The sequence below is a fragment of the Aeromonas taiwanensis genome (assembly GCF_000820165.1).
In the GTDB taxonomy this organism is placed as follows: domain Bacteria; phylum Pseudomonadota; class Gammaproteobacteria; order Enterobacterales; family Aeromonadaceae; genus Aeromonas; species Aeromonas taiwanensis.
In genome coordinates this window covers 57,056-111,858 of record NZ_CDDD01000015.1, presented here as the reverse complement: position 1 = coordinate 111,858, position 54,803 = coordinate 57,056, and the positions used below count along the sequence as shown (strand labels likewise).

Annotated in this window: 62 protein-coding genes (2 of these 62 running past the window's edge); 19 read left to right on the top strand and 43 right to left on the bottom strand. The window is 61.2% G+C overall.

Annotation, left to right across the window (positions count from 1 at the left end; translation table 11 throughout):
• From secY to rpsJ, 22 genes are all read right to left on the bottom strand, one after another.
• A protein-coding gene (gene secY, locus BN1136_RS03415; protein WP_042652867.1) for a preprotein translocase subunit SecY crosses the window boundary here: on the bottom strand, window positions 1-24 show its 5' end (the start). Its footprint begins 1,305 nt before the window's first position; only the first 24 of its 1,329 coding nucleotides appear in the window; its start codon is at window positions 22-24; the stop codon falls past the left edge of the window.
• An 8-nt stretch (window positions 25-32) separates the two neighbouring features.
• Window positions 33-470, bottom strand: a complete 438-nt coding sequence (rplO, locus tag BN1136_RS03410) for a 50S ribosomal protein L15 (protein ID WP_005307987.1) — start codon at window positions 468-470, stop codon at window positions 33-35.
• 2 nt (window positions 471-472) lie between these two features.
• The gene (rpmD, locus tag BN1136_RS19620) at window positions 473-652 is read right to left on the bottom strand and encodes a 50S ribosomal protein L30 (protein ID WP_005307985.1); all 180 of its coding nucleotides are present in this window, start codon (window positions 650-652) and stop codon (window positions 473-475) included.
• Between the two features lie 6 nt (window positions 653-658).
• Window positions 659-1,159, bottom strand: a complete 501-nt coding sequence (rpsE, locus tag BN1136_RS03405; protein WP_043763317.1) for a 30S ribosomal protein S5 — start codon at window positions 1,157-1,159, stop codon at window positions 659-661.
• Between the two features lie 14 nt (window positions 1,160-1,173).
• Window positions 1,174-1,527, bottom strand: coding sequence for a 50S ribosomal protein L18 (gene rplR, locus BN1136_RS03400; RefSeq protein ID WP_010672566.1), 354 nt, complete (start codon window positions 1,525-1,527; stop codon window positions 1,174-1,176).
• A gap of 9 nt (window positions 1,528-1,536) precedes the next feature.
• Complete coding sequence (gene rplF / locus BN1136_RS03395; RefSeq protein ID WP_010672565.1) at window positions 1,537-2,070, bottom strand: 50S ribosomal protein L6; 534 nt, start codon at window positions 2,068-2,070, stop codon at window positions 1,537-1,539.
• A 13-nt stretch (window positions 2,071-2,083) separates the two neighbouring features.
• On the bottom strand, window positions 2,084-2,476 hold the full coding sequence (gene rpsH / locus BN1136_RS03390) for a 30S ribosomal protein S8 (RefSeq protein ID WP_033115584.1): 393 nt from the start codon (window positions 2,474-2,476) through the stop codon (window positions 2,084-2,086).
• Window positions 2,477-2,495: 19 nt separating this feature from the next.
• Window positions 2,496-2,801, bottom strand: a complete 306-nt coding sequence (gene rpsN, locus BN1136_RS03385) for a 30S ribosomal protein S14 (RefSeq protein WP_005331161.1) — start codon at window positions 2,799-2,801, stop codon at window positions 2,496-2,498.
• 10 nt (window positions 2,802-2,811) lie between these two features.
• Window positions 2,812-3,351 (bottom strand): 50S ribosomal protein L5, encoded by a 540-nt coding sequence (gene rplE, locus BN1136_RS03380; RefSeq protein ID WP_005307978.1) that lies wholly within the window; start codon window positions 3,349-3,351, stop codon window positions 2,812-2,814.
• 13 nt (window positions 3,352-3,364) lie between these two features.
• On the bottom strand, window positions 3,365-3,682 hold the full coding sequence (rplX, locus tag BN1136_RS03375; RefSeq protein WP_005307977.1) for a 50S ribosomal protein L24: 318 nt from the start codon (window positions 3,680-3,682) through the stop codon (window positions 3,365-3,367).
• An 11-nt stretch (window positions 3,683-3,693) separates the two neighbouring features.
• Window positions 3,694-4,062, bottom strand: coding sequence for a 50S ribosomal protein L14 (gene rplN, locus BN1136_RS03370; protein WP_005307975.1), 369 nt, complete (start codon window positions 4,060-4,062; stop codon window positions 3,694-3,696).
• Window positions 4,063-4,210: 148 nt separating this feature from the next.
• Window positions 4,211-4,459, bottom strand: a complete 249-nt coding sequence (gene rpsQ / locus BN1136_RS03365; RefSeq protein ID WP_005307966.1) for a 30S ribosomal protein S17 — start codon at window positions 4,457-4,459, stop codon at window positions 4,211-4,213.
• On the bottom strand, window positions 4,459-4,650 hold the full coding sequence (rpmC, locus tag BN1136_RS03360) for a 50S ribosomal protein L29 (protein WP_005307965.1): 192 nt from the start codon (window positions 4,648-4,650) through the stop codon (window positions 4,459-4,461). Before rpmC ends, rpsQ begins: the two co-directional genes overlap by 1 nt.
• On the bottom strand, window positions 4,650-5,063 hold the full coding sequence (gene rplP, locus BN1136_RS03355; protein ID WP_010672562.1) for a 50S ribosomal protein L16: 414 nt from the start codon (window positions 5,061-5,063) through the stop codon (window positions 4,650-4,652). The genes rpmC and rplP overlap by 1 nt, the downstream gene beginning before the upstream one ends.
• Window positions 5,064-5,076: 13 nt before the next feature.
• Window positions 5,077-5,790, bottom strand: coding sequence for a 30S ribosomal protein S3 (gene rpsC, locus BN1136_RS03350; protein WP_005331168.1), 714 nt, complete (start codon window positions 5,788-5,790; stop codon window positions 5,077-5,079).
• A gap of 3 nt (window positions 5,791-5,793) precedes the next feature.
• The gene (gene rplV, locus BN1136_RS03345; RefSeq protein WP_010672561.1) at window positions 5,794-6,138 is read right to left on the bottom strand and encodes a 50S ribosomal protein L22; all 345 of its coding nucleotides are present in this window, start codon (window positions 6,136-6,138) and stop codon (window positions 5,794-5,796) included.
• Between the two features lie 10 nt (window positions 6,139-6,148).
• Window positions 6,149-6,427 carry a 30S ribosomal protein S19 gene (gene rpsS, locus BN1136_RS03340; RefSeq protein WP_005307960.1) on the bottom strand — a complete coding sequence of 93 codons (279 nt, stop codon included), beginning with the start codon at window positions 6,425-6,427 and terminating at the stop codon, window positions 6,149-6,151.
• Window positions 6,428-6,449: 22 nt separating this feature from the next.
• Window positions 6,450-7,271: a 50S ribosomal protein L2 gene (gene rplB / locus BN1136_RS03335; protein ID WP_010672560.1), complete on the bottom strand. Its 822-nt coding sequence runs from the start codon at window positions 7,269-7,271 to the stop codon at window positions 6,450-6,452.
• A 15-nt stretch (window positions 7,272-7,286) separates the two neighbouring features.
• The gene (gene rplW, locus BN1136_RS03330; RefSeq protein ID WP_005307955.1) at window positions 7,287-7,589 is read right to left on the bottom strand and encodes a 50S ribosomal protein L23; all 303 of its coding nucleotides are present in this window, start codon (window positions 7,587-7,589) and stop codon (window positions 7,287-7,289) included.
• On the bottom strand, window positions 7,586-8,191 hold the full coding sequence (gene rplD / locus BN1136_RS03325) for a 50S ribosomal protein L4 (RefSeq protein WP_025325386.1): 606 nt from the start codon (window positions 8,189-8,191) through the stop codon (window positions 7,586-7,588). The genes rplW and rplD overlap by 4 nt, the downstream gene beginning before the upstream one ends.
• A 17-nt stretch (window positions 8,192-8,208) precedes the next feature.
• Window positions 8,209-8,841 carry a 50S ribosomal protein L3 gene (rplC, locus tag BN1136_RS03320; RefSeq protein ID WP_005307947.1) on the bottom strand — a complete coding sequence of 211 codons (633 nt, stop codon included), beginning with the start codon at window positions 8,839-8,841 and terminating at the stop codon, window positions 8,209-8,211.
• A 22-nt stretch (window positions 8,842-8,863) separates the two neighbouring features.
• Entirely contained in the window at window positions 8,864-9,175 is a 312-nt protein-coding gene (rpsJ, locus tag BN1136_RS03315; protein ID WP_005307944.1) for a 30S ribosomal protein S10, read from the bottom strand.
• Window positions 9,176-9,531: 356 nt separating this feature from the next.
• Between rpsJ and BN1136_RS03310 the strand changes: the two genes are divergently transcribed.
• Window positions 9,532-10,446 carry a DMT family transporter gene (locus tag BN1136_RS03310; protein WP_043763328.1) on the top strand — a complete coding sequence of 305 codons (915 nt, stop codon included), beginning with the start codon at window positions 9,532-9,534 and terminating at the stop codon, window positions 10,444-10,446.
• A 34-nt stretch (window positions 10,447-10,480) separates the two neighbouring features.
• Here the strand turns inward: BN1136_RS03310 and envZ are convergent, their stop codons facing one another.
• On the bottom strand, window positions 10,481-11,791 hold the full coding sequence (gene envZ, locus BN1136_RS03305) for a two-component system sensor histidine kinase EnvZ (protein ID WP_043763330.1): 1,311 nt from the start codon (window positions 11,789-11,791) through the stop codon (window positions 10,481-10,483).
• Window positions 11,788-12,507 carry an osmolarity response regulator transcription factor OmpR gene (gene ompR, locus BN1136_RS03300; protein WP_043763331.1) on the bottom strand — a complete coding sequence of 240 codons (720 nt, stop codon included), beginning with the start codon at window positions 12,505-12,507 and terminating at the stop codon, window positions 11,788-11,790. Before ompR ends, envZ begins: the two co-directional genes overlap by 4 nt.
• A 215-nt stretch (window positions 12,508-12,722) precedes the next feature.
• Between ompR and greB the strand changes: the two genes are divergently transcribed.
• Both greB and BN1136_RS03290 read left to right on the top strand, forming a co-directional pair.
• On the top strand, window positions 12,723-13,196 hold the full coding sequence (greB, locus tag BN1136_RS03295; RefSeq protein WP_043763334.1) for a transcription elongation factor GreB: 474 nt from the start codon (window positions 12,723-12,725) through the stop codon (window positions 13,194-13,196).
• A gap of 276 nt (window positions 13,197-13,472) precedes the next feature.
• Window positions 13,473-15,779 carry a Tex family protein gene (locus BN1136_RS03290; protein ID WP_043763337.1) on the top strand — a complete coding sequence of 769 codons (2,307 nt, stop codon included), beginning with the start codon at window positions 13,473-13,475 and terminating at the stop codon, window positions 15,777-15,779.
• A 69-nt stretch (window positions 15,780-15,848) separates the two neighbouring features.
• Here BN1136_RS03290 and BN1136_RS03285 read toward each other — a convergent pair whose 3' ends face one another.
• The 3 genes from BN1136_RS03285 to bioH all read right to left on the bottom strand — a co-directional run bounded on the left by BN1136_RS03285 (window position 15,849) and on the right by bioH (window position 17,687).
• A complete protein-coding gene (locus BN1136_RS03285) occupies window positions 15,849-16,616 on the bottom strand; it encodes a putative metalloprotease CJM1_0395 family protein (RefSeq protein ID WP_043763340.1) in 768 nt (255 codons plus the stop codon).
• 1 nt (window position 16,617) lies between these two features.
• Entirely contained in the window at window positions 16,618-16,851 is a 234-nt protein-coding gene (locus BN1136_RS03280; protein WP_043763343.1) for a hypothetical protein, read from the bottom strand.
• A 71-nt stretch (window positions 16,852-16,922) separates the two neighbouring features.
• The gene (gene bioH / locus BN1136_RS03275) at window positions 16,923-17,687 is read right to left on the bottom strand and encodes a pimeloyl-ACP methyl ester esterase BioH (RefSeq protein WP_043763344.1); all 765 of its coding nucleotides are present in this window, start codon (window positions 17,685-17,687) and stop codon (window positions 16,923-16,925) included.
• Window positions 17,688-17,725: 38 nt separating this feature from the next.
• On the opposite strand from bioH, the gene BN1136_RS03270 reads away from it, so the two are divergent.
• Both BN1136_RS03270 and nfuA read left to right on the top strand, forming a co-directional pair.
• Complete coding sequence (locus tag BN1136_RS03270) at window positions 17,726-18,454, top strand: ComF family protein (protein WP_043763346.1); 729 nt, start codon at window positions 17,726-17,728, stop codon at window positions 18,452-18,454.
• A 148-nt stretch (window positions 18,455-18,602) separates the two neighbouring features.
• Window positions 18,603-19,181, top strand: a complete 579-nt coding sequence (gene nfuA, locus BN1136_RS03265; protein ID WP_010672549.1) for a Fe-S biogenesis protein NfuA — start codon at window positions 18,603-18,605, stop codon at window positions 19,179-19,181.
• Between the two features lie 83 nt (window positions 19,182-19,264).
• Here the strand turns inward: nfuA and gpsA are convergent, their stop codons facing one another.
• From gpsA to BN1136_RS03250, 3 genes are read right to left on the bottom strand one after another with little or no spacing between them, the layout of a single operon-like run.
• Window positions 19,265-20,269, bottom strand: a complete 1,005-nt coding sequence (gene gpsA, locus BN1136_RS03260) for an NAD(P)H-dependent glycerol-3-phosphate dehydrogenase (RefSeq protein WP_043763353.1) — start codon at window positions 20,267-20,269, stop codon at window positions 19,265-19,267.
• 2 nt (window positions 20,270-20,271) lie between these two features.
• On the bottom strand, window positions 20,272-20,742 hold the full coding sequence (secB, locus tag BN1136_RS03255) for a protein-export chaperone SecB (RefSeq protein ID WP_010672547.1): 471 nt from the start codon (window positions 20,740-20,742) through the stop codon (window positions 20,272-20,274).
• Window positions 20,743-20,789: 47 nt separating this feature from the next.
• Window positions 20,790-21,221 carry a rhodanese-like domain-containing protein gene (locus BN1136_RS03250; RefSeq protein WP_042078414.1) on the bottom strand — a complete coding sequence of 144 codons (432 nt, stop codon included), beginning with the start codon at window positions 21,219-21,221 and terminating at the stop codon, window positions 20,790-20,792.
• Window positions 21,222-21,569: 348 nt separating this feature from the next.
• Here BN1136_RS03250 and gpmM point away from each other — a divergent pair, with 348 nt between their 5' ends.
• Together gpmM and BN1136_RS03240 are read left to right on the top strand one after the other, a co-directional pair.
• The gene (gene gpmM, locus BN1136_RS03245; RefSeq protein ID WP_043763357.1) at window positions 21,570-23,099 is read left to right on the top strand and encodes a 2,3-bisphosphoglycerate-independent phosphoglycerate mutase; all 1,530 of its coding nucleotides are present in this window, start codon (window positions 21,570-21,572) and stop codon (window positions 23,097-23,099) included.
• An 8-nt stretch (window positions 23,100-23,107) separates the two neighbouring features.
• Window positions 23,108-24,502 (top strand): peptidoglycan DD-metalloendopeptidase family protein, encoded by a 1,395-nt coding sequence (locus BN1136_RS03240; RefSeq protein ID WP_043763359.1) that lies wholly within the window; start codon window positions 23,108-23,110, stop codon window positions 24,500-24,502.
• A 113-nt stretch (window positions 24,503-24,615) separates the two neighbouring features.
• Here the strand turns inward: BN1136_RS03240 and BN1136_RS03235 are convergent, their stop codons facing one another.
• Window positions 24,616-25,266, bottom strand: coding sequence for a Qnr family pentapeptide repeat protein (locus tag BN1136_RS03235; protein ID WP_043763362.1), 651 nt, complete (start codon window positions 25,264-25,266; stop codon window positions 24,616-24,618).
• An 85-nt stretch (window positions 25,267-25,351) separates the two neighbouring features.
• On the opposite strand from BN1136_RS03235, the gene BN1136_RS03230 reads away from it, so the two are divergent.
• Window positions 25,352-26,359 carry a substrate-binding domain-containing protein gene (locus BN1136_RS03230; protein WP_043763365.1) on the top strand — a complete coding sequence of 336 codons (1,008 nt, stop codon included), beginning with the start codon at window positions 25,352-25,354 and terminating at the stop codon, window positions 26,357-26,359.
• Window positions 26,360-26,428: 69 nt separating this feature from the next.
• Here the strand turns inward: BN1136_RS03230 and BN1136_RS03225 are convergent, their stop codons facing one another.
• Genes BN1136_RS03225 through BN1136_RS03215 form a run of 3 tightly spaced genes read right to left on the bottom strand, consistent with a single transcriptional unit; the run spans window position 26,429 to window position 29,446 of the window.
• Window positions 26,429-27,070, bottom strand: coding sequence for a bifunctional 4-hydroxy-2-oxoglutarate aldolase/2-dehydro-3-deoxy-phosphogluconate aldolase (locus BN1136_RS03225; RefSeq protein WP_043763368.1), 642 nt, complete (start codon window positions 27,068-27,070; stop codon window positions 26,429-26,431).
• Between the two features lie 9 nt (window positions 27,071-27,079).
• A complete protein-coding gene (gene edd / locus BN1136_RS03220) occupies window positions 27,080-28,876 on the bottom strand; it encodes a phosphogluconate dehydratase (RefSeq protein ID WP_043763371.1) in 1,797 nt (598 codons plus the stop codon).
• A 60-nt stretch (window positions 28,877-28,936) separates the two neighbouring features.
• Window positions 28,937-29,446, bottom strand: coding sequence for a gluconokinase (locus tag BN1136_RS03215; protein WP_043763373.1), 510 nt, complete (start codon window positions 29,444-29,446; stop codon window positions 28,937-28,939).
• Between the two features lie 165 nt (window positions 29,447-29,611).
• Here BN1136_RS03215 and BN1136_RS03210 point away from each other — a divergent pair, with 165 nt between their 5' ends.
• From BN1136_RS03210 to BN1136_RS03195, 4 genes are all read left to right on the top strand, one after another.
• Complete coding sequence (locus BN1136_RS03210; RefSeq protein WP_231557827.1) at window positions 29,612-30,973, top strand: GntP family permease; 1,362 nt, start codon at window positions 29,612-29,614, stop codon at window positions 30,971-30,973.
• Window positions 30,974-31,125: 152 nt separating this feature from the next.
• Window positions 31,126-32,475, top strand: a complete 1,350-nt coding sequence (pssA, locus tag BN1136_RS03205) for a CDP-diacylglycerol--serine O-phosphatidyltransferase (protein ID WP_043763376.1) — start codon at window positions 31,126-31,128, stop codon at window positions 32,473-32,475.
• A 250-nt stretch (window positions 32,476-32,725) separates the two neighbouring features.
• Complete coding sequence (recG, locus tag BN1136_RS03200; protein ID WP_043808033.1) at window positions 32,726-34,795, top strand: ATP-dependent DNA helicase RecG; 2,070 nt, start codon at window positions 32,726-32,728, stop codon at window positions 34,793-34,795.
• A gap of 57 nt (window positions 34,796-34,852) precedes the next feature.
• The gene (locus BN1136_RS03195; RefSeq protein ID WP_043763378.1) at window positions 34,853-36,931 is read left to right on the top strand and encodes an AsmA family protein; all 2,079 of its coding nucleotides are present in this window, start codon (window positions 34,853-34,855) and stop codon (window positions 36,929-36,931) included.
• A gap of 55 nt (window positions 36,932-36,986) precedes the next feature.
• Here BN1136_RS03195 and BN1136_RS03190 read toward each other — a convergent pair whose 3' ends face one another.
• A complete protein-coding gene (locus BN1136_RS03190; protein WP_043763380.1) occupies window positions 36,987-37,895 on the bottom strand; it encodes a bifunctional GNAT family N-acetyltransferase/hotdog fold thioesterase in 909 nt (302 codons plus the stop codon).
• A gap of 173 nt (window positions 37,896-38,068) precedes the next feature.
• Between BN1136_RS03190 and BN1136_RS03185 the strand changes: the two genes are divergently transcribed.
• Window positions 38,069-38,725, top strand: coding sequence for a spermidine synthase (locus BN1136_RS03185; RefSeq protein ID WP_043763538.1), 657 nt, complete (start codon window positions 38,069-38,071; stop codon window positions 38,723-38,725).
• A 27-nt stretch (window positions 38,726-38,752) separates the two neighbouring features.
• Here BN1136_RS03185 and dtd read toward each other — a convergent pair whose 3' ends face one another.
• The 3 genes from dtd to typA form a co-directional block, all read right to left on the bottom strand.
• Entirely contained in the window at window positions 38,753-39,190 is a 438-nt protein-coding gene (gene dtd, locus BN1136_RS03180) for a D-aminoacyl-tRNA deacylase (RefSeq protein ID WP_043763382.1), read from the bottom strand.
• Window positions 39,191-39,319: 129 nt separating this feature from the next.
• On the bottom strand, window positions 39,320-40,192 hold the full coding sequence (locus tag BN1136_RS03175; protein WP_043763384.1) for a virulence factor BrkB family protein: 873 nt from the start codon (window positions 40,190-40,192) through the stop codon (window positions 39,320-39,322).
• A gap of 173 nt (window positions 40,193-40,365) precedes the next feature.
• Window positions 40,366-42,177: a translational GTPase TypA gene (gene typA / locus BN1136_RS03170; protein WP_043763388.1), complete on the bottom strand. Its 1,812-nt coding sequence runs from the start codon at window positions 42,175-42,177 to the stop codon at window positions 40,366-40,368.
• Window positions 42,178-42,527: 350 nt separating this feature from the next.
• Between typA and glnA the strand changes: the two genes are divergently transcribed.
• The 5 genes from glnA to add all read left to right on the top strand — a co-directional run bounded on the left by glnA (window position 42,528) and on the right by add (window position 48,409).
• The gene (glnA, locus tag BN1136_RS03165) at window positions 42,528-43,937 is read left to right on the top strand and encodes a glutamate--ammonia ligase (protein ID WP_043763389.1); all 1,410 of its coding nucleotides are present in this window, start codon (window positions 42,528-42,530) and stop codon (window positions 43,935-43,937) included.
• Between the two features lie 189 nt (window positions 43,938-44,126).
• Entirely contained in the window at window positions 44,127-44,696 is a 570-nt protein-coding gene (locus tag BN1136_RS03160; RefSeq protein ID WP_043763391.1) for a DUF4124 domain-containing protein, read from the top strand.
• Between the two features lie 86 nt (window positions 44,697-44,782).
• Entirely contained in the window at window positions 44,783-45,838 is a 1,056-nt protein-coding gene (gene glnL / locus BN1136_RS03155) for a nitrogen regulation protein NR(II) (RefSeq protein ID WP_043763393.1), read from the top strand.
• Between the two features lie 9 nt (window positions 45,839-45,847).
• Window positions 45,848-47,266 (top strand): nitrogen regulation protein NR(I), encoded by a 1,419-nt coding sequence (gene glnG / locus BN1136_RS03150; RefSeq protein ID WP_043763397.1) that lies wholly within the window; start codon window positions 45,848-45,850, stop codon window positions 47,264-47,266.
• A gap of 141 nt (window positions 47,267-47,407) precedes the next feature.
• Window positions 47,408-48,409, top strand: coding sequence for an adenosine deaminase (gene add / locus BN1136_RS03145; protein ID WP_043763399.1), 1,002 nt, complete (start codon window positions 47,408-47,410; stop codon window positions 48,407-48,409).
• A 68-nt stretch (window positions 48,410-48,477) separates the two neighbouring features.
• Here add and hemN read toward each other — a convergent pair whose 3' ends face one another.
• From hemN to BN1136_RS03125, 4 genes are all read right to left on the bottom strand, one after another.
• On the bottom strand, window positions 48,478-49,851 hold the full coding sequence (gene hemN / locus BN1136_RS03140) for an oxygen-independent coproporphyrinogen III oxidase (RefSeq protein WP_043763402.1): 1,374 nt from the start codon (window positions 49,849-49,851) through the stop codon (window positions 48,478-48,480).
• Window positions 49,852-49,879: 28 nt separating this feature from the next.
• Window positions 49,880-50,320: a DUF2489 domain-containing protein gene (locus BN1136_RS03135; protein ID WP_043763405.1), complete on the bottom strand. Its 441-nt coding sequence runs from the start codon at window positions 50,318-50,320 to the stop codon at window positions 49,880-49,882.
• An 11-nt stretch (window positions 50,321-50,331) separates the two neighbouring features.
• Entirely contained in the window at window positions 50,332-50,907 is a 576-nt protein-coding gene (gene yihI, locus BN1136_RS03130; protein WP_043763407.1) for a Der GTPase-activating protein YihI, read from the bottom strand.
• 802 nt (window positions 50,908-51,709) lie between these two features.
• Window positions 51,710-52,327 (bottom strand): c-type cytochrome, encoded by a 618-nt coding sequence (locus BN1136_RS03125; protein ID WP_043763410.1) that lies wholly within the window; start codon window positions 52,325-52,327, stop codon window positions 51,710-51,712.
• Window positions 52,328-52,470: 143 nt separating this feature from the next.
• Between BN1136_RS03125 and yihA the strand changes: the two genes are divergently transcribed.
• The gene (gene yihA, locus BN1136_RS03120) at window positions 52,471-53,127 is read left to right on the top strand and encodes a ribosome biogenesis GTP-binding protein YihA/YsxC (protein WP_043763412.1); all 657 of its coding nucleotides are present in this window, start codon (window positions 52,471-52,473) and stop codon (window positions 53,125-53,127) included.
• 999 nt (window positions 53,128-54,126) lie between these two features.
• On the opposite strand, the gene aroE is transcribed toward yihA, so the two are convergent.
• Window positions 54,127-54,803, bottom strand: partial view of a shikimate dehydrogenase gene (aroE, locus tag BN1136_RS03115; protein ID WP_043763414.1) — the 3' portion only. Its footprint extends 145 nt past the window's final position; the window shows 677 of its 822 coding nt (coding positions 146-822); the start codon falls outside the window, past its right edge; the stop codon is at window positions 54,127-54,129.

Here is a 54,803-nt window from a genome sequence, read left to right as displayed (position 1 = left end):
ATCCAATCCTGGTTTCTTAGCCATTGTACTGATTATTCCTCGATTTTACCGCCAGCGGCCTCGATGGCTGCACGTGCACCCTTGGTGACGGACAGACCACGAACGGTCACAGCACGGTCAATGTTGCCAGACAGAACAACTTTAGCGAACACGATGTTTTTGGTAATAACACCAGCTTGCTTCAGAGTGCTCACGTCGACCACATCACCTTCTACCAGGGCGATTTCGTTCAGGCGCACTTCGGCAGAAACCAAAGATTTGCGAGAGAAGAAACCGAACTTCGGCAGACGGATTTTCAAAGGCATCTGGCCACCTTCGAAACCGTTGCGGACCTTGCCGCCACCGGAACGAGAGGTTTGACCTTTAACACCACGACCACCGGTCTTGCCCAGACCAGAACCGATACCACGGCCCGGACGGTGCTTAACGCGCTTGGAGCCAGCGGCCGGAGACAGAGTATTCAGACGCATGCTTAGCCCTCCACCTTAACCATGTAATAAACCTGGTTGATCATGCCGCGTACGCAGGGAGTATCTTCCAGCTCAACGGTGTGACCAATGCGACGCAGACCCAGACCACGCAGAGTCGCCTTGTGCTTTGGCAGACGGCCGATAGAGCTGCGAGTTTGAGTTACTTTTACAGTGTTAGCCATGTCGCATTACCCCAGAATTTCTTCAACGCGCAGACCACGCTTGGCAGCGATCTGTTCCGGTGATTGACCGTGAACCAGAGCGTCTACAGTTGCGCGAACAACGTTGATCGGGTTGGTGGAACCGTAGGTCTTGGCCAGCACGTTGTGGATACCGGCAACTTCCAGAACGGCACGCATAGCGCCGCCTGCGATGATACCAGTACCTTGGGAGGCCGGCTTCATGAACACGGTGGAACCGGAGTGAACACCTTTCACCGGGTGGTGCAGGGTGCCGTTGTTCAGTTCTACCTTGCTCAGGTTACGCTTAGCCTGTTCCATCGCCTTTTGAATGGCGGCAGGAACTTCACGGGCCTTACCGTAACCGTAACCTACACGGCCGTTACCATCACCCACCACGGTCAACGCGGTGAAGGACATGATACGACCACCTTTAACAGTTTTCGAAACACGGTTTACTGCAATCAGCTTTTCTTGCAGTTCGCCGGCTTGAGATTCGACTTTAGCCATCTTCGACTCCTAGCTTAGAACTGAAGACCAGCGTCACGAGCAGCGGCAGCCAGAGCGGCTACACGACCGTGATACTTGAAACCGGAACGATCGAAAGATACGTTCTGAACGCCTTTGGCAATGGCACGCTCAGCGATAGCCTTGCCTACAGCGGTAGCAGCGTCTGCGTTACCGGTGTATTTCAGAGCTTCACTGATGGCCTTCTCTACTGTGGAAGCAGAGGCCAGAACTTCGGAACCGTTGGCTGCAATAACCTGCGCATAGATATGACGCGGGGTACGGTGAACAACCAGACGGGTAGCTCCCAGTTCCTGCATCTTTTTCCGAGCACGAGTAGCACGACGGAGACGAGCTGCTTTCTTGTCCATAGTGTTACCTTACTTCTTCTTAGCTTCTTTAGTACGCACTTGCTCGTTGGCATAGCGTACACCCTTGCCCTTGTAGGGCTCCGGAGCGCGGTAAGCACGGATATCGGCGGCGACTTGGCCAACCAGCTGCTTGTCCACACCACGCAGAACGATTTCGGTGGCGGACGGACATTCAGCGGTGACACCAGCCGGCAGCGCATGCTCTACCGGGTGAGAGAAGCCCAGTGCCAGCGCAACAGCATTGCCCTTGATGGAGGCTTTGTAACCTACACCAACCAGCTGCAGCTTGCGCTCGAAGCCTTGGGTAACACCGACTACCATGTTGTTGACCAATGCACGGGCAGTACCGGCCTGAGCGTCAGCACCAGCGATGCCGTCGCGCGGGGCGAACTTCAGTACATTGTCTTCTTTGGTCACTTCTACACCGGCGTGGATGGAACGAACCAGGGAACCTTTACCACCTTTGATGGACAGTTCCTGACCGTTCAGAGTCACCTCTACGCCAGCAGGAATAGTGACGGGTGCCTTAGCAACGCGAGACATTTCCGACCTCCTATTAGGCGACGTAGCAGATGATCTCACCACCCATGCTTGCCTTGCGGGCAGCACGGTCGGTCATCACACCTTTAGACGTGGACACGATTGCAACACCGAGACCGCCCATGACTTTCGGCAGATCAGTAGTGCGCTTGTAAATACGCAGGCCGGGACGGCTCACGCGTTGGATCAGTTCTACAACCGGCTTGCCCTGGAAATATTTCAGTTCAATTTCCAGTTCCGGTTTCACGTCACCAGCTACGGTGTAGCCAGCGATGTAACCTTCTTCTTTCAGCACTTTGGCGATAGCCACTTTCAGCTTGGAAGAAGGCATGGAAACCGCAACTTTGCTCGCCGCCTGACCGTTACGGATGCGGGTCAGCATATCCGCGATCGGATCTTGCATGCTCATAGTCTAACTCCCGAGATTCTTACCAAGAGGCCTTTTTGAGGCCCGGAATTTCGCCCTTCATGGCATGCTCACGCACCTTGATGCGAGAGAGGCCAAACTTCCGCAGGAAACCGTGCGGACGACCAGTGATGTTGCAACGGTTACGCTGGCGGGACGGACTGGAATCACGGGGCAGCTGTTGCAGTTGCAAGACAGCATCCCAACGCGCTTCTTCAGAAGCGTTCATATCAACGATGATAGCTTTCAGCTCGGTACGCTTGGTCGCGAACTTGGCTGCCAGCTTCGCACGCTTTGCTTCACGTGCTTTCATGGATGTTTTAGCCATAACCCTAACCTTACTTGCGGAATGGGAAGTTAAAGGCAGCCAGCAGAGCACGGCCTTCTTCGTCGGTATTCGCGGAAGTGGTGATGGTGATATCCAGACCACGGACGCGATCGACCTTGTCATAGTCGATTTCCGGGAAGATGATTTGCTCACGCACGCCCATGGAGTAGTTACCACGGCCATCGAACGCCTTGGCGTTCAGACCACGGAAGTCACGGATACGCGGTACGGAGATGCAAATCAGCCGTTCCAGGAACTCCCACATACGCTCGCCACGCAGGGTTACTTTACAACCTATCGGGTAGCCTTCACGAATCTTGAAGCCCGCAACAGATTTGCGTGCTTTGGTGATCAGCGGCTTCTGACCGGAAATGGCAGCCATATCGGCAGCAGCATTTTCCAGCAACTTCTTGTCAGAGATCGCTTCACCAACACCCATGTTCAGGGTGATTTTCTCGATCCGAGGGACTTGCATGATAGTCTTGTAACCGAACTGCTTGGTCAGTTCATTTACTACATCGGATTTGTAGTAATCATGCAGTTTCGCCATCGTTAAACTCCAATTACTTCACAAGTTCGCCGGTGGATTTGAAGAAACGGACTTTCTTGCCGTCTTCAATCCGGAAACCAACGCGGTCAGCCTTGCCAGTGGCAGAGTTGAACAGCGCTACGTTAGATACATCGATGGGGGCTTCTTTGGTGACGATACCGCCAGCCTGACCCAGTGCGGGTACCGGCTTCTGGTGTTTCTTCACCTGGTTGATGCCTTCCACGATTACCTTACCTTTGGCAATCAGAACTTGAGTGACTTTGCCACGCTTGCCCTTGTCTTTGCCGGTAAGAACAATTACTTCGTCTTCGCGACGGATTTTAGCTGCCATCGTTCGACTCCTTACAGTACTTCGGGTGCCAGGGACACAATCTTCATGAACTTCTCATTACGGAGTTCACGGGTCACCGGGCCAAAAATACGAGTACCGATCGGCTGCTGGTTGTTGTTAAGCAACACAGCCGCATTGTTGTCGAAACGGATGACAGAGCCGTCCGGACGACGAACGCCTTTACGGGTGCGTACGACCACCGCGTTATACACATCACCTTTCTTCACTTTACCGCGAGGAATGGCTTCCTTGATAGAAACCTTGATGATGTCGCCGATGCCGGCGTAACGGCGGTGCGAACCACCCAGAACCTTAATACACATTACACTGCGAGCGCCGGAGTTGTCGGCAACACCCAGCATACTTTGCATCTGGATCATCTTAGTGCTCCGCTTTGTTTACTTCTTATCCCTCTCGGGATCTGGCTGCCTTCAAAAGGCGCGAAACTATAACACAGCTATTTTTGAAAAGGTAGCCTAAAAAACAAACGGCCCCGATGGGGGGCCGTTTGGGCTATAAAGTACCGAATTAGGCCTTTTCTACGACAGCAACCAGGGTCCAGGACTTGGTCTTGGACAGCGGGCGGCACTCGCGGATTTCCACGAGGTCGCCAGCCTTGCACTCGTTGTTCTCGTCATGCACGTGCAGCTTGGTAGTACGCTTGATGATCTTACCGTAGATCGGGTGCTTTACCTTGCGCTCGATAGCAACAGTGATGGACTTGTCCATCTTGTCGCTGATTACACGACCTTGCAGAGTACGGATCTTGTCAGTCATTACGCACCTGCCTTCTCAGTCAGTACAGTCTTGATACGTGCGACGTCACGACGCACTTGTTTCAGAGTGTGAGTCTGAGCCAGTTGGCCGGTGGAAGCTTGCATGCGCATGTTGAATTGCTCACGCAGCAGACCCAGCAGCTCCTGGTTCAGTTCTTCGACGCTCTTTTGACGCAGATCTTGGGCTTTCATCACATCACCGTCTTAATTACGAAAGTGGTCTGAACGGACAGCTTAGCTGCGGCCAGGGCAAACGCTTCACGCGCCAGAGCCTCAGGTACACCATCCATCTCGTACAGAACCTTGCCAGGCTGGATCGGGCAAACCCAGTATTCCACGTTACCCTTACCTTTACCCATACGAACTTCGAGGGGCTTTTCGGTAATGGGCTTGTCCGGGAACACACGGATCCAGATCTTGCCTTGACGCTTAACGTGACGGGTCATGGCACGACGGGCTGCTTCGATTTGACGAGCAGTCAGTTGACCACGAGATGTCGCCTTCAGGCCAAAGGTACCGAAGGATACTTCGTTACCGGCATTGGCCAGACCGCGGTTACGACCCTTGTGGGTCTTGCGGAATTTAGTACGCTTAGGTTGCAACATTTACCGAATCTCCTTACTTAGCAGCGCGGCGCTTGTTGTCACGCTTGGGCTTTGCAGGAGCTTGCTCTTGAGCAGCGGCAGCATTGACTGCAGCCAGACCGCCCAGAACTTCGCCCTTGAAGATCCAAACTTTAACGCCGATCACACCGTAAGTGGTGTGGGCTTCAGAAGTTGCGTAGTCGATGTCGGCACGCAGGGTGTGCAGGGGCACACGACCTTCACGGTACCATTCGGTACGCGCGATTTCAGCGCCGCCCAGACGACCGGATACTTCTACCTTGATGCCCTTGGCACCCAGACGCATGGCGTTCTGTACGGCACGCTTCATAGCGCGACGGAACATTACGCGACGTTCCAGCTGAGAAGTGATGCTGTCGGCAACCAGTTTGCCATCCAGCTCCGGCTTGCGGACTTCGGAAATGTTGATCTGAGCAGGCACGCCAGCAATAGCGGCTACAGCTTTGCGCAGTTTTTCAACGTCTTCGCCTTTCTTGCCGATCACGACACCCGGACGAGCGGTGTGAATGGTCACACGGATGCTCTTGGCCGGACGCTCGATGGTGATCTTGGACAAGGAAGCGTTTTTCAGCTCCTTGGTCAGGAACTGGCGTACTTGGAAATCGCTGTACAGGTTGTCAGCGAAGTCTTTGGTGTTCGCGAACCAGGTAGAATTCCAAGGCTTGGTAATACCCAGGCGAATGCCATTAGGATGTACTTTCTGACCCATTGCTTATCTCCCAGCCTTAGCGTCGGATACCACTACAGTGATGTGAGCGGTACGCTTGAGGATACGATCCGCGCGACCTTTGGCACGCGGGCGGATGCGCTTCATGGAGGGACCTTCGTCTACCATGATGGTGGCAACACGCAGGGTGTCGATATCGGCACCTTCGTTGTGCTCAGCGTTGGCAATGGCAGATTCCAGCACTTTCTTCACCAGAACTGCAGCCTTTTTCGGGCTGAAGGTCAGGATGTTCAGAGCCTTGTCTACGGACAGACCACGTACTTGATCGGCTACCAGACGAGCTTTCTGGGCAGAAGTACGGGCATAACGGTGTTTAGCGATAGCTTCCATCATTTATCCCTTAGCGCTTCTTAGCCTTCTTATCAGCAGCATGGCCGCGATAAGTACGAGTCGGTGCGAATTCACCCAGTTTGTGACCGATCATTTCTTCGGTAACGAAAACCGGAACGTGCTGACGACCATTATGGACAGCGATGGTCAAACCGATCATGTTCGGGATGATCATTGAACGACGGGACCAGGTCTTAACCGGCTTTTTATCCCCGCTTTCCACCGCTTTCTCTACCTTCTTCAGCAAGTGCAGGTCGATAAATGGACCCTTCTTGAGAGAACGTGGCATGGTGATTCCTCTATGTTAACAATTACTTGTTACGACGACGTACGATGTACTTGTCGGTACGCTTGTTCTTACGGGTCTTGAAGCCCTTAGCCTTCTGGCCCCATGGGGACACAGGCTGCATGCCCTTGTTACGACCCTCACCACCACCGTGCGGGTGATCAACCGGGTTCATCGCCATACCGCGAACGGTCGGACGAATACCACGCCAGCGGTTTGCACCGGCTTTACCCAGTTGACGCAGCATGTGCTCGGAGTTACCCACTTCACCGATGGTAGCGCGGCACTCGGCCAGAACTTTACGTACTTCGCCGGAACGCAGACGCAGAGTTACATAGTTACCTTCACGAGCCAGGATCTGGATGAAAGTACCAGCGGAACGAGCCAGCTGGGCACCTTTACCAGGCTTCATCTCAACGGCGTGAACGGTAGAACCGACCGGGATGTTGCGCATCGGCAGGGTGTTACCCACCTTGATGGCAGCATCAGCACCAGAGGCGATTGCATCACCAGCTTTCAGGCCTTTCGGAGCCAGGATGTAACGACGCTCACCGTCTGCATACAGCACCAGGGCGATGTTTGCGGTACGGTTAGGATCGTATTCCAGACGCTCAACTTTGGCCGGAATGCCGTCTTTGTCGCGCTTGAAGTCGATCAGACGGTAGTGTTGCTTGTGACCACCACCGATGTGACGGGTGGTGATGCGGCCGTTGTTGTTACGGCCACCGGACTTGCTTTTGCTGTCCAGCAGAGCGGCGAAGGGCTTGCCCTTGTACAGCTCTTGGTTGACGATCTTGACGACGTGACGGCGGCCCGGAGAAGTAGGCTTGCACTTAACGATTGCCATTTTTCAGAACTCCTCTTACTCGGCTGCGCCCATGAAGTCGATGTCCTGACCAGCTTTCAGGGTCACATAAGCCTTTTTCCAATCGGAACGACGGCCTACGCGTGCACCTGCGCGCTTGGTCTTACCCTTCATGTTCAGGGTACGGACGGTCTCAACTTCGACCTCGAACAGTTTCGCAACTGCAGCTTTGACTTCCGCCTTGGTGGCATCAACAGCAACTTTGAACACGATAGTGTTCTGCTTTTCTGCGACCATGGTGCTCTTTTCAGAGATGTGCGGAGCCTTCAGAACTTTCAACAGACGTTCTTCGCGGATCATGCCAGCATCTCCTCGATTTGCTTAACTGCGTCTGCAGTCATCAGAATCTTGTCGAAAGCGATCAGGCTGACCGGGTCGATACCGGCAACATCACGCACGTCGACCTTGTACAGGTTGCGAGCAGCCAGGAACAGGTTCTCATCGACTTCAGCAGTCACGATCAGAACGTCAGTCAGTTCCATCTCTTTCAGCTTAGCGATCAGTTCTTTGGTCTTCGGCGCTTCGATGCCGAATTTCTCGACAACGATCAGGCGCTCTTGACGTACCAGCTCGGACAGGATGCTACGGATAGCGCCGCGGTACATCTTCTTGTTTACTTTCTGGCTGTGATCTTGCGGCTTAGCAGCAAAGGTCACACCACCGGAACGCCAGATGGGCGAACGGATGGAGCCAGCACGGGCACGACCAGTACCCTTCTGACGCCACGGCTTTTTGCCGCCACCAGACACTTCAGAGCGAGTCAGCTGCGCACGAGTACCCTGACGGGCACCAGCGGCATATGCAACGACAACCTGGTGAACCAGAGCTTCGTTGAATTCGCGCCCGAAGGTAGTCTCGGAAACTTCAAGAGCGCTCTTGGCGTCTTTCATTACCAATTCCATTACTATCTCCTCAGACGTTACGCTTTGACGGCAGGTTTGACGATCACGTTGCCGTTGGTTGCACCCGGTACTGCGCCTTTGATGAGCAGCAGGTTGCGTTCAGCGTCAACACGAACCAGTTCCAGGTTCTGAGTCGTTACACGCTCAGCACCCATGTGACCAGCCATCTTTTTGCCCTTGAATACACGGCCCGGGGTCTGGTTTTGACCGATGGAGCCAGGTACACGGTGGGACAGAGAGTTACCGTGGGTCATATCCTGGGTGCGGAAGTTCCAGCGCTTAACAGTACCGGCAAAACCTTTACCCTTGGATGTGCCGGTAACGTCTACCAGCTTAACGTCAGCGAGAAGATCTACTTTCAGCTCGCTACCAACAGTGAAAGTTTCACCGTTGTTCAGGCGGAATTCCCACAGACCGCGACCGGCTTCTACACCAGCTTTGGCAAAGTGGCCAGCTTCCGGCTTGGTTACGCGGCTGGCTTTCTTGGAGCCAGTGGTAACCTGAATAGCGTTGTAGCCGTCGGTTTCTACAGATTTGACCTGAGTTACACGGTTAGCTTCAACTTCGATAACAGTCACCGGGATAGAAACGCCATCTTCAGTGAAGATGCGAGTCATACCCACTTTGCGACCTACAAGACCGATTGTCATTGTTATCAACCTCTTTCCGTAATTAACCCAGGCTGATCTGGACGTCTACACCAGCTGCCAGATCCAGACGCATCAGTGCGTCTACGGTCTTGTCAGTCGGCTCAACGATGTCTACCAGACGCTTGTGAGTGCGGATCTCGTACTGATCACGCGCGTCCTTGTTGACGTGCGGGGAGATCAGAACGGTGAAACGCTCTTTGCGAGTCGGCAGCGGGATAGGACCGCGAACCTGCGCGCCAGTGCGCTTAGCAGTTTCAACGATTTCCGCAGTGGATTGATCGATCAGGCGATGATCAAAAGCCTTCAGGCGGATACGGATTCTTTGGTTCTGCATTGACAGAGCTCCAATAGATAAAAGAACATAAATCAACACCGCCCGACCGAGATTACTCCCGCCAGAGGTGCGATTTTTCACGTTTCTCCCCATATCGGGGAGACTGTATGGCTGGCGACACGTAAACGGGAAGCTCAGCAAGCAGACATATCGTCTGGCTGCCTCATGGGCAAGCGGAGGGGATTATACGGATTTTTTCAATTCACGCAAGAGAAGGCGGACAGATTGTGCGCAATATTTGTGTGGCAGATGGATCTCACAAAGCCCTCTCGCCCTTCCCCCGAACGCCGGTAACGACAATGTTGCAAAGGGGCTGATAGACTGCGCCCTCGCCCCCTGTCAGCGGAACGATGTGGATGCTCAAGAATCAGAAGAAAGCCTATCAATACGGGCTCTGTGCGGTCGCCCTCTGGTCGACGGTCGCCAGCGCCTTCAAGATCTCCCTCGCCTACTTCGAACCGGTGCAGCTGCTGCTGGTCGCCGCCTGCACCTCAACCCTGACCCTTGGGTGCATCGTGGCCTGTCAGGGCAAGCTGCCGTTACTGCTGAGCTATCTCAAGGCCCGCCCCTTCTACTACCTCGCCCTCGGGGTGCTGAACCCCTTCCTCTATTATTTGCTGCTGTTCAAGGCGTACGATCTGCTGCCCGCCCAGCAGGCACAGACCCTCAACTACACCTGGGCCATCACCCTCAGCCTGCTGGCGGTTCCCTTCCTCGGACAGAAGCTGCGCCGCCGCGACGGTGTGGCCATCGTGCTCGGCTACTTCGGCGCCCTGGTGATCGCCACCAGGGGGGATGTGTTCGGTCTGCAGTTCGACAGCCCGCTCGGGGTGACGCTGGCCCTGGTGTCGACCCTGATCTGGGCGGGCTACTGGATCCTCAACACCCGCAACCAGGGGGACCCCATCGTCAGCCTGCTGCTTGGCTTCCTCATCAGCCTGCCCTTCATCGTCGTGGCAACCTGGCTGCTCGCCGACTTTGCCATGACCGCCTGGCAAGGCTGGGCCGGGGCCATCTATGTCGGGCTGTTCGAGATGGGCTTCGGCTTCGTGCTCTGGTTGATGGCGCTGCGCCACGCCACCAACACGGCCCCCATCAGCAACCTCATCTTCATTTCGCCCTTCGCTTCGCTGGTACTGCTCAACCTGTTGATCGGCGAGGCCATTCATCCCGCCACCCCCATCGGGCTGGTGCTGATCGTCGCCGCCCTGCTGATCCAGCAACTGAAATACGGCAAGCGCTACCGCAAGGCGAGCGAGACAGGGGCCTGAATGAAAAGGGCGTATCCACGGATACGCCCTTCTCTCAATCCATCCACTCCAACGGCTGATTTTTTGGCAGCCGTATCTCGACCAGCAAGCCCCCAAGCTCAGAGCGTCCCAGCCTGATGGTGCCGTGATGCTGGGAGACTATCTTGGCGACAATGGCCAGCCCCAGGCCGCTGCCACCGCCGGTGCGCGCCACATTGCCCTGGGTGAAGGGCTTGAGCACCCGGGAATAGTCCTGCTCCGCGATCCCGGGACCGTTGTCGGACAGGCGCAGCCTTACCCAATGACCATCATCCCTGAGCTCGGCCTGCAGCCGGGTAGCCCCGTAACGCAGCGCATTGCCCGACAGGTTGTTGAGGATGCGGCGCATGCTGATGGGATGGCAGGCGACCCGTACCGCCTCCTCCGGCAGCAGCAGCTCCACTTCCAGTCCCTGATCGGTCTGCATCAGGAGCGCATCGTGGACAAGCTGGGTCAGGTCGACAGGCCTGGCATCCAGCCCCTCGTTCGGCCGGATGTAGTCGATGAACTGATCGATGATGCCATTAGACTCGTCGATATCCGCATTGATGCTCTCCTTGAGGTACTCATCTTCGGAAGACATCATCTCGGTGGCCAGCCGGATACGGGTGAGCGGCGTGCGCAGATCGTGGGAGACGCCGGCCATCATCAGGTTGCGCTCCTCGATCAACCCCTTGATGGAACTGGACATGTGGTTGAAGGTACGGGTCAGCCGGCGCACCTCCCGGGAGCCCTGCTCCCCCAGCGCATCGGGGAAGTTGCCGCGCGCCACCGCCACGGCGCCCGCTTCCAGATCCTCCAGCGGCCGCACCAGCTGGCGGGCAAAGCGCCAGGCCGCGAACAGGGTCAGCACCAGCAGGACGCTCATGTAGAGGATGAGCGGCTCGATGTCGTCATCCTCGATCTCGGTCAGGGGTATACGCACCCACATCTGGCTGGCCTGGGGCGGCTGGATCCAGATGATGTAGTGATCCTGGATCTCCACCCTGACCCTGGTCTCCCCCTTCAGCTCTCGGCTGATGCTCTCCTCCAGATAGGGGTAGGGCTTGGCGTCATTGAGCCCGTGCTGCTCCGCCTCTCTCTGGGTATAGATGTCGCTGCCGGTCGCCACATAGACCAGCGCCTCGGCATCCTCGCTCAGGGCCAGCTGGTTGCTGTCCACCGGGAAGATGAGCTTGACCTGATTGGCCAGCAGGTGACTGATCTGCTTGACGGTGGGTGCCAGCAGATAGTTGTAGAAGGTGGCGTAGGAGACGAACTGATAGACCACCAGCACGGCGGCCAGAAACCAGAGCATGCGGGAGAACATGCTGCTCACTTTCTTCATTCGTTCTCACCGTCCGGCACGAAGACGTAACCGAGGCCCCAGACGGTCTGCAGATAGCGGGGCTGGGCCGGGTCCTGCTCCAGCAGGCGGCGCAAGCGGGAGACCTGGACGTCGATACTGCGCTCGGTGGCGGTATATTCACGACCGCGGGCCAGGTTCATCAGCTTGTCGCGAGAGAGGGGCTCGCGCGGGTGACTCACCAGCACCTTGAGCACGGCAAACTCGCCGCTGGTCAGCGAGACCGGTTCCCCATCGCGGCTGAGCTCACGGGTCGCCAGATTGAGCAGATAGCCGCCGAAGCTCACCACCTTCTCGGCCGCCGAGGGCGCCCCGGGCAGCTCGACGGTATGCCGGCGCAACACGGCGCGGATCCTGGCCAGCAGTTCCCGCGGGTTGAACGGCTTGGGCAGGTAGTCGTCGGCGCCCATCTCCAGACCGACGATGCGATCCACCTCATCCCCCTTGGCGGTGAGCATCAGCACCGGGATCTGGTTCCCGGCCTCGCGCAGGCGGCGACAGATGGAGAGGCCATCTTCTCCCGGCAACATCAGGTCGAGCACCATCAGGCTGAAGTTCTCGCGAGTCAGCAGACGATCCGCCTGTTCACCGTTGGCGACGCCCCGCACCACAAATCCCTGCTCGGTGAGGTAACGCTCCAGCAGGGAACGTAATTTCAGATCGTCGTCGACCACCAGAACCTTGTATTGCTGACTCATTGCCACCTCTCCTCTCTGTTGCCCCTCAATACTAGGGGTCCCCCCTGCAACCACAAAGCATAAATATGTTACCGGTTATTACCCTCCATCGTTGTCCGACGGGGAGATATCCTCCCTGACGGGTGTACCTCCTCTGCGCTTTTTGCTCGACAGGAAAGCGGCAATGACTAAGATCCCGAGCACAACGATGCAACGTGCCAGGGAGTGACAACCCCATGAAAACCAGACTCATTACCCGTGAAGGCTACAACCGGCTCAGGCAGGAGCACGACCAGCTCTGGCGGGTGGAGAGGCCAGAAGTCACCAAGAAGGTGGCCTGGGCGGCCAGCCTCGGCGATCGCAGCGAGAATGCGGATTATCAGTACAACAAGAAGCGTCTACGGGAGATAGACCGCCGGGTTCGTTACCTGCGCAAGTGCCTGGAAGAGCTCACCATAGTCGACTACTCCCCTTCCCAGGAAGGCAAGGTCTTCTTCGGCGCCTGGGTCGAGGTGGAAAACGACGAGGGCGAGACCAAGCGCTTTCGCATCGTCGGCTACGACGAGATCTTCGGCCGCAAGGACTACATTTCCATCGACTCCCCCATGGCCCGCGCCCTGCTCAAGAAAGAGATCGGCGACGAAGCCATGGTCCGCACGCCAGTGGGTGACGCCTGCTGGTACGTCAATGAGATCAGCTATCCCAAATAAGCCGGCTTCACGCCATCACCAGAACCGCTGACGGGCTCCCTTCTGTCGGCATGGGCCAGCCACGCCTGTCAGCCGGGGAGGCTCACTGCCCTCTCTGCCGGGGTGGCATCCCGTTACCTGAGCCCATATAGTGCTCACACTCGGCGCCTTGCGGCGCCAACCGGCCCGCGCGGCAGTGGCCTGGCAGGTATCTAAAGTATCGCCAGGACAGACCCCCTGTTCGGCGACATAGCCCCGCACTGGCCAGTTAGACAGGACCCGACCAAGAGATCTTCGATGCAAAGTCACGTAATAGAACATCAGATTGCCGGTGAGCTGAATGCCCGCCCGGAACAGGTGCAGGCCGCCGTTCGCCTGCTGGACGAAGGCGCCACCGTCCCCTTCATCGCTCGTTACCGCAAAGAGGTGACTGGCGGTCTGGACGACAGCCAGCTGCGTACCCTGGAGAGCCGCCTCGGCTACCTGCGCGAACTGGCGGATCGCCGCCAGGTGATCCTCCGCTCCATCGAGGAACAGGGCAAGCTCACCCCCGAACTGATGCGCGAGCTGAACGAGGCCGACAGCAAGACCCGGCTCGAAGATCTCTACCTCCCCTACAAGCCCAAGCGCCGCACCAAGGGACAGATGGCCATCGAGGCGGGGCTAGAGCCGCTGGCCAACCTGCTGCTGGGGGACCCCATGAAAGATCCCGAGCAGGAGGCAGTCCGCTTCCTCAATGCCGAGCAGGGGATCACCGACAGCAAGGCCGCCCTCGACGGTGCTCGTTACATATTGATGGAGCGCTTCGCCGAGCAGGCGGATCTCCTTGAGAAGCTGCGGGGCTATCTGTGGCAAAACGCCACCCTGCGCGCCCGCGTGGTGGCAGGCAAGGAGCAGGAAGGGGCCAAGTTCAAGGACTACTTCGAGCACGACGAGCCCCTGCACAAGGCCCCCTCCCACCGGGTGCTGGCCATGCTGCGCGGCCGCAACGAAGGGATGCTCAACCTGGCGCTGGTCGCTGGCGACGATGAGGCTACCAGCCCCTGTGAGGGGATCATCGCCCATCATCTCAAGCTCAATCTGCAGAGCCGCCCGGCCGACAAGTGGCTGCAGGGGGTGGTGAGCTGGACCTGGAAGATCAAGCTGTCGCTCCAGATGGAGACCGAGCTCATCGGCCGCATCCGCGAATCCGCAGAAGAGGAGGCGATCAAGGTGTTCGCCATGAACCTCAAGGATCTGCTGATGGCGGCACCGGCCGGCATGCGCTGCACCATGGGGCTGGATCCCGGCATCCGTACCGGGGTCAAGGTGGCCGTGGTGGATGCCACCGGCAAGCTGGTCGATACCGCGACCATCTATCCGTTCGAACCCAAGCGCCAGGTGGACCAGAGTCTCAAGACCCTGAGCGAGCTGTGCCAGAAACACAGGGTCGAGCTCATCAGCATCGGCAACGGCACCGCCTCGCGGGAGACCGACCGCCTGGTGAGCGACCTGTTCGAGCGCTACCCGGCCGCCAAGGCCCAGAAAATCGTGGTGAGCGAGGCCGGGGCGTCTGTCTACTCCGCCTCCGAGCTCGCGTCCCTGGAGTTCCCGGATCTGGACGTCTCCCTGCGCGGCGCCGTCTCCATCGCCCGCCGTCTGCAGGATCCTCTGGCCGAGCTGGTCAAGATCGATCCCAAGAGCATCGGCGTCGGCCAGTATCAGCACGACGTCGGTCAGAGCCAGCTGGCCCGCCGGCTCGATGCCGTGGTCGAGGATTGTGTGAACGCGGTAGGTGTGGATGTGAACACCGCCTCGGTCGCCCTGCTGAACCGGGTCTCCGGCCTCTCCCAGACCCTGGCCCAGAACATCGTCGCCTACCGGGACGAGCACGGCGCCTTCAAGAGCCGCCAGCAGTTACTCAAAGTGAGCCGGCTCGGCCCCAAGGCGTTCGAGCAGTGTGCCGGCTTCCTGCGCATTCGCGGCGGCAGCAACCCGCTGGACGGCTCGGCGGTGCACCCGGAGTCCTACCCTGTGGTGGAGCGGATCCTGGCCAAACTGGAGCAGACCGTCGACAGCCTGCTCGGCAACAGCAGCCTGCTGCGCACCCTCAAGCCTTCCGACTACACGGACGAGCAGTTTGGCGTCCCCACTGTCACCGACATCATCGGCGAGCTGGACAAGCCGGGCCGCGACCCGCGCCCCGAGTTCAAGACCGCCACCTTCAAGGAAGGGGTGGAGAAAATCAGCGATCTGGTGCCCGAGATGGTGCTGGAGGGGGTAGTCACCAACGTCACCAACTTCGGCGCCTTCGTCGACATCGGCGTGCATCAGGATGGCCTGGTGCACATATCTTCCCTGACCGATCGCTTCGTCAAGGATCCCCGCGAGGTGGTCAAGGCGGGCGACATCGTCCGGGTGAAGGTGCTGGAGGTGGACGCACCGCGCAAACGCATCAGCCTGACCATGCGTCTGGATGAGAAGGCCGGTCAGCCGACGCGCAAACCGGCCGAGCCGCGTCACACTGGCAACCCCAAACCGAAACCGGCCCCCCGTCAGAGCGCCCCGACCGATGGCGCCATGGGCAATGCCTTCGCCGCCGCCCTCTCCAAGCTGAAGAAATAAGCCCCTGAAAATGCAAAAAGCCCCGAAAGGGGCTTTTTCATCTCTGCTCTGCCATCCGGGCGGGTTTTATCACACGTCCTGACTGAAGTGGTGAGGAGAAGCCGGCCGCACGGACTGCTGGTAGTGCTGGGCGATCACCTGATTGCGCCTGTCCATATAGACACCGAGCGGGCCGATGGCGTCCTGCCTGAGCACCATCAGCTCCTTGCGGGCCTGGGCTTCCTTGGCGGAGGCGGTACGGGCCACGCTCAAGTCCTGTGACGAGGGCTGTTCCGGGGCGAGCGCGGCGGCTCGCACCTGCTGCATCTTGGCAATGGTCGCTGCCGGATCCCCCGGGATGGCGCCGATGTCGATGGCGACCTCTCCCCCGGTGGCGTAACGATTGCCATCCGGCCCCCGGGAAAACTGGTAGCTGGGGCTGCCCGCATGCTCGCCACCGGCCGCTTGGTGCGCCTGCTCGTGCTTGCGGACTTCGAGATCCCGCTCGACAAGCGCAGCTACCTGGCGCTGCTGTTTCTGCTGTTGCTGTTCCTGCTGATCGGCATCCTGCCGTTGGCGACGCTCTCCCTCCTCCCCCGTTGCCTCGACAAAGCGGTGTGCCACCGTCACGGGGCCGGTCTGGCCACTCTCTTTTGTCGACGGGGATTGGGCAGCGGGATTGGCCTGAGCGGTGCGGGTTCTCTCTTTCTGGGAGCCGACGCCGGACTCGGCGTTGGATGCCTCGCCCTGACGGCTGGGGGGCACCAGCTCTGCGCGGCGGTTGTCAGTCTGAGCCGATTCCGTCTGCGGCTGCAGCTGGTTGGGAATGAGCGACGGCAGGCTGACGTTGATATTCATCTCACACCCGGATGTCGATCAGGGTGCCCAGCATGTCGCTGGCGGTCTGGATCACCTTGGCAGAAGCCCCGGCCTGCACTTCGGCCACCTTGAGATTGACCAGCTCGTCCGGCAACTGCACCTGGTCGCCCGCCGGCGTACTGAGACGGGCGATCTGGCTGGAGGCCTGGCCGGCCAGTTGCTCGGCCCGCTGGAATCCCTGCACGCCCGTCGTCATGGCTGATTCGATACGCATTGGCACACTCCTCTATGGGGTTGGCTAATTATCCACCAACCTGACGAGTTATTGAAGCCTCCGCTCAAATCTCAGCCAATGAACTGCCGCAACAGGGTGACGAATTGCTCGGGATGGGAGATGAAGGGAGCGTGAGACGCCTTGTCCAGCACCCGGCTGCGACTGGCGGGATAACGTTCGTCCAGCAGCGGGATGGCCGCCTTGGGCACCAGGGTATCCAGCCTGCCGTATAGGCGCAGCCAGGGCAGATCCAGGTTGACCAGCGCTTCCCGGAGGTCGACCTCGGCCAACAGGCCGAGCCCCCCCTCCAGCGCGGCAAGCTGAGGGGCCGGACGCTCCGCCAGCCAGTGGCGCAACTGGCGAATGTCGTTTCTGGCATGCTCGCTGCCCATGGCCTGGATAGCCAGGAAGCGCTCTATGGTCTGCATGAAGTCACCCGCCAGCATCTGGTTGAAACCGGCCAGCACCTTGGGGGCGATCCCGGGCCATTCATCCCGTGCCATGAAGCAGGGGGAGCTGGCTACCGTAATGAGCGAATGGAGACGCTCAGGCATGGTCAGCGCCAGCTGGCTCGCCACCAGCCCCCCGAGGGACCAGCCGAGCAGATGGCACTTCTCCGGCAGGACGGCCGCCACCTGTTCTGCCAGCCAGGGCAGGGTGTACTCGCTCCCCCCCTTCAGGGGGCTGTTGCCAAAGCCGGGCAGATCCACCAGATGCAACCGGTAGTGGGCTGCCAGCTCGCTGGCAATGCCGTGCCAGACAGCTCCGTTCATGCCCCAGCCATGCAACAACACCAGGTCCGGGCCCTGGCCAAACCGCTCAACCGATACGCTCATCTAGACTCAAGATCCCTGTTTATCTGCTTGGAGCCTGCATGTTAAAGCGGCTGCTCGGCAAAGCAAGTCCGATCCTCGGCAGCCGGGCAGACTGGCTGGGTCTGTGCCTGCTCTGCCGCCAGCCCTGCGACGAGACTCCCCTGCTATGCTCCTGGTGCCTTCAGTCCCTGCATCAGGACGGTAGGCAGTGCCGGCTGTGCGCGGCACCACTGCCGGAGCAACATAGAGAGAGCGAACTGTTGTGCGGACGCTGCCAACGCAGGCCGCCGCCCTGGGAGCGATTGCAGGTGATCGGCGACTATCAGACCCCCTACTCCCTGCTCGTCCCCCGGCTGAAATATTCGGGCCAGATCCTCCTGGCCCCGTTACTCGCCCGCCTGCTGGCCGACCACCTCGACGCCGACGATCCGCCACAGGCCATCATTCCGGTCCCCCTGCACTGGTGGCGCCAGTGGTGGCGCGGTTTCAATCAGGCGGAGGAGATAGCGCTCGCCCTCGGCGAGCTCACCGGCATTCCCTGCGACACCCGCGTGCTGCGCCGGGTCAGGGCAACGCCGCAACAGACCAAGTTGAGCGCCGGCCAGCGGCGGCGCAATCTGCGCGGCGCCTTCCAGATAGCGCCCCATCACTACCGGCACGTGGCCCTGCTCGATGACGTGGTGACCACGGGGGCCACCGCCAGCCAGCTCACCCGGTTGCTCCATGAGAGCGGCGTCACCACGGTGGAGGTGTGGGCCATCTGCCGTACGCTCAGGCACCCCACATAACCGGGAAGGGATCCGGCCAACGAGACCGATGGCGGCATGATCTTGATACGCTCGAGCTCACAAGCTCGCCATCGGCACGCTACCCAAGCCCAGCCAAGCGAGTTATCATGAATACCCTAGTCGTACACTCAGGTTTATGAGGATAGTGATGATCAGCATTTCCGACACCGCCCAGGCCCACTTCCGCAAGTTGCTGGAGAAGCAGCCTGATGGCACCAACATCCGGGTGTTTGTGGTCAATCCGGGAACCCAGAATGCCGAGTGCGGCGTATCCTACTGCCCACCCGACGCGGTCGATCCGGAAGATCAGCACCTGCCCTTCAGCGGCTTCGACTGCCTGGTCGATCCCCTGAGCGCCCCCTTCCTGGTGGACGCCACCATCGACTTCGTCACAGATCAGATGGGCTCCCAGCTCACCCTGAAGGCGCCGAATGCCAAGATGCGCAAGGTGGCCGACGACGCCCCCCTGATCGATCGCATCGAATACGTGCTGATGTCCGAGGTGAACCCCATGCTGGCCGGTCACGGCGGCAAGGTCACCCTGGTCGAGCTGACCGACGACAAGCTGGCCATCCTGCAGTTCGGCGGCGGTTGCAACGGTTGCTCCATGGTCGATTACACCCTGAAAGAGGGGATCGAGAAGCAGCTACTGGAGAAATTCCCGGGCGAGCTCAACGGCGTGAAAGATGCCACCGAGCACCAGCGCGGCGATCACTCCTACTACTGATTTGCCGCCCTTGTGGCTTAGACACGCGGCAAAGAAAAGGCCCCGCCAACTGGCGGGGCCTTTTGCATTCTGCGGCGGGCAGATTACTCGTCCTTCTTGTCTCGAGACAGCAGGGCGATAGCCGCCTCTTTCGGGTTCTTGCCCTCGTACAGCACCTTGAAGATCTGCTCGCAGATGGGCATCTCGACGCCGCAGCGGGCCGCCAGCAGATGCACCTCCTTGGTGTTGCGATAGCCTTCCACCACCTGACCTATCTCGGTCATGGCGGTGTCAACCGACTTGCCGGCCCCCAGGGCCAGGCCGAAACGACGGTTTCGCGACTGGTTGTCGGTGCAGGTCAGTACCAGATCCCCGAGCCCCGCCATCCCCATGAAGGTCTTGGCATCGGCCCCGAGGGCGGCGCCGAGGCGCTGCATTTCAACCAGGCCACGGGTGATGAGCGCGGTTCTGGCGTTGGCGCCAAAGCCGAGCCCGTCGGAAAGACCCGCCCCGATGGCGATGACGTTCTTCACCGCACCACCGAGCTGCAAACCGATGAAGTCTGGGTTGGTATAGACCCGGAACGAGCGGCCGCAGTGCAGCAGGTGGGAGAGATCGTCGGCAAAGTCATCGTGGGTCGAGGCCACCGAGATGGCGGTCGGCAGGCCGGCAGCCAGCTCGCGGGCGAAGGTCGGACCCGAGATGACCGCCAGCGGGATGGCATCCCCCAGCACCTCCCGCGCAACATCTTGCAGCAGACGGCCACTGTCCGGCTCCAGCCCCTTGGTCGCCCAGGCGATCCGGGTATCCGGGCGCAGGAACGGTTTGACCCGTGCCAGCACCTGACCGAACACATGGCTCGGCACCACCAGCAGCAGCACGGGCGCGGCCTGCACCGCCGCCTGCAGATCCGCCGTCAGTTTCAGATCGGCCGGGAAGGGGACATCTGGCAGGAAGGCCTTGTTGCAACGATCCTGCTCCAGCTCGGCGACGTGGGCGGGGTCGTGACCCCACAGCAGGGTCGGATGACCGTTGCGCGCCAGAGAAATGGCAAGGGCGGAGCCATAAGACCCCGCCCCCAGGACCGAGATAGCGATCTGGTCGGCCATTATCAGGCTTCCGCAGTCGCCTGCTGGGCCTGTACCTGCGCCATATGCTGGGCGAACAGGGCGTCGAAGTTGACCGGTGCCAGGTTCAGCTGCGGGAAGGAACCCTTGCTCACCAGGTTGGACACCGCTTCGCGGGCATAAGGGAACAGGATGTTCGGGCAGAAGGCCGCCAGGCAGTGGGCCAGTTGCGGCTCCGGCAGGTTGCCGATGGTGAAGATGCCGGCCTGCTGCACTTCGCACAGGAAGGCAGTTTCGGTTTCCAGCTTGCAGGTGACGGTCAGGGTCAGCACCACTTCATAGACGCTGTCGGCCAGGACATTGGTCTTGGTGTCCATGTCCAGCTTGACGTCCGGCTGCCACTCTTTCTGGAAGATGTGCGGAGTATTCGGGGCTTCGAAGGAGACATCCTTGGTGTAGACACGCTGGATGTGGAATTCCGGTTGCACTTCCTGATTGTTGATTTCGTCAGCCATTTCGTTTGATTCCTTTTTAAGATAATGAGTGGGCGCAGGCCCTTAAATCAGCGTTTTTTGGTCACCGGCAGATTGTCTGCACGCCATTGGGCCATGCCACCGCTGAGCACATATACCTGCTTGAAACCGGCCTTGCTCAGTTGGCGACCCGCGCCACCAGCGGTCATCCCCGACTCGCACACCACTATGATGGGGGCATCCTTGTGCTTTTCAACCGGGCCCAGATTATTCGCCTGGATCTGGGTGAGCGGCAGGTGATGGGCCCCGGCCAGATGGCCCTTGGCAAATTCATCCTGACTGCGAATATCCACGACGGTGGCATTTTCACGGTTGATCAGCAGGGTGGCGGCGTGGTTGTTGACTGCCTTCACCGGAGAAAAACGAGCACGCACAGTGGTATACACCAGAGTGCCTGCCAGGCCCAGCCAGGCTGCGGTCAGCAGCGGGTTGCGGGCCGCGAAATCCAAATACTCTTGCATCTTCTACTATCCAGGGACCAAGACAAGGGCCCGAGTATACATGGGGGCCTGCATAAGATCAGCCATCTTGGCGGCAAAGCGAGAGCAAGCTCCCATCAGGGATTGCTGCAGATTCTTCCTCCTCCGTCCGGGCCGAATGAAAGGATGCGCACTGCTGAAAAGAGGGGGACAAAAGAGGAAAAACCGCCGCGGCAGACAAGCCGGCAACATGCCGAAAACAGCGGGATAACAGTTAAAAAGCGAGGCTGGAGAGGGACTTGGCTATCAGGTGACTATTTCGGCAGATGTAGTAATATTACGCTAGTTTCACTTCCCGCAATTCATTCCTATCCGAGAGGACATAGCCTTATGTCAACAGCTAAGAAACCGCTGGTTCTGGTCATCATGGACGGTTGGGGCTACAGCACCAAGCAAGAGCACAATGCCGTCGCTGCCGCCAAGACCCCGAACCTGGACCGCCTGGCCCGTGACTACACCAGCACCCTGATCTCCGGCTCCGGCCTGGACGTGGGTCTGCCGGACGGCCAGATGGGCAACTCCGAAGTGGGCCACGTCAACATCGGCGCCGGTCGCATCGTCTATCAGGAGCTGACCCGTATCTCCAAGGACATCCAGGACGGCCCCTTCTTCCAGAATGTCGAGCTGGCCAAGGCCGTTGACGCCGCCGTGACCAAGGGCAAGGCCGTGCACATCATGGGGCTGATGTCCCCGGGTGGCGTCCACAGCCACGAAGAGCACATCATGGGCATGATCGAGATGGCCGCCAAGCGTGGCGCCGAGAAGATCTACTTCCACGCCTTCCTGGATGGCCGCGACGTGCCGCCGCGCAGTGCCCAGTCTTCCATCGAGCTGTTCGACGCCCTGTTTGCCCGCCTGGGCAAGGGTCGCTTCGCCTCCATGATCGGTCGTTACTACGCCATGGACCGCGACAACCGCTGGGACCGCGTACAACAGGCCTATGACCTGATGACCCAGGGCAAGGGCGAGTTCACCGCCGCGTCCGCCACCGAAGCCCTGGCTGCCGCCTACGCCCGCGACGAGAACGACGAGTTCGTCAAGGCCACCCGTATTGGCGACGCTGCGCCGATGGAAGATGGCGATGCGCTGATCTTCATGAACTTCCGTGCTGACCGCGCCCGCGAGATCACCCGCGCCTTCGTCGACACTGACTTCACCGGCTTCGCCCGCACCGCCACCCCGGCCCTGAACTTCGTGATGCTGACCGAGTACGCGGCCGACATCAAGACCGCCTGTGCCTACCCGCCCACCGCCCTGGTGAACACCCTGGGTGAATGGCTGGCCAAGCAGGGCAAGACCCAGCTGCGCATCTCCGAGACCGAGAAGTACGCACACGTCACCTTCTTCTTCAACGGCGGCGAAGAGGCCTGCTTCACCGGTGAGGATCGCGAGATCGTCGCCAGCCCGAAAGTGGCCACCTATGACCTGCAGCCGGAGATGAGCTCCGAAGAGCTGACCGACAAACTGGTCGGCGCCATCAAGAGCGGCAAGTACGACGTCATCATCTGCAACTACCCGAACGGCGACATGGTCGGCCACACCGGCGTGTTCGATGCTGCGGTCAAGGCCTGTGAGGCCGTCGACCACTGCATCGGTCGCGTCACCGACGCCCTGGCCGAAGTGGGTGGCGAATGCCTGATCACCGCCGACCACGGCAACGCCGAGAAGATGATGGACGAAGAGACCGGTCAGGCTCACACCGCCCACACCAATCTGCCGGTTCCCCTCATCTACTTCGGTCGCAAGGCCGAGGTGGTGGAAGGCGGCAAACTGTCCGATCTGGCCCCCACCATGTTGACTCTTATGGGTCTTCCCGTGCCGCCGGAAATGACTGGCAAGCCCCTGATGATTCTGAAATAATCCGCCCCATGCGGGGATGCGAAGCTATTTCACAGAAAACCAGTCGCGTCGGCCTGTTGGCCGGCGCGCTGTTTTTTTGCCTGATCGGTACTCAGGCCCAGGCTGCCAATCAGCAGCTTGGCGCCATGCAGTCCCAGATCAAGGAACAACAGCAGACTCTCAAGCTCAGCAAGCAGGAGCTGGCCAAGCTCAACACCCAGCTCAAGGCCGACGAGCAGGCTATCTCGGCCGCCGCCGCCAAGCTCGATCAGACCAGGCTGCAGCTCAGGCAGAACCAGCAGAAGCTGGTCGGCCTGCAGCAGGACAAGCTGGCGCTGGAGCAACAGGCGAAGCATCAGAAGCAGTTGCTGGCCAAGCAGGCGGAAAGCGCCTTCCAGGCGGGCAACCACGATTACCTCAAACTGCTGCTCAACCAGCAGGAGCCGGCCAAACTGAGCCGTGCCCTCGATTATTTCGACTACCTCAACAAGGCCCGCATCGAGGCCATCGACGCCCTGCGTGCCACCCGCGACAAGCTGGCCAAGAACCAGCAGGCCACCAAGGAGACCGAGAACCGTCTCCAGACCCTGCTCGGCGAGCAGCAACAACATCACCAGAGCCTGCTGGCCAGCCAGCAGAGCCGCGCCAAGGTGCGCAACCAGTTGCAGCAGTCGGTGCAAAACGATGAGCTGAAACTGACCAAGCTGGTCAAGGCGGAGAAGGCGCTGAAGGCGCGGCTGGAAGAGCTGCGTCGCCAGCGGGAAGAGCAAGAGCGCCGCGAGCGGGCCGAGCGGGAGCGTCTGGCCAAGATCAAGGCCGAGCAGGAGCGCCAGCGCCGCCTCGAGGCGCAGCGTCTGGCCGCCGAACAGAAGCGCCTCGCGGAGCAACAGCGGATCGCCGCCCAGCAGCGTCAGGTCGGCGAGCAGCAACGACTCGCCGCCGAACAGCGCAGAGTCACCGCACAGCAAGACAGGGTGGCGGAGCAGCAGGCGGCCGCCCGCAAGAGCGCCAAGGCGAGCAGCGGCTACGGCGGACTCAGCACGGGTGGCAACCTGCGCTGGCCGGTCCAGGGCCCCATCCTCATCTCCTACGGGTCACCGCGCACCGCCGAGCTGAAGTGGAAGGGCACCCTGATCGGCGCCAGCGAAGGGACCCAGGTCAAGGCGGTCGCGCCGGGCCAGGTGGTCTATGCCGACTGGCTGGACGGCTTCGGCATGCTGCTGGTCATCGACCATGGCAAGGGCTACATGAGCCTCTATGGCCACAACCAGTCACTGCTGCGCCAGGTGGGGCAGAACGTGGAACAGGGTGAGCCCGTGGCCCTGGTCGGCGACAGCGGGGGACAGGAGCGCGCCGGCCTCTACTTCGAAATTCGCTACCAGGGCGAGGCCATCAACCCGACCAAGTGGCTGGCCAGACGCTGACCCCCTGATCCTCACAACGAATAGCCTGCCTTGCGCAGGCTTTTTTCATGGTGAAGGGCACTGCCGCCACGGACGACGTCCTTTGATGAAAAATTACCTCTTTTTCCATTCACTCAGGGGAAGACGACAAGCCCGATCTGCTCCAGCAACCCCTGCTGCTGCTCTTCATTGATCTGCACTCCGGTGAGGTCGACCCGACGCAGATCCAGCCCGGGCAGATCACACTGGCGCAGATCGCAGCCCTGCAGGTTGAAGCTGGTCCACTCCAGCTGGCCGAACTCGGAGCCACTGAGATCCGAGCCCGCCAGCGAAGCCCCCAGCAGGCTGGCCCCCTGCCAGCGATTGCCACTCAGCTCGCACCGCTCCAGCAGGCAGTGCTCGAAGTTCGCGTAGCTGAAGTTGTTCCCGGTGAGATGGGCCTCGCAGAAGTAGCTTCTGGCGGTGATCCGGTTTGCAAAGCTGGCGTGGGCAAAGTTGATGCCCATGGCCTGGCAGTCCCGCATCTCCAGCCCCAGACACTGGCTGCGGCCGAAATCCGCCAGGGTCAGATCGCAGCGCAGAAAGCTCGCTTCCCGCAAATCGCAGCCCTGGAACAGGCAGCCCAGCTCCCGCTCCCTGTCATAGAAGCTGCAGTCGACGAAGCGGCTCTCGGCCAGATCCAGCCAGGAGAAGTGGCAACCGATGAAGCGGCACCCCTCAAACTGCTCCCCCTCCACCTCCTGCTGCTCGAAGCGCACGTCCACGAAGCACTTGTCCCTGATCATCCCGACCCTCCCGGTGGCGTCATATGCTGACATTGTTGTGCAAAAACGGTAATGTTACCTGTAACATTTACTGCCGGATCCCCAGATGAACGACACCCGCAAGCGCCGCCCCACCCTGCAGGACATCGCCGACCTGACCGGCGTCACCAAGATGACCGTCAGTCGCTACCTGCGCGATCCGTCTGCCGTGGCCGAGGGGACCCGCGAGCGCATCGCCGCGGCGGTGGAGGAGCTTGGCTACATCCCGAACCGGGCGCCGGACATGCTCTCCAACGCCACCAGCAAGGCGATCGGCATCCTGATCCCCTCCCTCTCCAACCAGGTCTTCTCGGCGGTGATCCACGGTATCGAGGCGGTGACCCGGCCCGCCGGCTACCAGACCCTGCTCGCCCACTACGGCTACAGCCCGGAGCGGGAGGAGGAGCAGGTCGCCTCGCTCCTCTCCTACAACGTGGACGGTCTCATCCTCTCCGACACCCAGCATACCGAGCGCACCCGCAAGATGATCGCCACCGCCGGCATCCCGGTGGTGGAGACCATGGATCTGCCCCTCTCCCCCATCGACATGGTGGTGGGCATGGATCACCGGGCGGCTGCCCGGGCCATGGTAACAGAGATGCTGCGGCGGGGACGCCGCAAGGTGATCTACCTCGGTGCTCGGCTCGACGTGCGGACCCAGCTGCGGATGGAGGGCTACTACCAGGCGATGGCCGATTTCGGCCTGACCGGCCAGCACCTGCTGACCGAGCAGTCCTCCAGCTTCACCCTGGGGGGAGAGCTGCTGGCCCAGGCCATGGCGCGCTTCCCCGATCTCGACGGCCTGTTCTGCACCAACGACGACCTGGCGGTGGGCGCCCTGCTGCAGTGCCAGGCCAGGTGGATCCCGGTCCCCCAGCAGGTGGCCATCGCCGGCAGCAATGCCCTCGACATCGGCCACGCCATGACCCCCAAGCTCGCGAGCATCGTCACCCCCCGCGAGGCCATCGGCCGCGAAGCCGCCATCATGCTGCTTGCCCGCCTCGGCGGGGCTGCGCTACCCGAGCGGTGCAAGGACATGGGCTTCTCCCTTTACGAGGGGGAGAGTCTGGGCTGACCTCCCGCCGCCAGATATGAAACAGGCCACCCTGGGGTGGCCTGTTTCATTGCGAACGACGCCTCGCGCTTAGCGCTTGACCAGTTCCACCGCTTCGCGGGAGAGGCGGGTCACCTCCTCCCAGTTGCCGCTCTTGACGGCCTCTGCTGGCAGCATCCAGGAGCCGCCCACGGTAGCCACGCATTTCAGCGCCAGGTAGTCGGCCACGTTCTTCGGACCTATGCCGCCGGTGGGGCAGAACCGTACCTGGGGCAGCGGCGCCGCGATGGCGGAGAGCGCCTTGGTGCCGCCGTTCGCCTCGGCCGGGAAGAACTTCAGGTGGTCGTAGCCCGCTTCCAGCGCCTGCATCACCTCGGACGGGGTGGCCACGCCCGGGATCAGCGGCGCCGTGCTCTTGGCCGCGTGGGCCAACAGGGCCGGCGTCATGCCCGGGGAGATGACGAAGCGGGCACCGGCGGCGACGGCGGCGTCAAACTGCGCGCAGTTGAGCACGGTACCGGCACCCACCATGGCTTCCGGCATCGCCTTGGCGATGAGGGCGATGGCATCGAGGGCCACCGGGGTACGCAGGGTGATCTCGAACACCGAAATGCCGCCGGCCAGCAAGGCCTTCGCCATCGGCAGGGCCTGATCCAGGTCGTTGATGACCATCACGGGCACCAGGGGGGAGGCGGCAAACACCTCGGCAGGGGTCACTTTCCAGTTCTGCATAGCTCTTCCTTAGTCAAAGATGGTGGCGCCACACTCGGCGCTCGATACCGCGCGACGCATCACGCTGAACAGTTCACGGCCCCACCCTTCTTGTTCCAGGGTGAGGTCGATCTCGGCCTGGGTGCGGCCGCTCAAATCGGTCAGGCAGTCGAGGCTGCCGGTCACCGCATCCACCCGCAGCAGATCGCCATCCTGCAACAGGCCGATGGCCCCGCCGTGCAGCGCTTCCGGGGTGACGTGGATGGCGGCCGGGATCTTGCCGGAAGCGCCGGAGAGGCGGCCGTCAGTGACCAGGGCCACCTTGTGACCCGCCTTCTGCAGGTTGCCGAGTACCGGCATCAGTTTGTGCAGCTCCGGCATGCCGTTGGCCGCCGGGCCATTGTGGCGCACGACGATGACGGCATCCTGATTGAGATCCCCCGCCTTGTAGGCTGCCTCCACCGCATGCTGGGAGGAGAAGACCCGGGCCGGTGCCTCGATGACGCGGTATTCCGGGGCGACCGCAGAGACCTTGACCACGGCGCGGCCCAGGTTGCCGGAGAGCAGCTTGGTGCCGCCGGTGGCCTGGAACTCGCTGCCGGAGGGGGAGAGCACGGTCGGATCCTGGCTCTCGCCCACCGGCTGCCACACCAGCTTGCCATCCACCAGCGCAGGACGAGTAAGGTAGTCCGCCATCTCGCCGAAGACAGGGGTGGCGTCCAGGTGGATCAGGTCCGCCTCCGCCAGACGGCGCATCAGGCCGGGCACGCCGCCCGCCTGCTCGAAGGCGTTCACGTCGGCCGGGCCGTTCGGGTACATGCGCACCAGGAGCGGCACCACGTCGGAGAGATCGCTCAAGTCATCCCAGGTCAGTTCCAGGCCGGCGGCGCGGGCCAGCGCCACCATGTGAATGCTGTGGTTGGTGCTGCCGCCGGAGGCGAGCAGGGCCACCAGGCCGTTGACCAGGGCGCGCTCGTCCACCACCTCGCTCAGGGGGCGATAGGCCGGGGAGCCCGGGATCATGGCGCTGATGCGACGAGCCGCCTCTTCCGTCAGGGCGTGGCGCAGTTCGCTGTGGGGGTGAACGAAGGCGGAGCCCGGCAGCATCAGGCCCATGGCCTCGAACACCAGCTGGTTGGTGTTGGCGGTGCCGTAGAAGGTACAGGTGCCCGCCGCGTGGTAGGCGCCGCACTCCATCTTCAGCAGGGCATCGCGGCCCACTTCACCGGCGGCGTACTGCTGGCGCACCTTCACCTTCTCGTCGTTGCTGATGCCGCTGGCCATCGGGCCGGCGGGGACGAAGGCGGTGGGCAGGTGGGCGTGGGAGAGCGCCCCCATGATCTGGCCCGGGGCTATCTTGTCGCAGATGCCGAGCAGCAGGGTGGCGTCGAAGGTGTTGTGGGAAAGGGAGACCGCGGTGGCCTGGGCGATGAGATCCCGGGAGAAGAGGGACATGTCCATCCCCGGTTGGCCCTGGGTCACGCCGTCGCACATGGCGGGGACGCCGCCGGCGACCTGGGCGCTGTGACCCAGCTCCGCCAGCGCGCCCTTGATGATGTCCGGGTAGCCCTGATAGGGCTGATGGGCGCTCAGCATGTCGTTGTAGGCGCTGACAATGCCGACGTTGGCACGGGTCATGTCGAGGATGCGTCCCTTCTCGTCACAGCTCGAGGCGGCCACGGCGTGGGCCAGGTTGCCGCAGGAGAGGGAGGCGCGGGTCTTGCCCTGCTCGGCCTGGCGGTGGATGCGGGCCAGGAAGCGGGCGCGGCGGGCGGTGCTGCGCTCGCGGATGCGGTCGGTCACCAGGGTGATCACGGGATGGGTCATAGCTATCTCTCCAACTCTATATACGGGCGCGCTCGGCAGTGCCCGGGCGCGCGACATGGCTCATTGCGCCTGCTGCAGCGCGGTGACGGCACGGTCGACGACCTGCTCGAAGGTCCCGTCGATGTCGATGCGGAAGACGCCGGCCTCGCCATCCGGCCGCTCCAGGGTATCAAACTGGCTCTGTACCATGGCTTCGCGCATGAAGTGGCCCTGCCGTGCCCGCATCCGCTCGAGAATGAGAGACTGGCTGCCATCCAGAAAGAGGAAGTGTACCGAGTCGTTGCCCTCGCGGATCTGGTCGCGGTACTGCTTCTTGAGGGCCGAGCAGACGATGACGCCGAGCTCGTTCTTGCGCTCCAGGCTGTAGGCCGCATCGCGGATCCGTTCCAGCCAGGGGGCCCTGTCTTCGTCGTTGAGCGGGTTGCCCGCCGCCATCTTCTGGATGTTCGCGCGAGGGTGCAGATCATCGCCGTCGATGAACTTGGCACCCAGAGCATTGGCCACCTTGAGGCCGATGCTGGACTTGCCGCTGCCACACACACCCATCACGATAATGCACTTGCCCGCCATTATTTGACCTCTCTCTCACTTTTCAAAAAACGTTCGCCTGATGGGTTCTAAGCTACCACGTTACCGGTAACATGTTACCGGTAACGTTTCGCAATGTGAAGTGCAGCACAGAATTGTGCAGAACAACAACTAGAACCATTTGAGGACAACTTTATGGACGGAGCAATGAACACACCCGATGTCACCTATCTGCTCTCGGTAGCGGGCGGAGCCATTGTCATGTTGCTGGTGCTGATCATGCGATTCAAGGTGCATGCCTTCGTGGCATTGACCCTGGTCAGCATGCTGACAGCCCTGGCCACCGGGGTCACCTATGACCAGGTGATCCCCACCATGCTGACCGGTTTCGGCGGCACCCTGGCCTCGGTCGCCCTGCTGGTCGGCCTCGGCGCCATGATAGGCCGGATCCTGGAGATGACGGGGGGCGCCAAGGTACTGGCCGATACCCTGATCAACCGCTTCGGCTCCCACCGCGCGCCCTTCGCGCTCGGGATCGCCTCCCTGCTGTTCGGCTTCCCGATCTTCTTCGACGCCGGCCTCATCGTCATGCTGCCCATCATCTTCAGCGTGGCGAAGCAGTTTGGCGGCTCTGTCCTCAAATATGCCCTGCCCTCCGCCGGCGCCTTCGCGGTGATGCACGCCTTCCTGCCGCCCCACCCGGGCCCGGTCGCCGCCAGCGAGCTGCTGGGTGCCAACATCGGCCTGCTCACCGTCGTGGGTCTGCTGGTCGCGCTGCCCACCTGGTATCTGGGTGCCTACCTGTTCGGCCTCTGGTCCGGCAAGAAGTTTGAACTGCCCCTGCCCCCGAGCTTCACCGCCAGTGCCGAGCAGATCGCTGACAAGGCGCCGAGCTTCGGCCAGGTACTCTCCATCCTGCTGCTGCCGCTGGTGCTCATCTTCATGGATACCGGCCTCAACACCCTGAGCGTCATGGGCGTCATCGACAAGAGTGCGGACTGGGTCAACGTGCTGCGCATGGTCGGCAAGACGCCGGTCGCCCTGCTCATCACCGTGCTCTACGCCCTCTGGATGTTCCGCCAGAGCCAGGGCAAGGTGCAGCTCGAGAAATTCTGTAACGACGCCCTGGCCCCGGTCTGTGCCGTCATCCTGGTGACCGGTGCTGGCGGCATGTTCGGCGGTGTGCTGCGTGCCAGCGGCATCGGCGCGGCCCTGGCCGACGTCCTCTCCGACACCGGCATGCCGGTGATCCTGGCGGCTTTCCTGGTCTCCGCCGCGCTGCGGGTCGCCCAGGGCTCTGCCACCGTGGCCCTGACCACCACCGCCGCCCTGATGGCGCCGACCGTGGCCGCCACCACTGGCCTGAGCGAGCTGGATCTGACCTTCATCGTCATCGCCATCGCCGGGGGCGCGACCGTGCTCTCCCACTTCAACGACTCCGGTTTCTGGCTGGTCAGCCGCTTCCTCAACATGGACGAGAAGACCACCCTCAAGACCTGGACCGTGATGGAGACGCTGCTCGGCACCATCGCCTTCCTCATCGTGGCCACGGCCAGCGCCATCTTCTAACCCGCCGACATCGGGGCCGCCTCTGCCGGCCCCGATGTGACTCTGCATCGACTTTTTACGGATTCTTGCTTGGGCCCATCGCCACAGATTGTTAGAATTGCCTATTCTTCGCCCCGAGTGGAACGCTTCATCCCGTGATTTCAGGCTTCTCTATGCATTCATCGGCACATTATCGACAGTTGCTGACCCGCTTACCCCAGATCGCGGTTGCCGCGGATCAGTTTCAGGTACTCAGCAGCGCCAAGGACTTCAAGAGCCGGATCCTGTCGCTCATCGCCCATGCGACCCAGCGCATCTACCTGATCGCGCTCTATCTGCAGGATGACGAAGCTGGACGGGAGATCCTCACCGCCCTCTATGCCGCCAAGCAGCGCAATCCCGCCCTCGACATCAAGGTGTTCGTCGACTTCCACCGCGCCCAGCGCGGCCTGATCGGCAAGGGCAAGCAGGGGGGCAACCACCTGATGTACCAGGCCATGGCCGCCAGCCACCAGCACCAGATAGAGATCTACGGCGTGCCGGTCAAGGGCCGCGAGCTGCTCGGGGTGCTGCACCTCAAGGGCTTCATCTTCGACGACACCCTGCTCTACTCCGGCGCTAGCCTCAACGATATCTACCTGCACCAGCAGGAGCGCTACCGCTTCGATCGCTACCACCAGATCACCAGTCCGGCCCTGACCCGCAGCATGGTCAACTATGTGGACGACGTCTTCCTCGGCAGCGAGGCCGTCCAGCGGCTGGATCGCACCGGCATCCCCGGTGCCAAGCAGCTCAAGGGCCAGATCCGCCGCTTCAAGCAGCGCCTGCGCACCAGCCAGTACCGCTTCGAGAGCATCCCGGCCAACGACCGTGAGATCGCCGTGACCCCCATGGTGGGCCTGGGCAAGCGAGGCAACCTGCTCAACCGGATGATCCGCAACCTGGTGCGTGCCACCGAGCGGGAGATCTTCGTCTGCACCCCCTATTTCAACCCGCCCAAGGAGTTGAACAAGGACGTGGAGGCGCTGCTCAGACGCGGCTGCAAGGTGACCATAGTGGTGGGCGACAAGACCGCCAACGACTTCTTCATCCCCCCGGAGGAGAAATTCTCCACCATAGGCGGGCTCCCCTACCTCTACGAAACCAACCTGCGCAAGTTTGCCGAGCGCAACCAGCACCACATCGACAGCGGCCGCCTCAACCTGATGCTCTGGTGCTGCGAGAAGAACTCCTATCACCTCAAGGGGATCTTCGTGGACGAGGAGTGGGCCCTGCTCACCGGCAACAACCTCAATCCCCGCGCCTGGGCGCTGGACCTGGAGAACGGCCTGCTGGTGCACGATGAACACCACCACCTGCGTGCGCGTTTCCGTGAGGAGCGTGACTGCATCCTGACCCACACCCGTCGCATCAGCCACTTCGACCAGATCGAGCAGATCAAGGACTACCCGGATCAGGTGCGCAAGCTGCTGGCCCGGATCCACAGGGTCAAGGCCCACCTGCTGCTCAAGCGCATCATCTGAGGCGCAGGCCAGCACTCTTGCTGCTGGCTGGTATGCCACAGGGTCAAGACCATCTCCTGCGCAAGCGCATCATCTGAGGCACAAGTGCCGACCCGGGCATCGCTGCTCGCCCAATCCATCACAAGGGCCCGTCGTCTTTCGGCGGGCCCTTGTCACATCCGGCCAGCGCCGGCTGCAACGCGGCTTGCATCCTGGCCTCAACAACCCCTATCATCTGGACATATTTACAGTGTTTTCGGGCATCTAATTGATGAAATTGGATAAAATCCCTCTCGACAGCCTCAAGGGCGTCGGCAGCAAGATGCTGGAGAAACTCGAGCGGCTGGGGCTGGCCACGGTGCAGGATCTCCTGTTCCACCTCCCCCTGCGCTACGAGGACCGCACCCAGGTGTGGCCTATCGGCGATCTGCCCCCCGGCCTGCACGGCGCCGTCGAGGGCGAGATCCAGGACACCCAGCTGGTCATGGGGCGCCGCCGCATGCTGGTGTGCCGCATCAGCGACGGCACCGGCAGCCTGACCCTGCGTTTCTTCAATTTCACCGCCGCCCAGAAGAACAGCCTGGCGGCCGGACGCCTGATCCGCTGTTTCGGCGAGACCCGCCCCGGCAAGTACGGTCTGGAGATGGCCCACCCCGAGTACAAGCTGCTTGGCGAGGAGCAGGCAGGCCAGACCGAAGAGGCCCTCACCCCCGTCTATCCGACCACAGAGGGGCTGCGCCAGCTCACCCTGCGCAGCCTCACCGACCAGGCGCTGGCCCAGCTCGATCTCTACGGCGTGGAAGAGCTGCTGCCCGTCGGCCTCTATCCCCACCAGATCGACCTGGCAGCCGCCCTGCGCCTGCTGCATCGCCCGCCCCCCTCGGTGGCGCTGACCCTGCTCGAGAGCGGCCAGCATCCGGCCCAGCAGCGGCTGGTGCTGGAAGAGCTGCTGGCCCACAACCTCTCGGTACTCAAGGTTCGCGCCCAGGCGCAGACCCAGCTCGCCCGCGCCCTCAAGCCGGCACCGGCCCTGGTGGAGCAGTTGCTCGGCGCCCTGCCGTTCACCCCCACCGGTGCCCAGAGCCGGGTAGTGGCGGAGATAGCGAAGGATCTGCAGCAGAGCCACCCCATGATGCGGCTGGTGCAGGGGGACGTAGGCTCCGGCAAGACGCTGGTCGCGGCGCTGGCCGCCCTGCAGGCCATCGGCAACGGCTGTCAGGTGGGGTTGATGGCGCCGACCGAGCTGCTGGCCGAGCAACATGCCATCAACTTCGCCAAGTGGCTGGAGCCGCTCGGCATCCAGGTCGGCTGGCTGGCGGGCAAGCAGAAGGGCAAGGCACGGGAAGAGGCGCTGGCTGCCATCGCGGACGGCAGCGTCAAGATGGTGGTGGGAACCCACGCCATCTTCCAGGAGCAGGTAGTCTTCCAGCGCCTCGCCCTGGTCATCATCGACGAACAACACAGGTTCGGGGTGCACCAGCGCCTCGCCCTGCGTGAGAAGGGCGAGCGGGAGGGAGTGCATCCCCACCAGCTCATCATGACCGCCACCCCCATCCCGCGCACCCTGGCGATGACCGCCTATGCGGACCTAGACACCTCCGTCATCGACGAGCTGCCGCCGGGGCGTACCCCCATCACCACGGTCGCCCTGCCGGACAGCCGGCGGGGCGACGTGATCGAGCGGGTGAGGCTCGCCTGCGAGGAGGGCAAGCAGGCCTACTGGGTCTGCACCCTGATCGAGGAGTCCGAGGTGCTGGAGTGCCAGGCCGCCGAAGACACCGCCGCCGAGCTGCAAAATCTGCTGCCCGGCCTGCACATCGGCCTGGTACACGGCCGGATGCGCCCGGTGGAGAAGCAGCGGGTGATGGAGGAGTTCAAGGCAGGCATACTGCAACTGCTGGTCGCCACCACCGTCATCGAGGTGGGGGTCGATGTGCCCAACGCCAGCCTGATGATCATCGAGAACCCGGAGCGACTGGGGCTGGCCCAGCTGCACCAGTTGCGCGGCCGGGTCGGGCGCGGGTCCGTGGCCTCCCACTGCGTGCTGCTCTACCACGCCCCGCTCTCCAAGACGGCCCAGAGCCGGCTCGGGGTGCTGCGGGAGACCAACGACGGCTTCCTCATCGCCCAGCGGGATCTGGAGCTGCGCGGCCCGGGGGAACTGCTCGGCACCCGCCAGACCGGGCTCGCCGATCTCAAAATCGCCGACCTGGTGCGGGATCAGCCGCTCATCCCCCAGGTGCAGAAGATGGCGCGCTTCCTGATGGACAGGCATCCTGGTCATGTCGACCCGCTGATCCGCCGATGGATGGGACTGCGGGACCATTACTCCAACGCCTGACCTGCGGAATCACTACCCCAACCCTGATAGACCAACAGACACAGGAGGAAAGCACTCATGAATTCCTGGCTACGCGGCCTGCTCTACACCCTCGCCTTCCTGTTGCTGTTCGTCTGGGTCGGCCTCGGCCTGTTCGACGCCGAACGGGCCAAGGGCCCCATCGCCAACTGGCTCAGCCAGCAGACCGGGGTGCCCGTCACCATAGGGCGGCTGGTGTTCAACCCCCTGCACCCCTATACCCTGCTGGCGGAGCAGGTGCGCTACGGTGACGCCGTGCAGCTGGACAAGGTGTACCTGGAGATAGACCAGATAGACTGGCTGAACCGGGACGTGCGCATCGCTCACCTGGATCTCATCCGCCCCGTCATCAAGCTGCCGCTGCCCAACCAGTTGCCGACCCTGCCGGTCAACTCCCTCTCCATCAGCGACAGCACCATAGACAACCTGAGCCTGCAGAGCGAGGCCCTGACCCTGCGCGGCCTGAGCGCCACCCTGAGCGACTGGGAGCTGATCGATCCCAAGCGCCAGCCTCAGGCCAACCTCAGTCTTGGCATCAACCAGCTGGAAACCCCGCAGTTCACCCTGGCCCGCCTCAGCCTGAAGGGCAGGCTGGAAGGTCAGGTGCTGAGCACCGACAAGCTCACCGCCAACCTCTTCAACGGCCTGCTCGAGACCGGCATGGTGCTGAACTGGCCCGAGCGCAGCCTGCAGCTGCACGATCTTCAGGCTCGTGCCATGCGGGTCGAGCTCGGTGACATTCCACCCGGGGCATTCCCCCTGCGCCACATCAGCCTGGATCGGGGAAGGCTCTCCGGGATCAGCGTCAATGCCATCGAGCAGGAGCTCTCCCTCAACAACTTCAGCGGTGAGCTCACCGCCTTCAACTGGCAGGCGGGCACCCAGCCGAGCGGTTACCTCGCCGGCACCCTGGGAGATCTCGGGCGCGGCCTGTTCCAGCTGGAAGCCATCGCGGGCAAACTCGCCTTCTCCCCCCGCCAGATCGATGCCGAGCTGCAGGGCAAGGCCTATGAAGGGGAGTTCAGCCTGGATCTGGCCCTCGACCCCCAGCAGCAGAGGCTGACGTTGAAAGACATGGCCCTGAGCGGCATGGACATCAGCCTGCCGCCGGGGTGGTGGCAGGATTGGCAGGGCTGGCGCCCGCAACAGATCGAGATCCGCAAGCTGGCGTTCGACCGCCTCAAGGTGCTCTCGTTTGACGATGCCATCCCCCTCTCCCTGACGGGCTGGCAGCTCTACCTGAGCGACCTCGCATTGCGGGGCAACCAGCCCTCCCCGCTGCTGGGCCGGGCCCGTATCGAGAGCAAGTGGTTCGAGCTGGTGTGGGACGGCCTCAGTGCCCGCAACGGGGCGCTGGAAGGTGAGCTGACCCCGGAGGCCTGGCAACTCAGCAAGCTGGCCAGCACCCTGCCGGATGAGGGTTCCCTCAGCCTCAGCGGCCAGTGGGGCAAGACAAAGGGGCAGGAGAGCCGCGTGCAGGTGCAGGGCAAGCAGCTGGATCTGGATCAATGGGGCAGGCTGCTGCACGCCCCGGTGTCGCTCGCGGGCAAGCTGGATCTGACGGCGGATCTGCGGGCCGACCTCAACGGCCAGCCCGGCGAGGAGACGGCCAGCTGGCGCCGCACCCTGCAGGGCAGCCTGAGCCTGGAGAGCCAGGATCCCTTCTGGGACAGGGTTGCCATCGATCCCCTGCTGGATGCCTGGTTCAAGGAGCAGACACCGCCGACCCTGACGCCACAGGCGCTGTGGCAGGCGATGCAGCAAGGAGACACGCCCTTCTATCAGATCAAGCTGAACGCCAGGGCCGAGCAGGGCAAGGTGCGGGTCGAGCAGGGGGGAGCCTCCACCATCACCCACCTGCTGGCGCTACAGGGTGGCGTCGATCTCGCCGCCGACCAGTGGCAGCTGGATCTCGGCATCCTGAACAAGCGGCGCTGCGCCGAACTGCTCGCCCGCTGGCGTGGCCCCCTCACGGATCCCGGCCTGGAGTGGCAGTTCCCCACCGGGCAGGAGGCCTGCGGCTGGGAGGCTGGCGTACGCTACCCGGCACAGGGGCGCAGCGGCCCGCTCTGGCGACCGCAGGCGCAAGCGCCGGCTCCCGCCACCGCCTCCCAATAACGAACAAGGCCTCGCAATGAGGCCTTGTTGTCGAGAGGGGGGAGCGCGGCCGGGATCAGCGACCACCGCGTTTGATGGGTAGCACCACGTACTGGCCGACAAACTCCACCGCCAGCTTGCGAGCGCTGAACAACTGCACCCGCAGGCTGAACTTGGCAGACTCCCCTTCCCTGAGCGGTTCCAGCACGGCGGGCATTCCCTCCCGGGCCACCCGCGCCTCCGGCTCCTCGCTCACCGGTCTGTAGTATTTGATGTTGCCCTCGGCCAGCACTATGTCTCCCCCAAGGCCAGTCTCCTTGAGCTGCAACCAGATGAGGCCCCAACCCGCCAGCACGCACTGGCTGTAGATGCTGCCGGCGAACATGGTGTCGTGAACGTTGAGGTTGGCCGCCAGGTTCGCCTTGAGGTGGAAGGTCTGGCCGTCGTAGTGGGTGATGTGCACCCCCATCTTCTCGCTGATGGGGATCCCGCGCGACCAGCGGGTGGTGAGATCCTGGCACCACTCGGGGCGGTACTGGATCGTCTGCAACGGGCTCAGGGACTTGATCATCTGGCGGTGGGGAATGCGCCCGAAGGAGACGGGCCCCTCGCCCACCTCGAGGAAGCCGCAGCGGCGATAGAACTCCACCGCCTCCTGGCGAGCGTTCATCACCAGCCGCTTCACCTTCTCGTCGCGAGCCAGCTGTTCGAGATCCTCCACCATGCGGGCCCCCAGCCCCTGACCACGATACTCGGGGCGCAGCGCCATAAAGCGGATCTGGGCCTCGTCGCCGCCGACAAAGAGGCGGCCCACGGCGATGGGGGTACCGTCCTCGGTCAGCATCAGCCGGTGGACGGCGACCGTATCATATTCGTCACGTTCGGAGCCAATCGGCAGGTTGAAGGGTTTGCGCAGCAGTTCCCAGCGCAACTGGTAGTAGGCATCCAGTTCGGCTGCGGTTTCAGGAGTGACTACCCGGTACATAAAGCGATCCTTGAGTTGGCGCCAACGGACAGACTGAAAGGCTTGCGCACCAATGCCTCGCAGCTCAATTGATAATGGGCATCCAGCTCCGCTGGCGTTTGGGGAGTAACCACCCGGTACATAACAACATCCTTGAGTTACACTGGTCGAAAGCCATCTTGCCGTGCAAATTCATGGACTTCAATCTGCAAGCGTACCAAGCCGACCACTTGTTGCACCTCAGCGCCAAGCCCGCGCGCCGCCTCTCTATCCTGGAAAATACCTGCCACCGCTGGCTGGAAATGGACGGCGTGGTGCAATCCGCCATGAGCCTCAGCCACCCGGCCAGCCTCTGCCTGCCCCATCAGAGGTGCATCGCCGATCGCCTGCCAGAGCAGGCAAACCGGATCCTGGAGCTCGGGCTGGGCGGGGGGGATCTCACCCGCCATCTGGCGGCGCGCTGGCCCGACGCCCACCACGACTGCGTGGATCTGGATGGGGAGATCCTCACCCTGTTCCAGCAGTTCTTCCTACCCCAGGTGGGAGGCGCTCCACGCCTGCACCATGCGGATGCACTGCACTTCCTGCAGCAGAGCCAGGAGCAGTACGATCTGGTGCTGCTGGATTTGTTCAGCCAGGACGGCAACCCCCTGCTGCTGTTTCAGGCTCCGCTCTATCAGGCGCTGGCCCTTCGCCTCAGTGGCACCCTCATCATCAACCTGCTGCCACGTACCCACCTGGAGCAAGCCCAGGCACTGCGACTGGCGGAGGAGTGGATTGGTCCCACCCAGGCCCACCAGGTGCCCGGCTATCGCAACGTAATCCTGCACGCCACCAGCCGGCCGACCTAGCCGCCACCCTCTCTCGTCAGAGCGGGGCTAGACCTGCAGCCAGAACGTCACCGGGCCGTCGTTGAGCAGCCTGACCTTCATGTCGGCGGCAAAGCGGCCGGTCTCGGTCGGCATGCCGCTCTCCCTGGCGCGGGCCACGAAGTAGTCGTAGAGCCGCTCGGCCTCGCTCGGGTGCGCCCCGCCGGAGAAGCTGGGCCTCATCCCCTTCTGGGTGTCCGCCGCCAGGGTGAACTGGGAAACCACCAGCAGGCTGCCCCCGACCTGTCCCACGTTGAGGTTCATCTTGCCGTTCTCGTCAGAGAAGATGCGATAGCCGCTCACCTTGTGCAGCAGCTTGTCCGCCTTGGCCTCGTCGTCCCCCTGTTCCACCCCGAGCAGCACCAGCAGCCCCTGATCTATGGCCCCGGTCACTTCGCCCTCGACGGTCACGCTGGCCTCGGACACCCGCTGAATCAATGCAATCACGCCTCTCTCCTCTCATAAACGACACGACCGCCGCCGTCACAAGACGGGGCGGTCGTCGATGCTAACAATAAACGCCCTGCTCAGGCCAAGTCTTTCCCGACAGGGGCCAGGGGCGATGAAAGGCCGGCGTCAGGCCAGCTCCTCGGTGCCCGGCTTCTCATATTCACCCAGACAGGCGGTGGTCTCCGCACCCAGCAGCACCACCAGCCAACTCAGGTAAACCCAGACAAACAGGATAGGGATGGTTGCCAGGGCGCCATAGATGGCCTGGTAGGAGGGGAAGTTGGTGATGTAGATGGCGAAGCCACGCTTGGCCAGCTCGAACAGGGTGGCGGCCACTAGGGCGCCGATGAAGGCGTGGGTCAGCCGCACCCGGCAGTTGGGCACCACGGTATAGATCAGCAGGAAGGTGAGCACTGAAAACAGGAATGGCAGGCTGCGCAGCAGCAGGTAACCGATGCCGAACAGGCTGTCCGCAGCGAACAGCTTGAGGGAGAGGATATAGGAGGAGATGGCAAGGCTTGCCCCGATGAGCACGGGCCCCAGGGTCAGGATCATCCAGTACATGGCGAACGCCTGGGCCAGCGGCCGGCTCTGGGTGGAGCGCCAGATGTAGTTGAGGTTCTTGTCGATGGCCGAGATCAGCATCAGAGCCACCACGATCAGGGCGCCGATGCCGACCGCCGTGGTGTTGGTGGCGTTGGCCACGAAGCCGTCGATGTACTCCTTGAGCATCTCCCCCGCCGTGGGGACGAAGTTGTGATAGACGAACTGCTCGATCCCCTGCTTCAGGCTCTGGAAGACAGGAAAGGCCGACATCATGCCGAACACCACGGCGATCATGGGCACCAGGGAGAGCAGGGTGACATAGGCCAGGTAACCGGCGGTGACCGTCAACCTGTCCTGCTGGAAGCGGCCCCAGACGAACTGGGCAAAGTGGGCGCCGTCGTGGCGCAAGAAGGAGAGGAAATGGGCCAGACGGCCGCGGTTCTGCTGCTGCATCTTGATTCTCGTAAGCGTCATCATGCAGTCATTGTGTCAGATAGGGTGGCCATTTGACCACCCGCCGGCCCGCTGGATGCGCCCCGCCTGGGTGTGGCAACGACCTTGCCTCCGTCTCGCGGCCATAAAAAAAGAGGCCCTGAGGCCTCTCTCTGTCTGTCGATGAACAGATATCAAGCACGGCCTGCGCGCTTGCGATCCAGTTCGGTCAGCAGCTTTTTACGGATACGGATGGCCTTGGGGGTGATCTCCACCAGCTCATCGTTGTCGATGAACTCGAGGGCCTGTTCCAGGGTCATGCGGATCGGCGGAGTCAGCACCTGGGCTTCGTCGGTACCGGAGGCACGCATGTTGGTCAGCTGCTTGCCTTTCAGGCAGTTGACGGTCAGGTCGTTGGAACGGGAGTGGATCCCGATCACCTGACCTTCGTACACCTCGGTCGCGTGACCGATGAACAGACGACCACGGTCTTGCAGACCGAACAGGGCGAAGGTCAGTGCCTTGCCGGTGGCGTTGGAGATCAGCACGCCGTTCTGACGCTCACCGATGCTGCCACCCTTGTGCGGACCGTAGTGGTCGAAGGTGTGGTACAGCAGACCGGTACCGGAAGTCATGGTCAGGAACTCGGTCTGGAAGCCGATCAGACCGCGGCTCGGGATGATGAAGTCCAGACGGACGCGACCCTTGCCATCCGGGGTCATGTTGGTCATCTCGCCTTTACGCAGGCCGAGCTGCTCCATCACGGAACCCTGATGCGCTTCTTCCACGTCCACAGTGACGGTTTCGAACGGTTCTTGCAGTTCGCCATTCACGGTACGCAGGATAACTTCCGGACGGGATACCGCCAGTTCGTAACCTTCGCGACGCATGTTTTCGATCAGGATGGACAGGTGCAGTTCACCACGGCCGGAGACACGGAACTTGTCCGGATCTTCGGTCTCTTCCACGCGCAGGGCCACGTTGTGGACCAGCTCCTGGTTCAGACGCTCCAGGATGTTGCGGGAGGTGACGAACTTGCCTTCTTTACCGGCGAACGGCGAGGTGTTGACCTGGAAGGTCATGTTCACGGTCGGCTCGTCAACGGAGAGCGGCGGCAGGGCTTCGACGGCACTGTTGTCACAGATGGTGTCGGAGATCTTCAGCTCGCCCAGACCGGTGATGGCGATGATGTCGCCCGCTTGCGCGTCGGTCACTTCGGTACGGGACAGGCCCAGGTAACCCAGCACCTGGCCAACCTTGCCGGTACGGGGCTTGCCGTTGGCACCGACGATGGTGACCTGCTGGTTGGTCTTGACGCGACCACGGGTGATGCGGCCGATACCGATGACGCCCACGTAGGAGTTGTAGTCCAGCTGGGAGATTTGCATCTGGAAGGCACCGTCAACGTCAGCCTTGGGGGCTTCCACGTTGTCGACGATGGCCTGGAACAGGGGTTCCATGTTCTCGGACGGGACGTCCTGATCCAGGGTGGCCCAACCGTTCAGTGCAGAGGCGTAAACAACCTTGAAGTCCAGTTGCTCATCGGTGGCGCCCAGGTTGTCGAACAGATCGAAGACCTGATCCATTACCCAGTCAGGACGAGCACCCGGACGGTCGATCTTGTTGATGACCACGATCGGCTTCAGACCCTGGGCGAACGCCTTCTGGGTCACGAAACGGGTCTGCGGCATCGGGCCGTCAACGGCGTCGACCAGCAGCAGTACGGAGTCAACCATGGAGAGCACACGCTCAACTTCACCACCGAAGTCGGCGTGACCCGGGGTATCCACGATGTTGATGCGGTAGTCGTTCCAGCGGATCGCAGTGTTCTTGGCGAGAATGGTGATGCCACGTTCCCGTTCCAGATCATTGGAGTCCATGATCCGTTCCTGACCTTCGCTGGTGCGATCCAGAGTGCCGGATTGCTGCAGCAGCTTGTCCACCAGCGTGGTTTTGCCGTGGTCAACGTGCGCAATAATCGCAATATTGCGTAAATTCTCTAACATTCTCGCCTCAATACACCGGGTAAAATTGGGCGCTAATTGTACTCTCGCCTTTGTGATCTGCCTAGCAGAATTGCAACACATTCGCGCACAAGGGAGGATCGGGATCATGGACCCCGGCGCAAAACCCTGCTTAGATGGCCTGGATACGCTGGCGCACCATGGTGGTGCACCAAAACGATCCAAGGTTGCACCACTTTAATGCAGCAACCGGCTTGAGAGCGGGTGTCCCGACAACCTGAAACGGTGCAAGTGCCCTGAAATCAGGCTGTCACAAACTTGGCACGATACTGGCTTATGTGAATATGACGACGCATTCACCCAAAGAGTTTTAACACCGGAGGTTACTTAGCATGTCAGCCCAGAACGTTTTGGCCCTGATCCAGGAACACGAAGTCAAGTTTGTCGATCTGCGTTTTACCGACACCAAGGGTAAAGAGCAGCACGTATCCATCCCTGCCCACCAGGTCGACGAAGACTTCTTCGAAGACGGCAAGATGTTCGATGGCTCCTCCATCGGCGGCTGGAAGGGTATCAACGAGTCTGACATGGTGCTGATGCCGGATGCGGCCTCCGCCAAACTGGACCCGTTCACCGAAGAGACCACCCTGAACATCGTCTGTGACGTGCTTGAACCTGCCACCATGCAAGGCTATGACCGCGACCCGCGCTCCATCGCCAAGCGTGCCGAAGATTTCCTGAAGTCCAGCGGCATCGCTGACACCGTGCTGTTCGGGCCGGAGCCGGAATTCTTCATGTTCGACAACATCACCTTCTCCAACACCATGGGCCACAGCTTCGTGAAGATCGAATCCGAAGAAGCTGCCTGGAACTCCGGTACCGACTACGAGCACGGCAACAAGGGCCACCGTCCCTTCGTCAAGGGCGGCTACTTCCCGGTTGCACCGGTTGACTCCTCCCAGGACATCCGCGCCGCCATGTGCCTGGTGCTGGAAGAGATGGGCCAGGTCGTCGAGGCTCACCACCACGAAGTGGCCACTGCCGGTCAGAACGAGATCGCGACCCGCTTCAACACCCTCACCCTGAAGGCTGACGAAGTACAGGTCCTGAAGTACGTGATCCACAACGTGGCCCACGCTTACAACAAGACCGTCACCTTCATGCCGAAACCCATGTTCGGTGACAACGGCTCCGGCATGCACTGCCACCAGTCCCTGGCCAAAGACGGCGTCAACCTGTTCGCAGGCGACCTGTATGGCGGTCTGTCCGAGATGGCACTGCACTACATCGGCGGCATCATCAAGCACGCCAAGGCCATCAACGCCTTTGCCAACCCGACCACCAACTCCTACAAGCGTCTGGTGCCGGGTTATGAAGCACCGGTCATGCTGGCTTACTCTGCCCGCAACCGCTCTGCCTCCATCCGTATCCCTGTGGTGCCGAGCCCGAAAGCTCGCCGCATCGAAGTGCGCTTCCCGGATCCGGCTGCCAACCCGTACCTGGCCTTCGCTGCCCAGCTGATGGCCGGCCTGGATGGCATCATCAACAAGATCCACCCGGGCGATGCCATGGACAAGAACCTGTACGATCTGCCGCCGGAAGAAGCTGCCGAAGTGCCGACCGTGGCCGGCTCTCTGGACGAAGCCCTGGCCGCCCTGGACGCAGACCGCGAGTTCCTGACCCGTGGTGGCGTGTTCAGCGACGACTTCATCAACTCCTACCTGGAGCTGAAGCAGCACGACGTAGACCGCGTTCGCATGACTCCGCACCCGCTGGAGTTCGAGCTGTACTACTCCGTCTAATCCGCATCATTGTGACAAACCCGCCATCAGGCGGGTTTTTTCATTCAGACTGCTGAAAAACATCGGGATTTTCACGATCACGTCGCGGTATCACCCTGGCTGAGATCGCAGCGTGATCAGTGTGCCGACTGTCGGCCCGATGCTTTTTTCTCTGATAGGATTAAGGTGAACCCCGTCAAGGAGAGATGGATGAACACTGTACCCTGGATGCTGAGCCTCCTGCTGATCGCCTCCTGCACCGCGCAGGCGGCCAAGGTCTACTCCTGGGTCGACCCCCAGGGGGTGACCCATTACACCGATGCCCCTCCCCCGGGCAAGAACGCGAAAGAGGTGGACATGCGGGTCTCTCCTCTGGTCGGAACCTCCCCCCACTCGGTCCAGGTCGATGACTTCAACCACCTGACCGGCGCCGATGCCAAGAAAGCCCAGGAAGCAGCCCCCCTGGTGATAGAACTGCTCTCCCCGGAGCCGGGCAGCACCTTGCGCGACAACACAGGCAACATCGTCTTTCAGGGTCAGGTCTCTCCCCAGCCGCCGGGGCAATACGACATGCGCCTTATCCTCAATGGCAAGGCCGCCCCCCTCGCCCACAACAGCCTTGCCATCCGGGTCGAAAACCTCGATCGCGGCGCCTACGAGGCCCAGCTCGAACTACTCGCCAAAGACGGTACGATCCTTGCTAAATCTAAGCCAGCCACCTTTTACCTGCATCGAACGAGGGTGAATCAGGCCGCCAAGGCCACTCCCAAGACCAATTAGGGATGATGTGATGCACCGATGCGGGTAAACTTGATGCACCATATTGGTGCATAATTGGTGTGCAGCACCGTTTTAGGGAGAAACCAGTGCCAACCCGCATGGATCACGCCAAGACACTCTTGGACAACCTGCTGACCGCCGTCATCCTGATGGATGAGCGGCTCTGCATTCAATTCGTCAACCCGGCGGCAGAACAACTGCTTTCCCTCAGCGAGCGGCGACTCATCGGCATCGAGCTGCCCCATCTGCTGGAACATATCTCCCTCGATCTGCAACGCTTCAAGCAGTGCCTCATTTCGGGGCAGGGCTTCACCGACAGCGAGGTGACCCTGGTGGTTGAAGGGGAGCCCAGACTCGTGGAGATCAGCGTCAGCCCCATGGCCGATCACGAGCAGCGGTTGATGGTGGTGGAGCTGCGCAAGATCGATCAGCAGAAGAAGATCAGCCAGGAGCTGCAGCAACATGCCCAGCAGCAGGCAGCCAAGGAGCTGGTACGCGGTCTGGCTCACGAGATCAAGAATCCCCTCGGCGGCCTGCGCGGTGCGGCCCAGCTGTTGCAAAAGGAGCTGCCCGACCCGGCTCTGAGGGAATACACCGGCATCATCATCGAGCAGGCCGATCGTCTGCGGGTGCTGGTCGACCGGTTGCTCGGCCCCCAGCGCCCCGGCCAGCACAAGGTGCACAACGTCCACTCCGTACTGGAGCAGGTGCGCCGCCTGGTGGATCTGGAACTGCCCCCCCAGATCCGCATCGAGCGGGATTACGACCCCAGCATTCCCGAATTCGAGATGGAATCGGATCAGCTGCAGCAGGCGTTTCTCAACATAGTGCGCAACGCCGCCGAGGCCCTCGGGGATCAGGCCGGGCTCATCCGCATCAAGACCCGTACCGCTTTCCAGATCACCATCCACGGCCAACGCTATCGTCTCGCGGCCGAGATCAAGATCATCGACAACGGGCCCGGCATTCCCGACGCCATTCGCGACACCCTCTTCTACCCCATGATCACCGGCAAGGAGGGGGGCACCGGCCTCGGCCTCTCCATCGCCCAGAATCTGATCGATCAGCACAAGGGGCGCATCGATTGCATCAGCTGGCCCGGTCACACCGAATTCACCATCTACCTACCACTTCGCAAGTAAGGGAACCTCATGACAGCAAAAGTGTGGATCGTCGATGACGACAGCTCCATCCGGTGGGTCCTGGAGCGCACCCTTGGCAGCGAAGGCTTCGAATGCGAGAGCTTTGCCGACGGCGAAGCCCTGCTGAGCTCCCTGGAGATGCGCTCGCCGGACGTGATCCTCTCGGACATCCGCATGCCGGGCATAGACGGCCTGAGCCTGCTGGAACAGATCCATCGCCGCCAGGCCGACCTGCCCATCATCATCATGACGGCGCACTCGGACCTCGACTCCGCAGTCAACGCCTACCAGCGCGGTGCCTTCGAATACCTGCCCAAACCGTTCGACATCGACGAGGCGGTCACCCTGGTGCGCCGCGCCGAGAACCACCTCAAGGAGCAGCGCACCAAGCGCAAGGCGCGCCAGCAGGAGGCTACCACCACGCCCGAGATCATCGGTGAGGCTCCCGCCATGCAGGAGGTGTTCCGCGCCATCGGCCGGTTGTCGCGCTCCAGCATCTCGGTACTTATCAACGGCCAGAGCGGCACCGGCAAGGAGCTGGTCGCCCACGCGCTGCACAAGCACAGCCCCCGTGCCCACAAGAACTTCATCGCCCTCAACATGGCGGCCATCCCGAAGGATCTTATCGAATCCGAGCTATTCGGCCACGAGAAGGGGGCCTTCACCGGTGCCAACAACATCCGCCACGGCCGCTTCGAGCAGGCCGACGGTGGCACCCTGTTTCTCGACGAGATAGGCGACATGCCACTGGATGTGCAGACCCGGCTGCTGCGGGTGCTGGCAGACGGCCAGTTCTACCGGGTCGGCGGCCATCAGCCGGTGCAGGTGGACGTGCGGATCATCGCCGCCACCCACCAGAATCTGGAGAAACGGGTGTCGGATGGCGAGTTTCGCGAGGATCTGTTCCATCGCCTCAACGTCATCCGCATTCACATCCCGGCCCTCAAGGAGCGGCGGGAGGATATCCCCCAGCTGGCCCGGCACTTCCTGCTCCGGGCCGCCAAGGAGCTCAACGTGGAGGCCAAGAGCCTGCACCCGGATACCCAGACCTACATCAGCCGCCTGCCCTGGCCGGGCAACGTGCGCCAGCTGGAGAACGTCTGTCGCTGGCTCACCGTGATGGCCTCGGGTCAGGAGGTGCTGGTGAGCGACCTGCCCACCGAGCTGCTGACCCCCATCACCACCACGGCAGAGCCCGGCCAGCCCGCACTGCCCGGCGGCTGGCAGCAGCAGCTGCAAGACTGGGTGGCCGCCAAGCTGGCACTGGGGGAGACCGACATCCTGGCGGATGCCATGCCCCAGTTCGAACGGATCATGCTGGAAACGGCGCTGGACCACACCCATGGTCACAAGCAGGAGGCTGCCCGCCTGCTCGGCTGGGGCCGCAATACCCTGACCCGCAAGCTCAAGGAGCTCGACATTCCCTGAGTTTACGGGAAAAACGATTCCCATCACGCCTTGAGGGAAAGCCTGATCAATCCGACCCCGTTTGCCTTAAAACGGGGTATCTTTTTCGAGCGCCCCGCCTAGAATGGCAGGCTTTCCAACCCGACTCGCAGAAGGTGCCCAATGATTGACAGATCCCTCCCCCTGACCGACCTGCATCGCCATCTGGATGGCAACATCCGCCCGCAGACCATTCTCGAGCTGGGACGTCAGCACAACATCCGACTGCCGGCCGATGAACTGGAAGCCCTGCGCCCTCACGTGCAGATCGTCGAGAACGAGCCGAGCCTGGTGGCCTTCCTGAAGAAACTGGACTGGGGCGTGGCCGTGCTGGCCGACTATGACGCCTGTCGCCGGGTTGCCTACGAGAACGTGGAAGATCTGCTCCGCGCCGGTATCGACTATGCCGAACTGCGCTTCAGCCCGGCCTACATGGCGATGGCCCACAAGCTGCACCCGCAGGGCGTGGTCGAGGCCGTCATCGACGGTGTGGCCGCCGGCAGCCGTGACTTCGGCGTCAAGACCAACCTGATCGGCATCATGAGCCGCACCTTCGGCACCGAACAGTGCCGGGCCGAGCTGGAGGCCTGCCTGGCCCATCGCGACAAGCTGGTCGCCGTCGATCTGGCCGGCGACGAGCTGGGCTTCCCGGGTGAACTCTTTACCGACCACTTCCGCCGGGTGCGGGATGCGGGCATGCGCGTGACCGTGCACGCCGGTGAAGCAGCGGGCCCCGCAAGCATGTGGCAGGCCATCCGCGACCTCGGTGCCGAACGCATCGGTCACGGCGTCAAGGCGATTCAGGATCCGGCCCTGATGGCCTACCTGGCGGAGCACCGTATCGGCATCGAGTCCTGCCTCACCTCCAACCTGCAGACCACCACGGTGGCGAGCCTGGCCGAGCATCCTATCCGCCAGTTCCTGGCCGCCGGTGTACTGGCCTGTCTCAACACCGACGATCCCGCAGTGGAGGGGATCGACCTGCCCCACGAGTATGAAGTGGCCGCACCGGCCGCCGGCATGACGGCAGGCGAAATCCGCACCGCCCAGCAAAACGGCCTGACCCTGGCCTTCCTGAGCGAGACCGAGAAGGCCGAACTGCGTGCCCGCGCGGCTCAGCGCTGAGCAGGAACAAACCCAATAAAAAAACCGCCGGGAGGCGGTTTTTTTATTTTCCAACGGCAGCGACCGGCTCAGATCACCCGGGAGAACTGCTGCTGGCGCGCCTTGCTGCGCAGGTAGACGTCGAAGCACATGCAGATGTTGCGGATCAGCAGCTGGCCGGTGGAGACCACCTCCAGTCCCTCGTCCGTCATGCGTACCAGGCCGTCATCGATAAAGGTCTGCAGCAGCTTGAGATCCTCGGCAAAGTACTCCTTGAACACCAGGTCGTGGGCCTGCTCGACGGCGGCAAAGTTCAGGGAGAAGTCGCAGATGAGGCGCTTGATCACCTCGCGGCGGATCAGGTCATCCCGATTGAGGGAGCACCCCTTCCACTGGGCGTGGCCGAGCGCCTCCACCTGGGCGTAGTAAGCCTTGAGCTCTTTCTGGTTCTGGGAATAGGCATCGCCGATCATGCTGATGGAAGAGACACCCAGCCCCAGCAGATCGCAGTCTCCCTGAGTGGTATAGCCCTGGAAGTTGCGGTGCAGCTTGCCCTCGCGCTGGGCCACGGCCAGTTCGTCATCGGGCTTGGCGAAGTGATCCATGCCGATGAACTGATAACCGCGACCGGTCAGGAAGGCGATGGTGTCCTGCAACATGGCCAGCTTCTCCCGGGGGGCCGGCATGTCCGCCTCCTTCAGCTTGTGCTGGGCGGCGAAGCGGCTCGGCAGGTGAGCGTAGTTGAAGATGGAAAGGCGCGCCGGGTCGGTCTTGAGCACTTCCTCCAGGGTGTGGTGGAAGCTCTCCCGGTTCTGGTGCGGCAGGCCGTAGATGAGGTCGAGGTTGGTGGAGCGGAACCCCAGTTCGCGGGCCCGCACCAACATGGCGCGGATGAAGTCGTTGTCCTGCTCGCGGTTGACCGCGACCTGCACCTCTTTGTTGAAATCCTGCACGCCCAGGCTGATGCGGTTGAAGCCGAGCTCACGCAGCACATCCAGCATGGAGAGCTCAATCTCGCGCGGATCCACCTCTATGCTGATCTCCCCCTCCTCGGCGAAATGGAAATGCTCCCGGAGCATGGCCATGAGGCGACGGGTCTGGGGTTCGTTCAGGTAGGTGGGCGTGCCGCCACCCCAGTGCAACTGGGTCACCAGACGCTCCTTGAACAGGGGAGCCTGGGCCTTGATTTCACGCTCGAGGTAATCGAGATAGTGATCGGCCTTGTGCTGGTGACGGGTGATCACCTTGTTGCAGCCGCAGTAGTAGCAGAGCTTGTGGCAGAAGGGGATGTGCACGTAGAGCGACAGATTTCGCGCCGGATACTGGCCCGCAGCCTGGACGAAGTCCGGATAGCCGAAGTCCTCGTTGAATTCCAGCGCGGTGGGATAGGAGGTATAACGCGGGCCGCTGTAGTTATATTTCTCGATCAGGGCCTGATCCCACACAATCTGTTCTGCTTGCACGCTTGCTTCCTCTTTCTTTGTTATCCGTTCACCGGCTTAACTGAAAATCCTTCAGTCTGGCGACATCGTCGAGGATCTTCGCCTCCAGCTCGGCCTCGTAGCCGCTGCGTTCGAGATCCATCTTCATCACTTCGTTGCGCTTGAGGGCGCGCCGCGCCTCGTGGGTCGGCATCTCTTTCACCTTGTCGTAGAGGCCGTACAGACCGGGGAATTCGTCGGCGAAGGCTCGCCCCCCCTTGATCTGCAAGGCATCCAGCAGGTTGGTCAGCCGGATGGCGCCTTCGGAGTAGTCGCACTGACCATCCCGCACCGCATGGGCGATGACCCTGACGCTCTCGAGAATCCGCTCGTTGCGGGCGGAAATTGCCCGCTGCTGCATATCCTGCTGCCGCTTCAGGCGGGCCAGCAGGGTGCCGGCGTAGACCGCCAGCCCCAGCAAGAGAAGGCCCCCCAACAGGGCGGCCAGCATCCATCCACTCATCACTTTTTCTTCGGCTCGGGCTTGGCTTCAGGCTGGTAGTCAGCCTGGTTGAAACGCTCCCACAGCTCGTCTTCGGAAGCCGGTGCCTTGGATTCTTCATACTCGATGTCGTCGAAGTCACCGTCGTCATCTTCGTCTGTGTCGATGATGCCGAGCTCGTCCATCAGCTCCTGATAGCGATCGACACGCTGGTCGACCCAGGCCTGTTCTGCCGCTTCCAGTGTTTCACCGGCATCGAGGCGATCCAGCAGATCGTTGAGGCGATCATCATTCTCGATGGAGGCCAGCTCCTGCTCGGGCGTCATCACCAGCTTTTTCTCTTTAATGGCCTTGGGTGCCTGCGGCTTGCTGCTCTTCTCGTCCACGACGAGGGCGATGGGTTTGCGGGAACCGATGCGCGGATCCTTGGCCTGCTTGTTGCCGCCTTTTTTGGTGGCCTGATCGACCTGCTGGCGGGAGCCCGCCTTCAAGCCCTTGCGCTTGGCGGCGCGCTTGCGCTCACGACCTTCCTGGGCACTGGCATCTGATTCTTTGCGCTTGCCGGTAGGCTTGCGGGTGGGTTGTTTGGCCGACATGAATGACTCCGACAAATAACTGGATTGAACCCGCCCGGTATCGTTTCGTCCGGGGAGCATGCTGAAGCGGGGAACAGTAAATCTGGAACAAGAGTGGGATCCCGCACCAATTCGACCATTTTGGGTCGCTGAACACCGCAGGATCGGCATCCTCTGGGCATGTTGCTGGTATTTTGACACAGAATGCCTTGGCGGGTTAATGACCCAATAGAAAAAAGGCAGCCGAAGCTGCCTTGATCCTGTCATGCGAGTCCCGTTCCCTGGTGTCTCATCGCCTTGTCCCTGGGCGTACTGCTGCGCATCATGTCGTTGGGTCTTCCTGACCCTTGTTGGCCTGTCCTGAATATGCGTGTGCTTGTTTAACCCGAACTGGTGGCATCCTGCCTCCCACTGGGGTGGTTGCATCCCGCAACTCCGCGCATCCCTGGCGGTCACCATCCTGGTCTTTGCATGTGCGGCTCATCACCACCATGCCTTGAGCCGACCTCCTGTCATACCGGCGAACGCGGTGTCCCGCCCTGCACGATCAATCCATGTGCACACTGTAACAATTTTCACGCCCTGCTCAATCAACCAAGGACGCACCCAAGTACTGATATAAGGCAGAATCTGCCATTAACAGATTGAAATACATAGACTATACAATATGGATTTCATACTTTTTTCAGCCACGGAAAGCCGTGAGAATGGAAAATCTCTCACAAAATGGCAGGCTACTTTGACAAGTTGAGAACAATGTCAAAAAAGCACAGGGAACGCCATGGTTCCCTGTGCTTTTCAACAAGATAGATTCAGGAAGTGATCAGTGCAGGCCTGCCACATATTTGGAGAGCGCCTCGATATCCTGATCCGTCAGCTTCTTGGCCACATCCCGCATCATACCGTTGGGATCATTGTCCCGTGTCGCCGAACGGAAGGCGACCAGCTGGGCCTTGATGTAAGCCGGGTGCTGCCCCGACAGACTGGGGTACTTGGCCTGCTCGACGCCGGATCCACGGGGCCCATGACAGGCGGTGCAGGCCGCCAGGCCACGTGCCATGTCTCCACCCATGTAAAGCGCCTTGCCTGCAGCGACCACCTCGTCAGGCACGGCGATCGGAGTGACCTTCTGGCTGGAGAAGTAGGCAGCCAGGTCATCCATGTCCTGATCGGACAAGGGCAGTGCCATGGGTCCCATGACGGGGGCCACCCGACCAGTTTGGCCGGAAGCGGCAGCCTTCAGTTCAACTAATTGTTTTTTGATATATGATGCGTGCTGACCAGCAATCTTGGGATACATGTCGACTGGGCTGTTGCCGTCCGGTCCATGACAGGCCGCACAGACGGCAGCCTTGGTTTGTCCCGCAGCGGCATCGCCCTTGGCTTGTGCCATCCCAGTTACGCCAACCATCAGAGCAAGTGTAATGACTAGGTTCTTCATGGCGTTCCAACTTTCTCGTTATTAGGCTTCCAGATCCCATGCCGCCGAAGGCATGTTAAAATAAACGCGTTTAAGCGACGCCATTTTACACGATTTCACAAAAAAGTAACTCTATAACCCTCTCTCTCTATGGGGAATTTACGTTGGATACACAAACTCTGAATTTCAATAAGGTGCATTTTGTGACCAGCGCACCCGACATCCGCCACCTGCCACATGATGGGGGTGTCGAGATTGCGTTTGCAGGGCGTTCCAACGCCGGCAAATCCTCCGCATTGAATACCTTGACCAAACACAAGAATCTGGCGCGCACCAGTAAGACGCCGGGTCGTACCCAGCTGATCAACCTGTTTGAACTGGAGCCGGGCAAGCGCCTGGTCGACCTGCCTGGCTACGGTTATGCACAAGTCCCGCTGGAAATGAAGCTTAAGTGGCAAAAGTCCCTGGCAGAATATCTGCAACGCCGGGAGTCCTTGAAAGGGCTGGTCATCCTGATGGACATCCGCCATCCGCTCAAAGAGACCGACATGAACATGCTGGAGTGGAGCTCCCATCGCGAACTGCCGGTGATGCTGCTGCTGACCAAGGCTGACAAGCTGAGCCCCGGTCCCCGCAACAACCAGGTGATCAAGGTGCGCCAGGCGGTGGCTGAGCTGGGTCCGCAGATCCAGGTTGAAGCATTCTCCTCCCTGACCAATATCGGGGTTGAGAAGCTGGCACAGACACTGAGTGGCTGGTACCAGTCCAATGCCGATAGCGACCCGGCAGACACCGACGAAGAGCATCAGACAGAGGAGTAACCCGCTCCTCTTCCATGCGACAATGAGCGGAGTTGACCCTCCGCTGATTGAAAGACTTTCATCCCTCCCCAGCCTCAGACAAGCGCCCTCCGCCCGTCATCTCGATACGCGCCCCGCGACCACACTACCCTTTATAATCATATAGATAGCCTGTTTGGCTGCTGTGAGAATTAACTTTTCACACCCTTGGCACCGTTTTCATCACCCAAGTTATAAAAATGTGACGAAAGGATTATCACAAACGAAACTGAAAGTTTATTACCAAAGGGGCATGAAGAAGGATAAAAATGAGGCCAGTCTCGCTGCTGCGGACCGGCCTGAGAAATGAATTCAAAAAATTGGGAAAAAGCGAGTTCTCGAGAACAAAGACGATTGGTTTTCCTCAAGAAACAGTCTCATTTTAGCAAAAGACTGCGCAAATTAAAGCATTTACTCTAACGTAGGCGCATAAAAAAACGCCCCGACGATGACTCATCGGGGCTGCTATTCAGCCACATTCAATTACGTGAAATAAAAGGTCTGAAAGATAGAACATCTTACCTCTGTACCCTACGCAGACAACTGTACAGCAAAGCAGCAGAAAGTGAAAGTAATTTATGTAATTTAGTTTCACTCAAGGTAACAGAGATAAATTTCTTTATTTATCAGCCGCATAAAAAAATCCCCAGTACGAATACCGGGGCGTTATAAAGGTGACTAGCTAGCACTTCCTCAACTATCTTGTTAGTCAGCAGTTCGCCGCACTAGTTCCGCTGCTTAGAGAAAAAACTGAAAAAAAGATGAAGGGCGCAGGCCAAAAGACAAATAAGTCTCTGTTTTTAAATTGATTTATATAGGATTGACCTGTACCCGCGCTCGTAGAGCATCAGCAAATGCACGCAGCCAAATAAAAGAGGCCCAGCCCCTGCGCATATGCAGAGGCTGGGGCGCCCATCAACGCCACGAGCCGGGGTGAGCCGGCTCGGCTAATTAACCACGCCACCCGGCCCACAGGCCAGGTTATAGCATCCCCAGATTGCGTTTCAGCTCTCTCAATACCTGCTTGGTACCAGGCCGGATGCCACGCCACACGGTGAAGGCTTCCGCGGCCTGCTCCACCAGCATGCCGAGCCCGTCCATCGTCTGACGCGCACCTTGTTCTTTGGCCCAACCGATAAAGGCGGTGTCCGTTGCACCATACATCATGTCGTAGATGGTGATGTCGGCATGGATAAGGGCAGGATCCAGGGGGGGCAACTCCCCTTGCAGGCTGGCAGAGGTCGAATTGATGATGAGGTCGAACCGGCCAGCCAACCCGGCATAGGTCTGGGCACTGACCGCCCCCAGATCGTGAAACTCGGCAGCCAGCTGCTCAGCCTTGGCATGAGTACGGTTGACGATGATCACTTCCTTCGGGGTTTCGGCCAGCAGAGGTGCCAGGGCACCGCGAGCAGCACCGCCTGCCCCCAGCAACAGGATCCGGCTCCCGGCCAGCGCCACGCCATGGGACTTGAGATCGGCAACCAGCCCGGCACCATCCGTGTTATCCCCGAGCAGCACGCCGTCATCGGTCAGCTTGATGGTGTTGACCGCCCCCGCCCGCCTGGCCCTGGGGCTCAGCCGGTCGACCAGGGCGAATGCCTGCTCCTTGAAGGGCACGGTGACATTGCATCCCCTGCCCCCCTGGGCAAAGAAGG

Coding starts and splice junctions, on each gene's coding strand:
- BN1136_RS03135 (WP_043763405.1), bottom strand. CDS start 50,320: ATGCTGGCCGCCCTGTTGGGGGGCCTTCTCTTGCTGGGGCTGGCGGTC.
- add (WP_043763399.1), top strand. CDS start 47,408: ATGATTGACAGATCCCTCCCCCTGACCGACCTGCATCGCCATCTGGAT.
- BN1136_RS03125 (WP_043763410.1), bottom strand. CDS start 52,327: ATGAAGAACCTAGTCATTACACTTGCTCTGATGGTTGGCGTAACTGGG.
- rplC (WP_005307947.1), bottom strand. CDS start 8,841: ATGACAATCGGTCTTGTAGGTCGCAAAGTGGGTATGACTCGCATCTTC.
- gpsA (WP_043763353.1), bottom strand. CDS start 20,269: ATGGCCGACCAGATCGCTATCTCGGTCCTGGGGGCGGGGTCTTATGGC.
- BN1136_RS03230 (WP_043763365.1), top strand. CDS start 25,352: ATGAACGACACCCGCAAGCGCCGCCCCACCCTGCAGGACATCGCCGAC.
- BN1136_RS03250 (WP_042078414.1), bottom strand. CDS start 21,221: ATGCAAGAGTATTTGGATTTCGCGGCCCGCAACCCGCTGCTGACCGCA.
- typA (WP_043763388.1), bottom strand. CDS start 42,177: ATGTTAGAGAATTTACGCAATATTGCGATTATTGCGCACGTTGACCAC.
- rplB (WP_010672560.1), bottom strand. CDS start 7,271: ATGGCAATCGTTAAGTGCAAGCCTACTTCTCCGGGCCGCCGTCACGTC.
- BN1136_RS03175 (WP_043763384.1), bottom strand. CDS start 40,192: ATGCAGCAGCAGAACCGCGGCCGTCTGGCCCATTTCCTCTCCTTCTTG.
- BN1136_RS03195 (WP_043763378.1), top strand. CDS start 34,853: ATGAATTCCTGGCTACGCGGCCTGCTCTACACCCTCGCCTTCCTGTTG.
- recG (WP_043808033.1), top strand. CDS start 32,726: ATGAAATTGGATAAAATCCCTCTCGACAGCCTCAAGGGCGTCGGCAGC.
- rpsC (WP_005331168.1), bottom strand. CDS start 5,790: ATGGGTCAGAAAGTACATCCTAATGGCATTCGCCTGGGTATTACCAAG.
- BN1136_RS03270 (WP_043763346.1), top strand. CDS start 17,726: ATGTTAAAGCGGCTGCTCGGCAAAGCAAGTCCGATCCTCGGCAGCCGG.
- rpmD (WP_005307985.1), bottom strand. CDS start 652: ATGGCTAACACTGTAAAAGTAACTCAAACTCGCAGCTCTATCGGCCGT.
- gpmM (WP_043763357.1), top strand. CDS start 21,570: ATGTCAACAGCTAAGAAACCGCTGGTTCTGGTCATCATGGACGGTTGG.
- rplO (WP_005307987.1), bottom strand. CDS start 470: ATGCGTCTGAATACTCTGTCTCCGGCCGCTGGCTCCAAGCGCGTTAAG.
- yihI (WP_043763407.1), bottom strand. CDS start 50,907: ATGTCGGCCAAACAACCCACCCGCAAGCCTACCGGCAAGCGCAAAGAA.
- envZ (WP_043763330.1), bottom strand. CDS start 11,791: ATGAAGAAAGTGAGCAGCATGTTCTCCCGCATGCTCTGGTTTCTGGCC.
- rplN (WP_005307975.1), bottom strand. CDS start 4,062: ATGATCCAGATGCAAAGTATGCTGGGTGTTGCCGACAACTCCGGCGCT.
- BN1136_RS03185 (WP_043763538.1), top strand. CDS start 38,069: ATGGACTTCAATCTGCAAGCGTACCAAGCCGACCACTTGTTGCACCTC.
- BN1136_RS03235 (WP_043763362.1), bottom strand. CDS start 25,266: ATGATCAGGGACAAGTGCTTCGTGGACGTGCGCTTCGAGCAGCAGGAG.
- glnA (WP_043763389.1), top strand. CDS start 42,528: ATGTCAGCCCAGAACGTTTTGGCCCTGATCCAGGAACACGAAGTCAAG.
- rplR (WP_010672566.1), bottom strand. CDS start 1,527: ATGGACAAGAAAGCAGCTCGTCTCCGTCGTGCTACTCGTGCTCGGAAA.
- rplX (WP_005307977.1), bottom strand. CDS start 3,682: ATGGCAGCTAAAATCCGTCGCGAAGACGAAGTAATTGTTCTTACCGGC.
- BN1136_RS03160 (WP_043763391.1), top strand. CDS start 44,127: ATGAACACTGTACCCTGGATGCTGAGCCTCCTGCTGATCGCCTCCTGC.
- rplD (WP_025325386.1), bottom strand. CDS start 8,191: ATGGAATTGGTAATGAAAGACGCCAAGAGCGCTCTTGAAGTTTCCGAG.
- pssA (WP_043763376.1), top strand. CDS start 31,126: ATGCATTCATCGGCACATTATCGACAGTTGCTGACCCGCTTACCCCAG.
- BN1136_RS03190 (WP_043763380.1), bottom strand. CDS start 37,895: ATGTACCGGGTAGTCACTCCTGAAACCGCAGCCGAACTGGATGCCTAC.
- rplW (WP_005307955.1), bottom strand. CDS start 7,589: ATGATCCGCGAAGAACGTCTGTTGAAAGTTCTGAAGGCTCCGCACATC.
- BN1136_RS03280 (WP_043763343.1), bottom strand. CDS start 16,851: ATGCGTATCGAATCAGCCATGACGACGGGCGTGCAGGGATTCCAGCGG.
- rpsQ (WP_005307966.1), bottom strand. CDS start 4,459: ATGACTGACAAGATCCGTACTCTGCAAGGTCGTGTAATCAGCGACAAG.
- edd (WP_043763371.1), bottom strand. CDS start 28,876: ATGACCCATCCCGTGATCACCCTGGTGACCGACCGCATCCGCGAGCGC.
- rplV (WP_010672561.1), bottom strand. CDS start 6,138: ATGGAAGCTATCGCTAAACACCGTTATGCCCGTACTTCTGCCCAGAAA.
- BN1136_RS03210 (WP_231557827.1), top strand. CDS start 29,612: ATGAACACACCCGATGTCACCTATCTGCTCTCGGTAGCGGGCGGAGCC.
- rpmC (WP_005307965.1), bottom strand. CDS start 4,650: ATGAAAGCCCAAGATCTGCGTCAAAAGAGCGTCGAAGAACTGAACCAG.
- rpsH (WP_033115584.1), bottom strand. CDS start 2,476: ATGAGCATGCAAGATCCGATCGCGGATATGCTGACCCGCATCCGTAAC.
- BN1136_RS03215 (WP_043763373.1), bottom strand. CDS start 29,446: ATGGCGGGCAAGTGCATTATCGTGATGGGTGTGTGTGGCAGCGGCAAG.
- BN1136_RS03285 (WP_043763340.1), bottom strand. CDS start 16,616: ATGAATATCAACGTCAGCCTGCCGTCGCTCATTCCCAACCAGCTGCAG.
- glnG (WP_043763397.1), top strand. CDS start 45,848: ATGACAGCAAAAGTGTGGATCGTCGATGACGACAGCTCCATCCGGTGG.
- secB (WP_010672547.1), bottom strand. CDS start 20,742: ATGGCTGACGAAATCAACAATCAGGAAGTGCAACCGGAATTCCACATC.
- BN1136_RS03310 (WP_043763328.1), top strand. CDS start 9,532: ATGCTCAAGAATCAGAAGAAAGCCTATCAATACGGGCTCTGTGCGGTC.
- rplF (WP_010672565.1), bottom strand. CDS start 2,070: ATGTCTCGCGTTGCTAAGGCACCCGTCACTATTCCTGCTGGCGTAGAG.
- BN1136_RS03240 (WP_043763359.1), top strand. CDS start 23,108: ATGCGGGGATGCGAAGCTATTTCACAGAAAACCAGTCGCGTCGGCCTG.
- BN1136_RS03290 (WP_043763337.1), top strand. CDS start 13,473: ATGCAAAGTCACGTAATAGAACATCAGATTGCCGGTGAGCTGAATGCC.
- rpsS (WP_005307960.1), bottom strand. CDS start 6,427: ATGCCACGTTCTCTCAAGAAGGGTCCATTTATCGACCTGCACTTGCTG.
- ompR (WP_043763331.1), bottom strand. CDS start 12,507: ATGAGTCAGCAATACAAGGTTCTGGTGGTCGACGACGATCTGAAATTA.
- greB (WP_043763334.1), top strand. CDS start 12,723: ATGAAAACCAGACTCATTACCCGTGAAGGCTACAACCGGCTCAGGCAG.
- rpsN (WP_005331161.1), bottom strand. CDS start 2,801: ATGGCTAAAACATCCATGAAAGCACGTGAAGCAAAGCGTGCGAAGCTG.
- rpsE (WP_043763317.1), bottom strand. CDS start 1,159: ATGGCTAAAGTCGAATCTCAAGCCGGCGAACTGCAAGAAAAGCTGATT.
- rplP (WP_010672562.1), bottom strand. CDS start 5,063: ATGTTGCAACCTAAGCGTACTAAATTCCGCAAGACCCACAAGGGTCGT.
- BN1136_RS03225 (WP_043763368.1), bottom strand. CDS start 27,070: ATGCAGAACTGGAAAGTGACCCCTGCCGAGGTGTTTGCCGCCTCCCCC.
- rpsJ (WP_005307944.1), bottom strand. CDS start 9,175: ATGCAGAACCAAAGAATCCGTATCCGCCTGAAGGCTTTTGATCATCGC.
- nfuA (WP_010672549.1), top strand. CDS start 18,603: ATGATCAGCATTTCCGACACCGCCCAGGCCCACTTCCGCAAGTTGCTG.
- rplE (WP_005307978.1), bottom strand. CDS start 3,351: ATGGCGAAACTGCATGATTACTACAAATCCGATGTAGTAAATGAACTG.
- bioH (WP_043763344.1), bottom strand. CDS start 17,687: ATGAGCGTATCGGTTGAGCGGTTTGGCCAGGGCCCGGACCTGGTGTTG.